The organism is Mycobacterium sp. (assembly GCF_032159775.1).
In the GTDB taxonomy this organism is placed as follows: domain Bacteria; phylum Actinomycetota; class Actinomycetes; order Mycobacteriales; family Mycobacteriaceae; genus Mycobacterium.
This window is the reverse complement of sequence record NZ_JAVHWK010000083.1, coordinates 1-48,788: the sequence shown is the minus strand read 5'-3', so window position 1 is coordinate 48,788 and position 48,788 is coordinate 1. Positions and strand designations below refer to the sequence as shown.

42 protein-coding genes and 2 pseudogenes are annotated in these 48,788 nt (G+C 65.1%); 28 read left to right on the top strand and 16 right to left on the bottom strand.

What is annotated here, in order from left to right:
- The first annotated feature begins 147 nt into the window (after positions 1 to 147).
- The 9 genes from QOJ24_RS08955 (at position 148) to QOJ24_RS08915 (ending at position 10,496) form a co-directional block, all read left to right on the top strand.
- Positions 148 to 1,242, top strand: a complete 1,095-nt coding sequence (locus QOJ24_RS08955; protein WP_526260631.1) for an ABC transporter ATP-binding protein — start codon at positions 148 to 150, stop codon at positions 1,240 to 1,242.
- A 23-nt stretch (positions 1,243 to 1,265) separates the two neighbouring features.
- Positions 1,266 to 2,396 (top strand): ABC transporter substrate-binding protein, encoded by a 1,131-nt coding sequence (locus QOJ24_RS08950; protein ID WP_526260630.1) that lies wholly within the window; start codon positions 1,266 to 1,268, stop codon positions 2,394 to 2,396.
- A 1-nt stretch (position 2,397) separates the two neighbouring features.
- A complete protein-coding gene (locus tag QOJ24_RS08945; RefSeq protein ID WP_526260629.1) occupies positions 2,398 to 3,324 on the top strand; it encodes an ABC transporter permease in 927 nt (308 codons plus the stop codon).
- Positions 3,317 to 4,186, top strand: coding sequence for an ABC transporter permease (locus QOJ24_RS08940; protein WP_526260628.1), 870 nt, complete (start codon positions 3,317 to 3,319; stop codon positions 4,184 to 4,186). Before QOJ24_RS08945 ends, QOJ24_RS08940 begins: the two co-directional genes overlap by 8 nt.
- Positions 4,173 to 5,129, top strand: coding sequence for a sugar phosphate isomerase/epimerase family protein (locus QOJ24_RS08935; protein WP_526260627.1), 957 nt, complete (start codon positions 4,173 to 4,175; stop codon positions 5,127 to 5,129). Before QOJ24_RS08940 ends, QOJ24_RS08935 begins: the two co-directional genes overlap by 14 nt.
- Positions 5,130 to 5,164: 35 nt before the next feature.
- Positions 5,165 to 6,289 (top strand): Gfo/Idh/MocA family protein, encoded by a 1,125-nt coding sequence (locus QOJ24_RS08930; protein WP_526260626.1) that lies wholly within the window; start codon positions 5,165 to 5,167, stop codon positions 6,287 to 6,289.
- Between the two features lie 15 nt (positions 6,290 to 6,304).
- Positions 6,305 to 7,243: a sugar phosphate isomerase/epimerase family protein gene (locus tag QOJ24_RS08925; protein WP_526260625.1), complete on the top strand. Its 939-nt coding sequence runs from the start codon at positions 6,305 to 6,307 to the stop codon at positions 7,241 to 7,243.
- The gene (locus QOJ24_RS08920) at positions 7,240 to 8,187 is read left to right on the top strand and encodes a Gfo/Idh/MocA family protein (RefSeq protein WP_526260624.1); all 948 of its coding nucleotides are present in this window, start codon (positions 7,240 to 7,242) and stop codon (positions 8,185 to 8,187) included. Before QOJ24_RS08925 ends, QOJ24_RS08920 begins: the two co-directional genes overlap by 4 nt.
- A gap of 134 nt (positions 8,188 to 8,321) precedes the next feature.
- Positions 8,322 to 10,496 carry a glutamine synthetase III family protein gene (locus QOJ24_RS08915; protein WP_526260623.1) on the top strand — a complete coding sequence of 725 codons (2,175 nt, stop codon included), beginning with the start codon at positions 8,322 to 8,324 and terminating at the stop codon, positions 10,494 to 10,496.
- Positions 10,497 to 10,583: 87 nt separating this feature from the next.
- On the opposite strand, the gene QOJ24_RS08910 is transcribed toward QOJ24_RS08915, so the two are convergent.
- Genes QOJ24_RS08910 through iolC form a run of 8 tightly spaced genes read right to left on the bottom strand, consistent with a single transcriptional unit; the run spans position 10,584 to position 19,585 of the window.
- Complete coding sequence (locus QOJ24_RS08910) at positions 10,584 to 12,077, bottom strand: CoA-acylating methylmalonate-semialdehyde dehydrogenase (protein WP_526260622.1); 1,494 nt, start codon at positions 12,075 to 12,077, stop codon at positions 10,584 to 10,586.
- A 2-nt stretch (positions 12,078 to 12,079) separates the two neighbouring features.
- Complete coding sequence (locus tag QOJ24_RS08905; RefSeq protein ID WP_526260621.1) at positions 12,080 to 12,955, bottom strand: sugar phosphate isomerase/epimerase family protein; 876 nt, start codon at positions 12,953 to 12,955, stop codon at positions 12,080 to 12,082.
- Complete coding sequence (locus QOJ24_RS08900) at positions 12,952 to 13,989, bottom strand: Gfo/Idh/MocA family protein (protein WP_526260620.1); 1,038 nt, start codon at positions 13,987 to 13,989, stop codon at positions 12,952 to 12,954. Before QOJ24_RS08900 ends, QOJ24_RS08905 begins: the two co-directional genes overlap by 4 nt.
- A gap of 19 nt (positions 13,990 to 14,008) precedes the next feature.
- Positions 14,009 to 14,914, bottom strand: coding sequence for a sugar phosphate isomerase/epimerase family protein (locus tag QOJ24_RS08895; RefSeq protein WP_526260619.1), 906 nt, complete (start codon positions 14,912 to 14,914; stop codon positions 14,009 to 14,011).
- A gap of 3 nt (positions 14,915 to 14,917) precedes the next feature.
- On the bottom strand, positions 14,918 to 16,870 hold the full coding sequence (iolD, locus tag QOJ24_RS08890; RefSeq protein ID WP_526260618.1) for a 3D-(3,5/4)-trihydroxycyclohexane-1,2-dione acylhydrolase (decyclizing): 1,953 nt from the start codon (positions 16,868 to 16,870) through the stop codon (positions 14,918 to 14,920).
- A 10-nt stretch (positions 16,871 to 16,880) separates the two neighbouring features.
- Positions 16,881 to 17,738, bottom strand: a complete 858-nt coding sequence (gene iolB / locus QOJ24_RS08885; protein ID WP_526260617.1) for a 5-deoxy-glucuronate isomerase — start codon at positions 17,736 to 17,738, stop codon at positions 16,881 to 16,883.
- Between the two features lies 1 nt (position 17,739).
- Positions 17,740 to 18,621: a Cgl0159 family (beta/alpha)8-fold protein gene (locus QOJ24_RS08880; RefSeq protein WP_526260616.1), complete on the bottom strand. Its 882-nt coding sequence runs from the start codon at positions 18,619 to 18,621 to the stop codon at positions 17,740 to 17,742.
- The gene (gene iolC / locus QOJ24_RS08875; protein WP_526260615.1) at positions 18,614 to 19,585 is read right to left on the bottom strand and encodes a 5-dehydro-2-deoxygluconokinase; all 972 of its coding nucleotides are present in this window, start codon (positions 19,583 to 19,585) and stop codon (positions 18,614 to 18,616) included. Before iolC ends, QOJ24_RS08880 begins: the two co-directional genes overlap by 8 nt.
- 150 nt (positions 19,586 to 19,735) lie before the next feature.
- On the opposite strand from iolC, the gene QOJ24_RS08870 reads away from it, so the two are divergent.
- Both QOJ24_RS08870 and QOJ24_RS08865 read left to right on the top strand, forming a co-directional pair.
- The gene (locus tag QOJ24_RS08870; RefSeq protein WP_526260614.1) at positions 19,736 to 20,467 is read left to right on the top strand and encodes a GntR family transcriptional regulator; all 732 of its coding nucleotides are present in this window, start codon (positions 19,736 to 19,738) and stop codon (positions 20,465 to 20,467) included.
- A 116-nt stretch (positions 20,468 to 20,583) separates the two neighbouring features.
- Positions 20,584 to 21,432 (top strand): hypothetical protein, encoded by an 849-nt coding sequence (locus tag QOJ24_RS08865; protein WP_526260633.1) that lies wholly within the window; start codon positions 20,584 to 20,586, stop codon positions 21,430 to 21,432.
- A gap of 78 nt (positions 21,433 to 21,510) precedes the next feature.
- On the opposite strand, the gene QOJ24_RS08860 is transcribed toward QOJ24_RS08865, so the two are convergent.
- A complete protein-coding gene (locus tag QOJ24_RS08860; RefSeq protein ID WP_526260613.1) occupies positions 21,511 to 22,296 on the bottom strand; it encodes a TIM barrel protein in 786 nt (261 codons plus the stop codon).
- A 153-nt stretch (positions 22,297 to 22,449) separates the two neighbouring features.
- Here QOJ24_RS08860 and QOJ24_RS08855 point away from each other — a divergent pair, with 153 nt between their 5' ends.
- From QOJ24_RS08855 to QOJ24_RS08845, 3 genes are read left to right on the top strand one after another with little or no spacing between them, the layout of a single operon-like run.
- Positions 22,450 to 23,439, top strand: coding sequence for a substrate-binding domain-containing protein (locus QOJ24_RS08855; RefSeq protein WP_526260612.1), 990 nt, complete (start codon positions 22,450 to 22,452; stop codon positions 23,437 to 23,439).
- A 25-nt stretch (positions 23,440 to 23,464) separates the two neighbouring features.
- The gene (locus QOJ24_RS08850) at positions 23,465 to 24,523 is read left to right on the top strand and encodes an ABC transporter permease (protein ID WP_526260611.1); all 1,059 of its coding nucleotides are present in this window, start codon (positions 23,465 to 23,467) and stop codon (positions 24,521 to 24,523) included.
- Between the two features lie 3 nt (positions 24,524 to 24,526).
- Positions 24,527 to 25,351 carry an ATP-binding cassette domain-containing protein gene (locus QOJ24_RS08845; RefSeq protein ID WP_526260610.1) on the top strand — a complete coding sequence of 275 codons (825 nt, stop codon included), beginning with the start codon at positions 24,527 to 24,529 and terminating at the stop codon, positions 25,349 to 25,351.
- A gap of 20 nt (positions 25,352 to 25,371) precedes the next feature.
- On the opposite strand, the gene QOJ24_RS08840 is transcribed toward QOJ24_RS08845, so the two are convergent.
- Genes QOJ24_RS08840 through QOJ24_RS08825 form a run of 4 tightly spaced genes read right to left on the bottom strand, consistent with a single transcriptional unit; the run spans position 25,372 to position 29,361 of the window.
- Complete coding sequence (locus QOJ24_RS08840; protein WP_526260609.1) at positions 25,372 to 26,334, bottom strand: Gfo/Idh/MocA family protein; 963 nt, start codon at positions 26,332 to 26,334, stop codon at positions 25,372 to 25,374.
- Positions 26,331 to 27,203, bottom strand: a complete 873-nt coding sequence (locus QOJ24_RS08835; RefSeq protein WP_526260608.1) for a sugar phosphate isomerase/epimerase family protein — start codon at positions 27,201 to 27,203, stop codon at positions 26,331 to 26,333. The genes QOJ24_RS08840 and QOJ24_RS08835 overlap by 4 nt, the downstream gene beginning before the upstream one ends.
- Positions 27,200 to 28,207: a Gfo/Idh/MocA family protein gene (locus QOJ24_RS08830; protein WP_526260607.1), complete on the bottom strand. Its 1,008-nt coding sequence runs from the start codon at positions 28,205 to 28,207 to the stop codon at positions 27,200 to 27,202. Before QOJ24_RS08830 ends, QOJ24_RS08835 begins: the two co-directional genes overlap by 4 nt.
- Positions 28,204 to 29,361 (bottom strand): phytanoyl-CoA dioxygenase family protein, encoded by a 1,158-nt coding sequence (locus QOJ24_RS08825; protein WP_526260606.1) that lies wholly within the window; start codon positions 29,359 to 29,361, stop codon positions 28,204 to 28,206. Before QOJ24_RS08825 ends, QOJ24_RS08830 begins: the two co-directional genes overlap by 4 nt.
- Positions 29,362 to 29,434: 73 nt before the next feature.
- Between QOJ24_RS08825 and QOJ24_RS08820 the strand changes: the two genes are divergently transcribed.
- The 6 genes and pseudogenes from QOJ24_RS08820 (at position 29,435) to QOJ24_RS08795 (ending at position 36,495) form a co-directional block, all read left to right on the top strand.
- Complete coding sequence (locus QOJ24_RS08820; RefSeq protein ID WP_526260605.1) at positions 29,435 to 30,439, top strand: LacI family DNA-binding transcriptional regulator; 1,005 nt, start codon at positions 29,435 to 29,437, stop codon at positions 30,437 to 30,439.
- Positions 30,440 to 30,803: 364 nt separating this feature from the next.
- Positions 30,804 to 32,741 carry a 2-oxoacid:acceptor oxidoreductase subunit alpha gene (locus QOJ24_RS08815; RefSeq protein ID WP_526260604.1) on the top strand — a complete coding sequence of 646 codons (1,938 nt, stop codon included), beginning with the start codon at positions 30,804 to 30,806 and terminating at the stop codon, positions 32,739 to 32,741.
- Positions 32,738 to 33,808: a thiamine pyrophosphate-dependent enzyme gene (locus tag QOJ24_RS08810; RefSeq protein WP_526260603.1), complete on the top strand. Its 1,071-nt coding sequence runs from the start codon at positions 32,738 to 32,740 to the stop codon at positions 33,806 to 33,808. Before QOJ24_RS08815 ends, QOJ24_RS08810 begins: the two co-directional genes overlap by 4 nt.
- Before the next feature lie 10 nt (positions 33,809 to 33,818).
- Positions 33,819 to 34,385 (top strand): molybdenum cofactor guanylyltransferase, encoded by a 567-nt coding sequence (gene mobA, locus QOJ24_RS08805; RefSeq protein ID WP_526260602.1) that lies wholly within the window; start codon positions 33,819 to 33,821, stop codon positions 34,383 to 34,385.
- 1,138 nt (positions 34,386 to 35,523) lie between these two features.
- Positions 35,524 to 35,748: pseudogene (locus QOJ24_RS08800) on the top strand (transglycosylase family protein); the annotation flags it as partial.
- A 273-nt stretch (positions 35,749 to 36,021) separates the two neighbouring features.
- Entirely contained in the window at positions 36,022 to 36,495 is a 474-nt protein-coding gene (locus tag QOJ24_RS08795; RefSeq protein ID WP_526260601.1) for a transglycosylase family protein, read from the top strand.
- Here the strand turns inward: QOJ24_RS08795 and QOJ24_RS08790 are convergent.
- From QOJ24_RS08790 to QOJ24_RS08780, 3 genes are read right to left on the bottom strand one after another with little or no spacing between them, the layout of a single operon-like run.
- Positions 36,487 to 37,650 (bottom strand): FAD-dependent oxidoreductase, encoded by a 1,164-nt coding sequence (locus QOJ24_RS08790; protein WP_526260600.1) that lies wholly within the window; start codon positions 37,648 to 37,650, stop codon positions 36,487 to 36,489. The genes QOJ24_RS08795 and QOJ24_RS08790 overlap by 9 nt on opposite strands.
- A 31-nt stretch (positions 37,651 to 37,681) precedes the next feature.
- A complete protein-coding gene (locus QOJ24_RS08785; protein ID WP_526260599.1) occupies positions 37,682 to 38,212 on the bottom strand; it encodes a PaaI family thioesterase in 531 nt (176 codons plus the stop codon).
- Entirely contained in the window at positions 38,209 to 38,604 is a 396-nt protein-coding gene (locus tag QOJ24_RS08780; protein ID WP_526260598.1) for a winged helix-turn-helix transcriptional regulator, read from the bottom strand. The genes QOJ24_RS08785 and QOJ24_RS08780 overlap by 4 nt, the downstream gene beginning before the upstream one ends.
- 64 nt (positions 38,605 to 38,668) lie before the next feature.
- Between QOJ24_RS08780 and QOJ24_RS08775 the strand changes: the two genes are divergently transcribed.
- The 8 genes and pseudogenes from QOJ24_RS08775 to QOJ24_RS08740 all read left to right on the top strand — a co-directional run.
- Positions 38,669 to 40,657 (top strand): S9 family peptidase, encoded by a 1,989-nt coding sequence (locus QOJ24_RS08775; protein WP_526260597.1) that lies wholly within the window; start codon positions 38,669 to 38,671, stop codon positions 40,655 to 40,657.
- 11 nt (positions 40,658 to 40,668) lie between these two features.
- The gene (locus QOJ24_RS08770; RefSeq protein ID WP_526260596.1) at positions 40,669 to 41,934 is read left to right on the top strand and encodes a saccharopine dehydrogenase family protein; all 1,266 of its coding nucleotides are present in this window, start codon (positions 40,669 to 40,671) and stop codon (positions 41,932 to 41,934) included.
- A gap of 90 nt (positions 41,935 to 42,024) precedes the next feature.
- Complete coding sequence (locus QOJ24_RS08765; protein ID WP_526260632.1) at positions 42,025 to 42,672, top strand: DUF937 domain-containing protein; 648 nt, start codon at positions 42,025 to 42,027, stop codon at positions 42,670 to 42,672.
- Positions 42,673 to 42,713: 41 nt separating this feature from the next.
- Positions 42,714 to 45,368, top strand: a complete 2,655-nt coding sequence (locus QOJ24_RS08760) for a valine--tRNA ligase (RefSeq protein ID WP_526260595.1) — start codon at positions 42,714 to 42,716, stop codon at positions 45,366 to 45,368.
- Entirely contained in the window at positions 45,365 to 46,774 is a 1,410-nt protein-coding gene (gene folC / locus QOJ24_RS08755) for a bifunctional tetrahydrofolate synthase/dihydrofolate synthase (RefSeq protein ID WP_526260594.1), read from the top strand. The genes QOJ24_RS08760 and folC overlap by 4 nt, the downstream gene beginning before the upstream one ends.
- Complete coding sequence (locus QOJ24_RS08750) at positions 46,771 to 47,169, top strand: DUF4233 domain-containing protein (RefSeq protein ID WP_526260593.1); 399 nt, start codon at positions 46,771 to 46,773, stop codon at positions 47,167 to 47,169. The genes folC and QOJ24_RS08750 overlap by 4 nt, the downstream gene beginning before the upstream one ends.
- Positions 47,170 to 47,272: 103 nt before the next feature.
- A complete protein-coding gene (locus QOJ24_RS08745) occupies positions 47,273 to 47,893 on the top strand; it encodes a hypothetical protein (RefSeq protein WP_526260592.1) in 621 nt (206 codons plus the stop codon).
- Positions 47,894 to 47,907: 14 nt separating this feature from the next.
- A pseudogene (locus tag QOJ24_RS08740) lies at positions 47,908 to 48,788 on the top strand (hypothetical protein); the annotation flags it as partial.

The following is a 48,788-nucleotide window of genomic DNA, read 5'->3' as shown; positions in this document are numbered from 1 at the left end:
ATCTGTTCCGCGATGTGTACTCGGCGATCGGCGGTGCCGACGTCTCTTTTCCCACTCTTGCCGACGGCTATCGCATGGTTTCGCTTGTCGAGGCGATCCAGGCGAGCGCTGGCGCTCGAAGGGCGGTGAGCATTGACTAGTTTCCCGGTGGACGAACTCCTCTCCGCACCCGCGCGCGCGGCCGATATGGCCGAACGGGCCAACGCGATCGAGCTGCGCGGCGTGACCAAGAATTTCGGCGACATGGTGGCATTGCACCCTCTCGATCTCGATATCCGGGATGGCGAGTTCTTCTGCCTGCTCGGGCCATCAGGGTGCGGCAAGACGACGACGCTGAACATCATCGGAGGTTTCACCGCGCCATCCTCGGGTGTGGTGCGCATTGCCGGTGAAGACATCACCAAACGCCCGCCCAACAGCCGTCCGGTCAACACGGTCTTTCAGTCTTACGCGTTGTTCCCGCACCTCAACGTCCTCGAGAACGTCTCGTTCGGCATGAGGATGGCTCGTGTGCCGAAAAGCGAACGGCGAACGCGCGCACACGAAGCCCTTGACCTGGTCGGTCTCGGGACGTTCGCGCTACGCCCGGTCAGCCAGCTCTCCGGGGGGCAGGCACAACGCGTCGCCATCGCTCGTGCGCTCGTCAACAAGCCCAGCGTTCTGCTGCTCGATGAACCTCTCGGTGCGCTGGATCTGAAGCTGCGCAAGCGGCTGCAGACGGAGCTTTCACTGATCCAGCGCCATGTCGGCACGACGTTCGTCTTCGTCACCCATGACCAGGAAGAGGCGATGGCGCTCGCGGACCGCATCGTCATCCTGAACGAAGGACGCATCGAGCAGATCGGAACACCGGAAGAGATCTACCGGCGGCCAGCCAGTCTCTTCGCCGCCGACTTCATCGGGGAATCGAATATTTTGCACGGGAAGAAAGAGGGGAGCGTCTTCGTACTGGAAAACGGTGCGAGGGTACCGATCTCAGGAACCGTGCCGGATGCCAGCACTTCGCTGGTGGTCCGGCCGGAAGCCCTGCGGATCGCCAAGGACGGATTCATCGGTGCACAAGTGCTCTCGCGTGGATATCTAGGGTCGATTACTCGCATGGTGCTTCAGCTGGAGAACTCCGAAATGCAGGTCGTGTCGTCGTTGAACGACGGTGACATCGAAAATCTCGCTGAAATCGGTCTCGAAACAGGTGACTTCGTGAAGTTGTCCTGGTCGATGGAAGCAGCCCATCCGCTGTAGCCCGCTGAGAGTCAGGAAATCGCATGTCCCGAATCACCGAAGTAAAACTGAGCCGCCGCTCGTTCGTCGGGGGAGCGCTGATGCTCGGCGCGGCAAGCCCGTTGATGTTGTCCGCGTGTTCGTCGGCCGGTGATTCCTCAGGTGGCGGTGGGTCAGGAGGCGGTGGGAACGTCAACTGGCTGACATGGTCTGACCACTACTCTCAGGACCAGCTGGCCAAGGTCGCCGACACGACCAAGATCACCGGCCAGCCAAAGCTGTTTTCCGACAACGCCGACGCCTTGCTTCAGGTCAAGCAGACCGGATCGCAGTTTGACATGTGCTCTGCCGACGCGCTGTGGGTGAAGAAGTACATGGAAGAGGGTCTCATCGAGCCTTTCGACCTGGAGTCGATCTCGTCAAGCTCCCAGCTGTACGCGATGGCCAAGAAATTCGAGTTCCTCAAGGACCCGAAAGGCGCACTCGGGTACCCCTTCTCGTGGTCGACGGTGCAGATCTACTTCAACCCCGACAAGGTCAAGACGCCGCCGACGTCGTGGGAGTCGCTAACCGACCCGATGTACAAGGGGCTGATCGTCGCGGAGAACATCCCGACCGACCTGATGGCGATCGCAGGCATCGCGACCGGCTCCAAAGGGTCGCCCTACGCGCAGACGCCCGAACAGATTTCGTCGTCCTCCAATTTCCTGTCCGCGCTGAAGCCGAACGTGGTGAAGCTCGCCTCCCAGAACAACGAGATCGTCACGATGATGGCCAGCGGGGAAGCCGCCATCGGTATCTCGAATCTCGGCACCGATGTGCGCGTCAAGGATGCCGGCGGTCCGGAGCTCAAGTCCGCGTACCCGCCCGAGGGCACGATCGGCTTCATCGACTCGGAGATGATCGTCGCCAAAGGTGCGAACAAGGCTCAGGTCAAGCCTTTCCTCGATGCGATGCAGCAGTCGGAGTGGATCGTCGCGAACTTCACCACCAACTGGCGCCCGCTCTTCAACGAGAAGGCAGCCAAAGCGCTCACCGACGATCCGAAGACCGCCGAGAACGCCAAGCGCCTCTTCATGGACAATCCGGAGAAGGCATTGCAGATGACCCTCAAGGGCCCGGCCCAGGATCAGCAGGCCTACACCGAGGCGTTCAACAAGGTCTTCGGGGCGTGAGATGACCGTTGCCTCCGTTGCCCGCGATGCGGGCGGGGGGCCGGATGAGAAGGAACCACGACGCGCTGACGTCAAGAAGGAACGCCGAGATTGGCGTCAGTTCGTCGGGTTCGCACCGGCCGCAGTCCTTTTCGGGGTGTTCTTCATCGCCCCTCTGTGCCTGATCGTCGTCTACTCGTTCTGGATCAGCAAGAACTACGAGTTGGTTCCGGACTTCACCACGGCCAACTACAAGTCGATCCTGACGACGGGCACCTACGTGAGGACTTTCGGCAAGACCGTGCTGATGGCCTTCCTGGCTACGCTCACCGCACTGGCAATGGCGTTTCCGTTCTGCTACTGGCTGGTGCGCTACGTACCCAAGAGGCTGCAACGGGTGGGCCTGCTTCTGGTCGTCTTGCCGTTCTGGACCAGCTATCTTCTGCGGGTCTACGCGTGGGTGGCGATCCTCGGTGACAACGGTGCGATCAACTCGATGCTCAAGGCGCTTGGCCTGACCGACGGTCCGATCCGGCTGTTCCTGTACGACAACCCCGGCGTCTTCATCGTCCTGGTGTATCTGTACTTTCCGTTCGCGGCGCTCACGCTCTACGCATCGCTGGAGAGGTTCGACTGGCGGCTGCTGCACGCGGCGGTCGACCTCGGTGCCACCCCCATGCGCGCCATCGCCAACACGCTTCTTCCGCAAATGCGGCTGGCGTTGGTGACAGCCGGAATCTTCGTGTTCATTCCGATTCTCGGCGAATACCTCGCGCCTTCGGCGATCGGCGGCACCAGCGGTGTGATGATGGGAAACCTGGTAGCGAACTTCTTCTCCGGGTACCTGCTTCCGCTGGGAGCGGCGGCCAGTGTGTTGATCGCAATGGTGATCATGATCGTGCTCATCGTGTTCCGGCGCAGTCTTGATACCAAGGAAATCTATGTCTGAAGATCTGCAGGCGGTGAATCCTCGGGCCAAGCTGTTCCGGGTCATCCTGTCGTTCTACGGCGTGGGTATCTACATCTTCCTCTTCGCGCCAATAGCCGTGATGATCCTGCTGTCCTTCAACTCTTCTCGGGTCGTCGGATTTCCGATGGCAGGCTTCACCACCGACTGGTACGTCAGGCTGACGCACGACACCGTCATTCTCAACGCACTCGAGAAGTCCTTGTTCGTGGCCTTCTGGGTCACCGTGCTGTCTACCGTCATCGGCACCATGGCGGCGTTTCCGCTGGTGCGCGCCAATATCAAGAACCGTGGCGGAGTAAGGGTTTTCATCACCCTGCCGATCATGATGCCCGGTCTGCTCATCGGTGTGGCCATCCTCGTGCTCGCGACCAACGTGCTGCACATCCAGCCTTCGCTCTACACCGCCATCATCGGGCAGACGGTGCTGGCGACACCGTTCGTCATCCTGGTGGTGTCGTCGAGACTGGAGGCGTTGGACCGCAACCTCGAGCGCGCCGCAGCCGACCTCGGTGCCAGCGGACCGCAGCGAATCGTGTTTGTGGTGCTGCCGCTGATCTATCCGGGCATCATCGCCGGAGCCCTGATCGCGCTCACGCTGTCGTTGGACGAGTTCATCGTCACCAACTTCATCATCGGTGCGGACCAGACACTGCCGATCTACATCTACAACCAGCTCAAATTCGGTATCACCCCGGAGGTTAATGCGTTGGCGACGCTGATGCTGCTCGGCACGTTGGCCGTCGCAGGCCTGACCTTCGGGGCGCTGCGCCTGGTGAAGGTGCTCGCATCTGTCAACAAGAACACCAAACGATTGGAAGAACCCGCTAGTGCATCAGCGTGATGTTTCCGTAGTACTCGAGGCATTTCTCGATTCCTCGCTCGACGAGGTGCTGTCCTGGTTGAGCACCGAGGTTCCCGAGGTCACCGCTGTCGAGGTCGGCGCAGGTGGCTACGCCCCGCACCCGCACCTGGATCCCGACGCGGTACTCGCCGACGGGTCGACGAGACGGGCGTGGCTGGACAACCTGGAGCAGCACGGCATCAGGCTCGATGCATTGAACGTGTGGGGCAATCCATTACACCCCGACAAATCGATCGCCGGTAACCACGACGCAGCGTTGCGCCGCGCCGTGCGGTTGGCCGGTGAACTCGGTACCGACACGATCGTGGCGATGTCGGGGGCCGCCGCGGGCGTCGCAGGGGACCATGCGGCTGTGTTCGGAGCGGGCGGGTGGCTGCCGTACCTGGAGGGCGTGCACGAGCGCCAGTGGAAGGAGTCCGTCGTTCCGTACTGGACGGAGCTGTCGGAATTCGCCGCCAAGGAGAACCCTGACGTCAAGATCTGCATCGAGCTACATCCCGGCACGACGGTCTACAACGTGGAGACTTTCGAAAAGTTCATCGGTCTCGGTGAAAACCTCTACGCCAACCTGGATCCCAGCCACTTCTTCTGGATGCAAATGGATGCCGACCGGGTCGTCGAGCGCATCATGCCGCGAATCGGCCATGTGCACGCCAAGGATGTGACCTTCAACGAAGACGCCATGGGGCTCAACGGATTGCTGGACCACCGATGGCCTGCGGCGCCGGAGAAAATGCCGTGGAACTTCTCGGTTCCCGGTCACGGCAAGGATCCAGCATGGTGGCATCAGTTCATCGCCCGCTTCGACGGCTCTGCGGTGAAGGCGATTTCCATCGAACACGAGGACCCGTTCGTCGACTCGAAAACCGGGGTCAAGGAAAGCGCGGTTCTGATCAAGTCCGCGCTCGCCGGATCTCGCTGAACTCGCCGAGCAACCGATACAGGAGGAAACACCCCATGGCAGACCGTCTCAAGGTAGGCGTCATCGGCGCCGGAGTGATCGCACAAGTCATGCATCTGAACTACCTGCGCGAACTGTCCGACCGCTTCGAAACCGTAGCGCTGTGCGACATCTCGGACGAGAACGTCACCAACAACGCTGACAGGTACGACATTCCGAAGAGGTACACCGACTGGCGGGAGATGCTGAAGGACGCCGACGTCGACGCGGTCTTCATCCTGACCTCCGGCAGTCACGCACCCATCGCCATCGCGGCGGCGAATGCCGGCAAGCATGTCCTGGTCGAGAAGCCGATGTGCTTCTCCGTCGCGGAGGGCCTGGAGATGAAGTCGGCAGCCGACGCGGCAGGGGTAACGCTGATGGTCGCCTACCCGAAGCGCTATGACCCGGCATTCGAGCGTTTCCGCGATGTCGCCGTGAACGTCGCTGAGCCACGGCTGATGCGGGTCACCACGTTCGAGTCGCCGTTCCTCCCATACATCAGCCACTACGCGCTGGCGCCTGTCGCGCCCATACCGAAGGATGCGATCGCGACCTTTACTGCCGAAACCCAAGCCAGCATCACGCGTGCGATCGGTGAAGCGAATCCGTTCCTGCGCGAGGAGTACCACCTGGTGCTGCTGGACACACTGGTGCACGAGCTCAACACGGTGCGCGGCGTACTCGGCGAGCCGACGAGCCTGGAATACGTCGACATGCAGCCTGGCCAGCTGACCGTAATCCTCAAGTTCGGTGAGTTGTCGGTGCCGATCAACTGGATGGACCTGCCCGGAATCACCCGATACGGAATGGAATTCGCACTCTACGGCCCCGAGCAGCGGGTGACCCTGAGCTTCCCGTCGCCCTTCCTGCGCAGCGCACCGGCGACCGTCGATATCGTCGAAGGGGAGACGGGCACCATCAAGTCCCGCAGTACCTGCGAAATCACTTCGTATGAAAGTGCTTTCAAGCTCGAGTTGGAGGCCTTCCACCACTGCGTGGTGACCGGGGATGCACCCGCCACCAGCGCCGAAGACGCCATTCACGACCTCGCGCTGTGCGAGGCGATCATCCGCTTTGTCCAAGACCCGCGTCCCATCACAGATCCGAGCGCGATCAGCGCGCTGGCGTCTGCCAACTAGGAGGAGCACAATCGCATGAGCAACAGCGGAATCATCGTCGCCAACGCACCGGTGAGCTACGGCGCCTTCGAGGTGACGATCGGAATCGACCCGAACGTTCCCGACGGCGACGACATCCTCGACCAGGTCAGTGCCGCCGGCTATGCGGGCATCGACCTCGGACCGGTCGGCTACCTCGGCAGCACCGACAATCTTGGCGCAAAACTCGCCAAGCGGCGGCTGGGTCTCGCGGGCGCGTATCTCGAATTGCCTTATGCGGATCCGGAAATGTTGGAGAAGACGATTCCCGAACTCGATGCGATGCTGGACATCTTCGATGCGATCAAACCCCTCGGGCTCGGCCCAGACCCTCGTCCTACGCTGGCGGACCTCGGTGTGGGTGACGGGGCCGATTTCCGTCGCAACAACCCGGGCGCCGGTGTCCGCCGCCCCGCCAGCGGATACTCCGAAGATCAATGGGCTGAGTTCGCGCGGGGGATGGCCGTCGTAGTCGATCGCTGCCGCTCACGTGGCTACCAACCGGTGTTCCACAACGAGACCGGCACATTCGTCGAGGCGCCCGAAGAGGTCGGCAGGATGCTGGAAGTTTCGGAGATCGGGCTGTGCATGGATGCCGGCCATTTCCTGCTCGGTGGCGGCGATCCCGTCGAGTACGTGAAGAAGTGGGCCAACCGGATCGACCACGTCCACATCAAAACCGCGGATTTGCCCCGCTTCCAGCAGGTCGTTGATGAGGGGCTGCCCACCAACACCATCTGGGAGCGCGAGGTGTTCCCGAAGCTGGGCGAGGGCGCGCTCGATGTCGACGCCTTCTTGGCCGCGCTGCGCGAAATCGACTACGCCGGTTGGCTTGTCGTCGAGCAGGACATCTTCCCGACGACCGCCGAACGATTCGCCCAAGCTGCCGCCGATCAGCGCGCCAACCGCGAATTCCTGCGGGAGCGCGGCCTGTGAGCGCACCCTTCCGGTTCGGCCTGATCGGCGGCGGCCGGATGGGCCGTACACACCTGCGAGGGCTGGAAGACTCGACCGAGGTCGAGATCGTCGCCGTCACCGAGCCCGTCGACAGCGCGGCGGCCTCGCTTGGCGAGCAAGGCTTGTCCGTGTTTTCGACGGCGGAGCAGATGTTCGCCGAATCGGAACTTGACGGCGTCCTGATCGCCGTGCCGACGCCGCAGCACATCGACACCACCCGCAATGCGCTCGAAGCCGGCCTTCCGGTGTTGTGCGAGAAGCCGTTCGGCCTGGTGCCCGATGACGCCAGGGCGGCGGGAGAGCTGGCAACCGAGAAGGGCCTGGCGCTGCAAATCGCCTATTGGCGTCGCTTCGTGCCGCAGCTGTCGGCACTGCGTAGCGATCTGGCCGATGGCAAGTACGGCAACGTGCATTTCCTGGTGTGCTCGCAATGGGACGAGGCGCCGCCGCCGCTGTCTTTCCGCAACGACAGCGGCGGCATCTACATCGACATGGGTGTGCATGAAATCGACCAGACCATGTGGCTGCTCGGCCAGGACGTCACGACGTACACGACGCAGTCGTTCCCGACGATCGAAGATCCCGGCGTGCAAGACGACCCGGACAGCACCGAGGCCCTGGTGATGCTGTCCGGCGGCACCTCCGCGGTGGTATCGCTGGGCCGGTTCTACCGTGGCGGCGACATCGTTTCGGTGGCGCTGTTCGGTTCCAAGGACCACACCCGCTTCGACGTGGTGTCGCCGGAAACCGGCGAGGGACCGCAGCTGCATGCGCTGAAGCTTCAGGCGGAGGCATTCGCTCGGCACGCCCGCGGAGCGCCACAGGAGGGCACGACCGCACAGGAGGCCGCCCGCGTGCTCGAACTGGCTCATGGCCTGACCGCGGCCGCAGGCGTCGCGGTGCTGGGCGCAGCCACCAGCTAGCGCGACATCTCACAGTCATCGGTGAATTACGCCGTTGACGACGACGTAACAAGTTTGCCATCGAGCGTCCCTAGGGTTGGCCGGTCAACCGTCCGTGGAGTCGAAGCGGGCGACGAGCGATAAGGAACCAATCTGTGAGTGGAAACGCGGTGCGCCTTGCGGCCATCAACAACGTCGAGGCGTACGTGCCACCGGCAATCAGCTTTGATCCGGCCGAGGCGCCGGGCGAGATCTTCGGCGCGAATGTCTTTACCCTGGCCGAGATGCGGCTGAGGCTGCCGAAATCGGTGTACAAGTCCGTCGTCGCGACCATCGAGAAGGGCGCAAAGCTCGACCCGGCGGTTGCCGACTCCGTCGCCTCGGCGATGAAGGACTGGGCGCTGTCGAAGGGTGCCACCCACTACGCGCACGTTTTCTACCCGATGACCGGACTGACCGCGGAGAAGCACGACAGCTTCCTGGAGCCGGTTTCCGACGGCGAGACACTCGCCGAGTTCGCGGGCAAGACGCTGATCCAGGGCGAGCCGGACGCATCCAGCTTCCCGTCCGGCGGCCTGCGCAGCACCTTCGAGGCCCGCGGTTACACCGGATGGGACGTCACCAGCCCGGCTTACATCCTGGAGAACCCGAACGGCAACACGCTGTGCATCCCGACGGTATTCGTGTCGATGACGGGCGAGGCGCTGGACTACAAGACCCCGCTGCTGCGTAGCCAGCAGGCGATGGGCGCGCACGCCGAGCGGATCCTGAAGCTGTTCGGCCACGACAGCGTCGCGAAGATCGTCGCGTTCTGCGGACCCGAGCAGGAGTACTTCCTCGTTGACCGGCATTTCTTCCTGGCCCGTCCGGATCTAGTGAATGCGGGGCGCACGCTGTTCGGAGCGAAGCCGCCGAAGGGACAGGAGTTCGACGACCACTACTTCGGAGCGGTGCCCGAGCGGGTGCTGGGCTTCATGATGGACACCGAGCGCGAGCTGTTCAAGCTCGGCATCCCCGCCAAGACCCGGCACAACGAGGTCGCACCGGGACAGTTCGAGATCGCCCCGATGTTCGAGCGCGGCAACATCGCCTCTGATCATCAGCAGCTGCTGATGACCGTCTTCAAGACGATCGCCAAGAAGCACGGCATGGAGTGCCTGTTCCACGAAAAGCCGTTCGCCGGTGTCAACGGGTCGGGCAAGCACGTCAACTTCTCGCTGGGCAACGCCGATCTGGGATCTCTGTTGGTACCCGGTGACACACCGCACGAGAACGCGCAGTTCCTGGTGTTCTGCGCCGCGGTGATCCGCGCCGTCCACAAATACGCTGGCCTGCTGCGGGTTTCGGTCGCGTCGGCCACCAACGACCACCGCCTTGGCGCCAACGAGGCTCCCCCCGCGATCATCTCGATCTTCCTCGGCGATCAGTTGGCTGATGTCTTCGAGCAGATCGCAAAGGGCGCGGCGACGTCGTCAAAGGGCAAGGGCACCATGATCATCGGCGTCGACACCCTGCCGGTGCTGCCGACCGACCCGGGTGATCGAAACCGCACCAGCCCGTTCGCCTTCACCGGCAACCGGTTCGAGTTCCGTGCACCGGGCTCGGGTCAGACGGTGGCCGTGCCGATGATGATGTTGAACACGATCATGGCCGACTCCCTCGACTACATGGCGACCGTCCTGGAGAAGGCCGTGGAAAACGGCCAGGACTTCGATGAGGCCGTCCAGAAACTGTTGACCGACATCATCACCGAGCACGGCGCGGTGGTCTTCAACGGCGACGGCTACTCGGACAACTGGCAGATCGAAGCGGCCGACCGCGGCCTGCCGAATCTGAAGACCACGCTGGACGCGCTGCCCGAGCTGATCAAGCCCGAGTCGATCGAGCTGTTCGAGAAGTACAGCGTGTTCAGCGAGCGTGAACTGCACAGCCGCTACGAGGTGCGCCTCGAGATGTACGCGCTGACCATCGGGGTGGAGGCCAAGCTCGCGCTGGAACTGGGGTCGACGGTGATCCTGCCCGCGGCGGTCCGCTACCAGACCGAGCTGGCCCAGAACGTCGCGGCGCTCAAGATGGCGGGCATGGAGCCGGACTTGACACTGCTGGAGGCTGTCAGCACGCCGATCTCGGAGCTGACCGCTGCGCTGGCCGAGTTGAAGGCGGGACTGGCCGAACACGGTGGCGACTCCGCCGCCGACGAGGCCGCCCACTCGCAGAGCCTGCTACCGAAGATGGATGCGGTCCGTGCCGCCGCCGATACGCTGGAAGGTGTTGTGGCCGACGATCTTTGGCCGCTACCCACATATCAGGAGATGCTCTACATCCTGTGACGGACTCACTGACGACGTCGTCGAGTGTGGGGGTACGCCTGTGTCGCAGGCACTGTTAACCCGCAGCCCCCACACTCGACGGCTAAGTCACTTATTTTGGGGGAAGCCGAGTTCGAGGCCGCCGTGGCTGGGGTCGAGCCAGCGTTGGGTGATGGCCTTCTGGCGCGTGAAGAATGCCACGCCGTCCATACCGTGAGCGTGGCTGTCGCCGAACAGCGAGGCTTTCCAGCCGCCGAAGCTGTAGTAGGCCATCGGCACGGGGATGGGGACATTGATGCCGACCATCCCCACCTGCACCTCGTTCTGGAACCGTCGTGCAGCGCCGCCGTCGTTGGTGAAGATCGCCGTGCCGTTGCCGTAGGGGTTGTTGTTGATCAGTTCGAGGGCCTCGTCGTAGGTTTCGACGCGCACCACTGACAGGACGGGGCCGAAGATCTCGTCGGTGTAGACGCTCATCTCCGGGGTGACCTGGTCGATCAGCGTCGGGCCGAGCCAGAACCCCTCGGCGCCACCGTTAGCGGCGACGTTGCGACCGTCGACGACGATCTTGGCGCCGTCGGCCTCGCCTGCATCGATGTAGGACGCGACCTTGTCGCGGTGCGCCTTGGTGACCAGCGGGCCCATGTCCGAGTCCTTGGTTCCGTCACCGGTCTTGATGGTCGCGGCGCGTTCGGCGATCTTGGCGACAAGATCGTCGGCAATCGGTCCGACCGCGACCGCGGCGGAAATGGCCATGCAGCGCTCACCGGCCGACCCGAACCCGGCGTTGACCATCGCGTCGGCGGCCAAATCCAGGTCCGCGTCGGGCAGGATCACCGCGTGGTTCTTGGCGCCGCCCAGAGCCTGCACCCGCTTGCCGGCAGCCGTGCCGGTGCCATAGACGTACTGCGCGATCGGGGTCGAGCCCACGAAGCTGACGGATTTCACCTTCGGGTTGGTCAGCAGCTCGTCGACGGCGGTCTTGTCGCCCTGCAGCACGTTGAAGACACCGTCGGGCAGCCCCGCTTCCTTCCACAGATTCGCGATCCACAGCGAGGCAGTGGGGTCCTTCTCCGATGGCTTGAGCACCACGGTGTTACCGGTCGCGATGGCGATGGGAAAGAACCACATCGGAACCATCGCCGGGAAGTTGAACGGGGAGATGACGCCGACCACGCCGAGGGGCTGGCGGATCGAGTAGACATCCACCTTCGTCGAGGCGTTCTCGGTGAACCCACCCTTGAGTAGATGGGGTATACCGCAGGCGAACTCGACGACCTCCTGGCCGCGGCTCACCTCGCCCAGCGCATCGGAGACCACCTTGCCGTGCTCGGACGTGATGATCTCGGCAAGCTCGCCCTTACGCTCGTTCAGCAATTCGCGAAACGCGAACAGGATCTGGGTACGTTTGGCCAGCGACGTATCGCGCCACGCCGGGAACGCCGCGGCCGCGGCGTCGATCACCGCGCGGGCGTCCTCCACGCTCGCCAGCGCCACCTGCCCGGTCACCTCACCGGTCGCCGGGTTCGTCACCGGCGCCGTCGCGGTGCTGCTACCTGCGAACGGCTTGTTATCGATCCAATGCGAAATCGTCTTGCTCATCATCACTTTCCAAACTTCGAGATGTAGTTGGTCATGGTGTTCAGTTGGTAGCGCGACACCTCGTGAGCGTTCTCGTCCTCGGCGAAGACGGACGAGACCATCACGGTGTCGGGACGCTGGTAGAAGTCGACGTCGGCGAGGGCGCCGAAGAACTCGTCCCAGTCGACGTCGCCGTCACCGACTTTGAGGTGCTGGTGCACCCGCGCCGGGTTTCCCGGCGGGTTGGTGATGTAGCGCAGGCCGTGGCTGCGGTGGTGGTCCATGGTGTCGGCCACGTGCACCAGCCGCAGCCTGTTGCCGGCGGCGCGGATGATCTCGCCCATGTTTCCACCCATATGGAAGCTGTGACACGCGACGAAAACCATGCCGATGTTGGGCGAGTTGACGCCGCGGATGATCCGCAGCGCCTCCATCCCGTCCTCGACGAAATCGTCTGGGTGCGGGTCGATCCGGACGTCGATGCCTTCACGTTCGAAGATCGGCACCAGCTCTTCCATGGAGCGGAAGAAGGCCCGCTCGGATTCCTCCGCCCGCTCGGGGCGGCCGGAGAACTCGGTGTTGATGACGTTCACGCCGAGGTCGACGGCGATCTGCACGACGCGCTTCCAGTTGCGCACCGCGGCTTCGCGGGCGTCCTCGTCGGGACCGGACCATCGCAGCACCGGCAGCACTGACGCGATCCCCACCCCGGCGTCCGCGCACGCCTTGCGGAACTGCGCGACGAGGTCGTCATCGGCGCGCGGATGGTTGAAGAACGGGATGAAGTCGCGGTGCGGCGTCAGCTGCAGGTGCTCATAGCCCAATTCCGCGACCACCCGCGGGAATTCGAGCAGCTCGTAATCGTGGTGAAACGGCGTCGGGTCGAGTGCGATCTTCATGCCCGCGCTCCCTTGATGGACGCGGGGTCGACGATCTGGACCTCGACAGGTCTGCCGCTGTGCAACGACTGAACTCCCGCTTCGCAGACGGCTGCCGCCGCGTAGCCGTCCCACGCATCGGGCCCGTCGACGTAGTTGCCGGTGGCGTCGCCGGCGTGGACGGCGTCGACCCAACGCTGGAACTCGGTGTCGTAGGCCTGTCCGAAGCGTTCCCGGAAGCCCGGGGTGATCCGACCTCCCCAGTTCCCGGGTGTGGTTTTACGCACCAGGCCGACGTCGAGTCCGATCATCGCGCTGCCCTTCTCGGCGACGAGCTCGGTGCGCACCTCGTAGGCCACGCCGGTCGTGACGAATAGCTCGACATCGACGTACTTTCCGGACTCGGTGCGCATGATCGCGATCTGTGGGTCGGCGAGCCCCTGTGGTGCAAGGGGATTCGGCGCGGGTGTGATGATCTGGATCGAGGCGATCTCCTCGTCGAACAGGAAGCGGGTGACGTCGACCTCGTGAACAAGCGAGTCCCGCACCACCATTGCGCTGTCGAACGACGGCGGCACGGCGGGGTTGCGGTGCGCGCAGTGCAGCAGCAACGGCTGACCGAACTCACCGCCGTCGATCAACGCCTTCAGTTGGGCGTACTCGTGGTCGAACCGGCGCATGAACCCGACCTGGATCAGCTTCTTGCCGAGTTCGACCTCCCGCTTGACCACCGCGAGCGAGGTCTCCACGTCGGTGGTCAGCGGCTTCTCGCAGAGCACCGGCTTGCCGTGCTCCAGGCAGGCGAGCAGCTGCTTCTCGTGCGTCGGGCCCGGCGTTGCGAGCACCACCGCGTCGACGTCGGCCTCGGCGATGGCGTCCAACGGGTCGCCGACCGCGCGGGCACCCGGCACCGAGGCGGCTACCTGCTCGGCCTTCTCGGACAGATAGTCGTTGACGACGGTGACACGGGCGTTGCTGATGCGATTCGTGATTCGGGCGACGTGGTCGGCGCCCATCACGCCGACGCCGAGGACGGCGATGCGGAGATCAGACATCGTTGTTCCTGTCTTGCTGCTAGAAGAATTTCACGGAGGGAACACCGCATGAGCCGAGATACTGGCGGGTGCGTTGGGCGATCGGCAGCGGTGCGTCGACTTCACAGGGGTACATGTCCTGTTCGACGATCGCGAAGACGTCGATGCGGAGCCTCTCGATGGCTTCGAGCAACGGCGGCATGTCGGGGATTCCACGCGGCGGCTCGGTCATCGCGCCGAGCTTGACCGCTTCACCGAATGGCAGGTCCTCGGCGATCACCTTCGCCTGCACCTCAGGGTCGACCTGCTTGAGGTGCAGATAGCCGATCCGTTCCGGGGCGCGCTCGATGATCGCGATGTTGTCGCCGCCGCAGTAGCTGATGTGGCCGGTGTCCAGACACAGATTCACGAACTCGCCGTCAGTGCCGTCGAGAAAGCGGTAGACGTTCTCCTCGGTGTCGACGTGGCTGTCGGCGTGCGGATGGTATTGCGCACGCACGCCGTACTTTTCGTACATCGCCTTGCCGAGATCGTTCATACCGTTGGTCTTCTTCCGCCACTGTTCGGTGGTCATATTGCGGTCCTCCAGCACGGCCCCGGTCGAGGGATCGCGCCACATCTCGGGGATGACGACGACGTGCTTGCCACCTACCGCCGCGGTCAGCTTCGCGACGTCCTCGATCTGCTTCCACACCGCATCCCAGGAGTCGTCCTGGTGCAGGTGCTCGAAGACGGTGCCCGCCGACAGTTTCAGGCCGCGCGATTCCAGTTCGTCGGACAGCTTCTCGGGATCGGTCGGCAGGTAGCCGAAGGGGCCGAGTTCGATCCACGTGTATCCGGACGCCGCGACCTCGTCGAGGAACCGCGTGTAGGGGGTCTGGCCTGGATCCTCGGGAAACCACACACCCCACGAATCAGGTGCGGAGCCAACGAGAATGGTGCTCATCGATCAATCCTTCGCGTCGTAGGGTTTCGTGTACGGGCGCTGGACCTTCTTCCATTCGGCGTACGTCTCGTAGGCCTGCGCGGTGGAGTCCAACTCCGAGGTCTGGCTGACGGGAACGTCCCACCAGGACCGGCTGTCCGGCGCGTAGATCAGCGGGTCGGTTTCGACGTGGATCACAGTGGTGTGCTCTCCTGCCTTGGCCACCTTGACCGCGTCGGTGAACTCCGCTGCCGTCGTCACCTTGATGACCTCGGCGCCCAGGCTGGCCGCGTTCGCCGCCAAGTCGACAGGCAGCTTGTCGCCCGCCAGCCGACCGGAGTCGTCCCGATAGCGGTAGGACGTGCCGAATCGCTGGGACCCCAACGACTCCGACAGCGAGCCGATGGAGGCGAAGCCGTGGTTCTGCACCAGCACCAGGATGACCTTGACGCCTTCCTGCACCGCGGTCACCAACTCGGTGGCCATCATCAGGTAGGAACCGTCGCCCACCATCACGAACACGTCGCGGTCGGGACTGGCCATCCGTACGCCGATGCCGCCTGCAACCTCGTATCCCATGCACGAGTAGCCGTACTCGACGTGGTAGCCCTTGCGGTCGCGGGTCCGCCACAGCTTGTGCAGGTCCCCGGGCATGGAGCCCGCTGCGCACACGACGACGTCCCGCGGGTCGGACAGCGTGTTCGCCAACCCGATGACCTGGCTCTGGTTCAGGGCGCTGACGTCGTCCTCGACGCGGTAGGCCGCGGTGACGGTGTCGTCCCACTGCGTCGCGAGTTCGGTTGCCCGCGTGCGATAGTCGTCGGTGACCGAGTAGTCGGCGAGCGCCTCGGTCAGCGCCTCGATCGCCTCACGGGCGTCGGCGACGACAGACAGGCCGCCCTGCTTCACCGCGTCGAAGGAGGCGACGTTGATGTTGACGAAGCGGACATCGGGATTGTTGAACGCTGTACGCGACGCGCTGGTGAAATCGCTGTAACGGGTGCCGATCCCGATGACGACGTCGGCCTCGGCGGCCAGCGCGTTGGCTGCGGTGGTGCCGGTCGAGCCGACCGCGCCGACCGACTGCGGATGGTCGTAGGGAAGGGAACCCTTTCCGGCCTGCGTCTCAGACACGGGAATGCCGGTCCGCTCGACGAACGCCGTCAATGCGTCGCTGGCGCCGGAGTAGATCACCCCACCGCCTGCGACGACCAGCGGGTGCTGCGCGGACGCGATGATCTGTGCGGCCTGTGCGGTCACCGACCCCTCCGGCAGCGGGCGTGCCACATGCCACGTGCGTTCGGCGAACAGCGAATCCGGCCAGTCGAACGCTTCGGCCTGCACGTCCTGCGGCAAGGCGATGGTGGCCGTACCGGTCTCAACCGGATCGGTGAGCACGCGCATCGCACCGAGCAACGCAGAGGGCAGCTGTTCGGGCCGCCACACCCGGTCGAAGAACCGCGACAGCGGCTTGAACGCGTCGTTGACGGTCATCTCGTTGTCGTGCGGCTGTTCGAGGTCCTGGAGCACCGGCGCACTGACCCGGGTCGCGAACGTGTCCGACGGCAGCAGCAGAACGGGAAGTCGGTTGATGGTGGCCAACGCGGCGCCGGTGAGCATGTTTGTCGATCCCGGCCCGATGCTCGCGGTCACGGCCCACACCTGGAGGCGATCCTTCTGTCTGGCGTACGCGGCGGCCGTGTGGACCATCGCCTGCTCGTTGCGGCCCAACACATATCGCAGCCCGGGTTGGGTGCCTGCCTGCTCGGCCTCGAGCTCGCCCTGCAGCAGCGCCTGGCCCATCCCTGCTACGTTGCCGTGACCGAAGATGCCCAAGCAGCCCGCGAAGAACTTGCTGCGTTCGCCGTCGCGTTCGACGTACTGGTTGGCCAGGAAGCGAACGACCGCCTGGGCCACGGTGAGCCGCACGGTGGGCTCGTTGTGCGCCGATTTGAATGCAGATGATTTGGAGACCACGTCACTCTCCTTATGAATGAAGGGGCAGTCGGGGGTCCACGGCCTGGTCTTCCCAGGTGCCGCGCAACCACGCGTGCTCGGGGTCGTCGACGATCTTCCAGGCTCGTTCCTCGCCGGAGCCTGCCATCACGTTGAGGTAGTACATGTGATAGCCGGGCGCGGCGACCGACGGGCCGTGGAAGCCGTGCGGCACCAGGACGACGTCACCGGTGCGCACCTCTTCGAGAACCTCGATCGGTCTGCTCGGTGTGCCGTAGACGCGGTGAAACCCGAAGCCGCGGGAGTCATCTGGCCCGGAGGCGATCTCGAAGTAGTAGATCTCCTCGAGGGCAGACTCGACCGGCGACTCCTCGTCGTGCTTGTGCGCGGGGTAGCTCGACCAGTTGCCGCCGGGGGTGATCACCTCGCAGGCGATCAGCGAATCCGCCTCGAAAACCCCCGCGGTGCCGAAGTTGTGCACCTGCCTGCTGCAGTTGCCGGTGCCGCGCAGCTCGACGGAGACATCCGCGGCGGCCACCCGTCGGTTGGGCAGCTGCCGCCTGGCGCGGGCGCCACAGATCGCGAGCCTGCCTTCGCCGCGCAGCGTGTAGCTGCGACCAGTGCCGATGTAGACCATGTCGGCGGGGCCGTCGAAAACCGATGCGCGCGGCGATAATTCGTACGTCTCGCCGTCGCAGTCGACAGTGCCGCCGCCGGCTAGCGGGAGGATCATCACCTCGATGTCGTTGGTGTCCAGCGCCAATTCCTGGCCCGACGTCAGCTCGACCACCCAGAGGCTCGCCTCGGACCAGCCTGCGGACTCCGGCGTGACGTCAACGGCGTAGGGGAGTGTCGCGCTGCGGGCTGGAATGTAGTACTCGCTGTGCATGTCACCTCACCATCGAGACGGCGGTGGCAACCGCCGAACTGACGTCGTCGTCTGCGGGGTACAACAGGGTCCGGCCGACGATCAGCCCGCGCACGGAGGGCAGCGCGAGTGCTTTCTCCCAACTGGCGAACGCCTCGTCAGGATCGGCGGGATCGCCGCCGAGCAGCAGTGTCGGCAGCGTCGTCGACTCCATGACACGGTCCATCTCGTCGACGACGGGAAGCTTCATCCAGGTGTATGCGGACGTTGAGCCGAGACCCTGCCCGATGTGGACCGACTTGATCACAGCGTCGGGGCTCAGGTCGTTGCGCACCTTGCCGTCCACCCGCGACGACAAGAACGGCTCGAGCATCGCGATCAACCCATGCGAGGCCAACTCGTCGATGGCCCGCGCGCACGCTTCCAGCGTCGACACGGTGCCAGGGTCGTCGAGATCGATGCGGCACAACATCTTTCCGCCGTTCATCCGCGCTGCGGCAGTGGCCGCCGCGGTGGCCGCTGTCATGCGGTCGTCCAACTCGAACTGCGCGCCCGCGAGGCCGCCGCGGTTCATCGAGGAGAAGACGACCTTGTCTTCGAGTGCGCCGAGCAGTAATAGGTCATCGAGGATGTCGGATGTCGCAAGGACGCCGTCGACGCCGGGGTCGGCCAGCGCCGCGCGCAGCCGGTCGAGCAGGTCGGTGCGGCTGTTCATGGCGGTCGGCCGCGATCCGACCGCGAGGGCGCCGCGGGCGGGGTGGTCGGAGGCGACGACCATCAACCTGCCGTTGCCTCGCACCACGGGCCGGATGGTGCGTGTCTGCCATGCGCGCTCGACCGCTTGTGGGTCCGACGCCCGCACGTCGGTGATCTCGGCGTAGTCCTTGCACACCGCGTCAGACATTGACGGCCTCCGCTGCGGTCTGGTCGGCCAGCGCGGCGACCTCGTCGGCCGTCGGCATGGCGGTCGAGCACTCGAGGCGCGACGCGACGATGGCGCCGGCGGCGTTGGCGTACCGGAGGGTCTTTTCCAGCGGCCAGCCGTGCAGCAGGCCGTGACAGAGGCTGCCGCCGAAAGCATCTCCCGCACCGAGGCCGTTGACGACGTCGACGTCATTGGGTGCGACGCTGACGTGCGTGTGTCGCGTCTTGCCCAGCACGCCGCGAGGGCCCTGCTTGACGATGGCGAGCTCGACGCCCAGGTCGAGCAGAGCGTCTGCGGCGCGGTGCGGATTGCTCTCGCCGACGGCGATCTCGCACTCCTCCCGGTTCCCGACCGCGACGGTCACGTGCTGCAGTGCGCGCTGCACCTGCTCGGACGCTGCGCCGGGCGAATCCCAGAACATCGGCCGGTAGTCGAGGTCAAGGACCGTGTGCCGGGCTCTCCCGCGCGCCTCCCATGCCGCGAAATGCGCGCTGCGGCTTGGCTCCTCGGACAGGCCGGTGACTGTCGACCAGTAGAGCTTGGCCGAGCGTACGGCGTCGGTGTCGATCTCGTCTGGGCGGATCTGGAGATCCGGCGCGCTGGGGCGGCGGTAGAAGTACAGCGGGAAGTCATCCGGCGGAAAGATCTCGCAAAAGGTCACCGGGGTCGGGTACTCGTCGTGGGTCGACACGAACCGGTTGTCGACGCCGAGTCGCGCGAGCTCGTTGCGGACGAAGGTGCCGAACGGGTCGGCTCCCGCGCCGGAGATCAGCGCGGTGCGATTCCCGAGCCGCGCGGCGGCCACCGCGACGTTGGCGGCGCTGCCTCCGAGGAACTTTCCGAAGGACTCGACGTCTTCAAGGCCGACGCCGATCTGCAGGGGATAGATGTCGACGCCACTCCGCCCGATGGCGAGCACGTCGAACGGCTGCGTGGTGGTCAAGTCGCCCTCCGGCGGTTGGTTGTGGCTTGCGTACGACTGTGCACTCCGACACTCCGGGCTGTCAATAGTTTGTCCTGACATTCTAACTTTTGAATGTGCGGTGCTAGTATTCGGCTACCTTGATCTGATCGAACCGAGATCGGAGACGACGTGCCCGTGACGGTGGAGCTCGACAGGTCCAGTCCTGTCCCTCTCTACTATCAACTTGCCCAGGCCATCGAGGCCGCGATCCGCGACGGCGAGCTGTCGCCGGGGGATCGGTTCGAAAACGAACTGGCGCTGGCGAAAAGGCTGACATTGTCGCGGCCGACGACCCGTCGCGCGATCCAGGAACTCGTCGACAAGGGCCTACTGGTCCGCAAGCGAGGGGTCGGCACCCAGGTGGTGCAGAGCCCGGTGCATCGACGCGTCGAGCTAACGAGCCTGTACGACGACCTCACGCGGGCAGGCCAGGAGCCGACGACTCAGCTGCTCGACTACCACGTCGGTCCGCCCGACGAGGAGGTCGCGCGCGAGCTCAGCCTGAAAGACGACCGCGAGGTGGTGTCGATCCACCGGCTGCGCAGTGCGAACGGCGAGCCGCTTGCCGTCATGACGAACCACCTGCCTGTGGGCATCGCGCCGGATGCCGACGAGCTCGAGAGCAACGGCCTGTATCAGTCACTGCGTGCCCGCGGCGTGCATATCCGGCTGGCTCGCCAGCGTATCGGCGCTCGGGGAGCGACGAGGGCGGAGGCCAAGCTGCTCGACGAGAAGCCCGGCGCCCCGCTGTTGACGATGGCGCGGACGGCCTTCGACGACTCGGGCGCGGCGGTCGAGTTCGGCACGCACTGCTACCGCGCGTCGCGGTACTACTTCGACACCACCTTGGTGGACCGCTGACCTGAGCCTCCGCGAAACGGAATTCCAGCACCCCTGCACTTGCACTTTCGGTGCTGGAATTCCGTTTCGCGGGAGATTGGGAGCGGGGTGACGGCGGCTGGCGTCTATATCTCTATGTGGGGGAGATATTCGTCGGTACGGAAGCGGTCGCAGACGGCGCCCTCACGCGGAAGCAGCTCGCACGCTGGTATCGCCCCTTCTTCCGAAACGTGTACGCGCCGCGTGGCCAGCAACTGAACGCGCGCGACCGTGCCGTCGGCGCTTGGCTGTGGTCCAAGCGGCGGGGCATCGTGACGGGCGTCGCGGCTTCAGCTATGCACGGCGCCGAGTGGGTCGATGCGCACATCCCGATCGAGCTCATCTACGAATGCACCCATCCGCCGGCCGGCATCGTCGCTCGCAAGGAACGCGTGGCCGACGACGAGATCATGCTGGTCGACGGGGTGCGCGTGGCAACGGTCGCGCGAACCGCCTTTGATCTCGGTCGCTATCAAACCCGTGACCGAGCCGTCGCGCATATGGATGCGTTGATGCGGGCCGCGCCGTTCTCGATCGAAGAAGTGCTGCTGCTAGCGAAGCGATATCGCGGCGCGCGCGGCGTCAAATGTCTCAAGGACACGTTGCCGCTCGTCGACGGTGGGGCGGCCTCGCCGCGAGAGACGTGGCTGCGGCTCATCTATATCGACGGCGGGCTCCCCAAGCCGGCGACTCAGATTCCGATATTCGATGTAGACGGCGAGTTGCTTCGGACCGTCGACATGGGGTGGGAAGACTTCAAGGTTCTCTCCGAGTACGACGGCGATCAGCACCGCACCGACCGTCCGCAGTACGTGAAGGACATGCGAGTGATACCGAAGATCGAGGGTCTCGGATTCATCGTCGAGCGTGTCATCAAAGAGGACCGGCCCGCCGCCATCCTGCGTCGCGCCTGGGATGCCATGATCTCGCGCGGCTGGCGCCCCTAAGTTCCCCCGCGAAACGGAATTCCAGCACCCCTGCACTCGCACTTTCGGTGCTGGAATTCCGTTTCGCGGAGAGGCGCGCTAGCTGAAGGCTCGGCGGAAGGCGTCGAGGGCCGCTTCGCTGCCGGCCTCGCCCTCGCCGGCAGTCCAGGCTTCCATGCCGACGGTGCCGGTATACCCGATGTCGCGCAGTGCCCTCGCGATCGCGGGGTAGTTGATCTCACCGGTACCGGGCTCGCAGCGGCCAGGCACGTCGGCGACCTGGATCTCGCCGATGGCGTCGCTGCAGCGCCGGATCAGCTCGATGAGATTCCCCTCGCCGATCTGCGCGTGGTACAGGTCGAGCATCATCCGCACGTTCGGATGGCCGACGCCCTCGACGAGCGCCAGCGTGTCCTTGGCCCTTGCCAGCGGGATGCCGGGATGGTCGACGATGGTGTTGAGGTTCTCCAGGCAGAACGTGACGCCGGCCGCCTCACCCAGCTCGCCGAGCCGCGCGAGAGTTCGCTGCGCGATCAGCCACATTTCGCCGGTGGCGCGGTGGCGGGGACGCGCCGCCTTGCCGTCGACGAGTTCGGCGGTGTGCAGGTTCAGGCGCGGAACACCAAGTGTCCGCGCGGCTTTGATGCTCAGCTCAGCGGTGCGGACGACCTCGTCGGCACCGGCGGCGTCGACCAGATCGCCATGCAGGTAGCCAGTCATCGATGAGAACCGGGCGCCGGTTGCGGCAAGGGCGTCGAGGTCCTTGTCGTGCCAGCTCCAGATCTCGACGGCGAAGCCCAGATCGTCGATGCGCCGGACCCGGTCGACCAGCGGCAGGTCCGTGAACACCATCTCAGAGCAGACCGCCAGTGCGAGGTCAGTCATTGTTCGCCACCCATTTCGTCCGGACCAGCATGGATGCACCCTAGCATTTGACATGCAGTCCTAATGTCAGGACAAACTCTTGACTTTTTTCTGTGAGCCGTATTACATCGACCCTGAGGCGTGCCACGCCGCACACGAATACAAGGAGAAACAATGAGGTTTACTCGGCTCGCGGCCATCGCCGGGGCAAGCGTGCTCGTGCTCGGGGTTGCGTCGTGTTCGTCGACCGGGGGCAAGCCTCAGGAGTCGGCCGGGGGAATGGGCGCCGGGCAGGCCAATACCCCGCGCGTCACCGTCGCGATGATCACCCATGAGGTACCGGGCGACTCGTTCTGGGATCTGATCCGCAAGGGCGCACAAGCCGCGGCCGATAAGGACAACATCGAACTGCGTTACTCAAACGACCCTGAGGCGCCGAACCAGGCCAACCTCGTGCAGACCGCCATCGACAGCGGTGTCAAAGGCATCGCTTTGACGCTGGCCAAGCCGGACGCCATGGCGCCGGCGGTCAACGCGGCAGCCGCCAAGAACATTCCCGTCGTCGCCTTCAACTCGGGCTTTGACAACTGGAAGACCATGGGCGTACAGGAGTACTTCGGTCAGGACGAGAAACTCGCCGGCATCGCCGCGGGTGAACGCTTGCAGAAGGACGGCGCCAAGAAGATCATCTGCGTCATCCAGGAGCAGGGTCAGGTCGCACTCGAATCTCGTTGCGCCGGCGTCCGTGAGGGTTTCAAGGGACAGTCGGAGATCCTCAACGTCAACAGCAAGGACATGCCGTCGGTCGAGTCGACGATCACCGCCAAGCTCCAATCGGACAAGTCCGTCGACTATGTGGTCGCGCTGGGCGCGCCGATCGCGCTGGCTGCCGTGCAGTCGAAAGCCAACGCAGGCAGCAACGCCAACATCGTCACCTTCGACACTAACGCGGCCCTCGTCGACGCCATCAAGGCCGGTGACGTGAAGTGGGCTGTGGACCAGCAGCCGTTCCTGCAGGGCTACCTGGCCATTGATTCCCTATGGCTGTTCATCAACAACAAAAACCTGATCGGTGGCGGACAGGCCACCCTGACGGGCCCGTCGTTCATCGACGAGACAAACATCGACTCGGTCGCCGAGTTGGCCAAGTCCGGAACCCGTTGATCCGCCGCCCAGGAGAGAGTGAAACATGACTACACAGACTGATCTGGACGTCGGCGGTCACAAGATCGTTCGCGACGAACGCGTCAAGGAACGAAACCGGATACAGCGCTTGTTCATTCGCCCCGAGATGGGTGCGGCGATCGGCGCGGTCGCGATCTTCATCTTCTTCCTGGTCGTCGCGCCGCCGTTCCGGTCGCCCGAAGCGTTGGCGACGGTGCTATATGCAAGTTCGACGATCGGGATCATGGCTTGCGCGGTAGCGCTTCTGATGATCGGCGGCGAATTCGACCTGTCGTCGGGCGTGGCGGTCACCACCAGCTCGCTCGCCGCCTCGCTGCTTGCCTACAACCTGCACCTCAATCTCTGGGCCGGCGCCGGGTTGGCCCTGATCGTCGCCCTGGCGGTCGGCTTCTTCAACGGGTACCTGGTGATGAAGACCAAGATTCCCAGCTTCTTGATCACCTTGGGCACTCTATTGATGCTCACCGGCATCAACCTCGCTGTGACCAAGCTCATTTCGGGTCAGGTGGCAACGCCGAGCGTCAACGACATGCAGGGCTGGGATTCGGCGCAGAAGGTGTTCTCGTCGTCGTTCCCGATCTTCGGTGTCGAGGTTCGGATTACCGTGCTCTGGTGGCTGCTGTTCACCGCCGTCGCGACATGGGTGCTGTTCAAGACGCGCATCGGAAATTGGATCTTCGCCGTCGGCGGTGACCAGGAAAGCGCGCGCGCCGTGGGTGTTCCGGTGACGGCGGTGAAGATCGGCCTGTTCATGTTCGTCGGATTCTGCGCCTGGTTCGCCGGTATGCATCTGCTGTTCGCGTTCAATACCGTGCAGTCCGGCCAAGGTGTGGGCAACGAGTTCATCTACATCATCGCCGCGGTTATCGGCGGCTGCCTGCTCACCGGCGGCTACGGCACCGCGATCGGCGCCGCGATCGGCGCGTTCATCTTCGGCATGGTGCAACAGGGCATCGTCTACGCCGGATGGAATCCCGACTGGTTCAAGTTCTTCATGGGCGTGATGCTGCTCTTCGCGGTAATCGCCAACAACGCATTCCGCAACTACGCCGCCAAGAGGTGACCCATGACCGCAACAGTTGATCGTCCCGTGGAAGAGGCTCCGTCAGGCGGCAAAGTGCCGTTGGTCGAGCTGAAGAACATCGGCAAGTCGTATGGCAACATCACTGCGCTGAAAGGCATCTCGCTACGGGTGCACGCGGGTCAGGTGACCGGCATCCTCGGTGACAACGGCGCGGGTAAGTCGACGCTGATCAAGATCATCGCCGGGTACCACCCGCAGACCGACGGTGAGCTGCTCATCGACGGCGAGCCGATCAAGCTCACCTCGCCGAAAGATGCATTGGGCAAAGGTATTGCGACTGTCTACCAGAACCTTGCCGTCGTGCCCCTGATGCCGGTGTGGCGCAACTTCTTCCTTGGCCAGGAGATCCGTCAGGGTCGCTTCCCGTGGGCACTGGATGCCAACGCGATGCGGGCTACCACGCTCACCGAGCTGTCGAAGATGGGCATTGATCTGCCCGACGTCGACGTGCCCATCGGCTCGCTGTCGGGTGGTCAGCGGCAATGTGTCGCGATTGCGCGGGCTGTTTTCTTCGGTGCTCGTGTGCTGATCCTCGACGAGCCGACAGCGGCGCTGGGCGTGAAGCAGTCCGGTGTGGTGCTGAAGTACATCACCGCTGCCAAGGAGGCCGGGTTCGGCGTCGTGTTCATCACGCACAACCCGCACCACGCGCACATGGTCGGCGACCACTTCGTGTTGTTGAATCGCGGTCAGCAGAAGCTGGACTGCACCTATGACGACATCACCCTCGAGCACTTGACGCAGGAGATGGCGGGCGGCGACGAGCTGGAAGCGCTGTCACACGAACTGCGCGGTGCCAAGGACTAGCACGAGGCGCGCCGACTGCCTTAACGCGGTGTCATGCCTGCGGCCCTATATGCGGCATCCACATAGGCCATGTTCTGCGCTGCGTCTGCGGTGTCGATCGGCAACGGTGTGCCATGGAGCACGTGCGAGCCGAACGCCTCCAGCTGATAGCTGTACGAGGTCCTGGTGCCGTGGTGCTCGACTCGTGTCCCCGCCGGTGTGCGGATGGTGAGTCGGTCATCCTCGTTCGGCTTGATGAAGTTGTGCACAAGGAGATCTCCCTTGGTGCCGACGATGCGCAGGGTGAACGAATGGTCGGAGGCGGCCATCGTGTTGGCACACAGGCCGGTCGCGCCGCCGGGAAAGCCGAGCTCCACATCGCACCACTCGTCGACACCCGGAGTGCGTTGGTTGGCGTGCGCGCGAATGACCGACGGGTGGCCGAGCCTGCGCATGATGTGCAGGCCGTAGCAACCGAGATCCATCAGCGCCCCGCCTGCCATTTCGAAAGACCAACGCGGATCGGAGGCCTCGGGTGAGGGCATCGCCATCCGCACCTCCGCGTGGTGCATATCGCCGATCGTGCCGTCAACGGCAACCTCGAGCGCGCGGCGCATCACCGGATGGAAGAGATAGTGAAAGCCCTCCATCACCGTGACGCCCGCGGCCTGCGCGGCCTCGGCGACCCGCTGCGCCTCCGAACGGTTGCGCGCGAACGGTTTCTCGGTGAGCACCGGCTTGGCCGCCTCGATCGCCGCGAGGTTCCACGGCGCGTGCAACGAGTTCGCCAGCGGGTTGTAGATGGCATTGACTTCCGGGTCGGCGATCACCTCGGCGTACGAGCCCAGAACGCGCTCGACACCGTGCTTTTCGGCGAAGAGCTCAGCGCGGGCGCGATCGCGTGCGGCGACGGCGACCAGCCGGTGACCCAGCTGCTGAGCGGGACCGACGATGGCGAGATCGGCGATTCGGGATGCACCGAGCACCCCGATTCGCAAGCTCATACCGTTACGCTGCGGCATACGCTCTGCATGTAGGTGACACTGGCCGCCACATCCCGCAGCGGACCTTCGTCGGCCGGCTCGTCATGCAGGATGGTGTCCTGCTCCATGACGAACCAGCCGTCAAACCCGTTGCTCCGCAAGGCGTTGACGATGCCCGCGATGTCGACGTCACCCGCGCCGAGTGGCGTGTACATGCCGCGCCGGACCGCCTCAGTGTAGGTCAGCTGGCCGGCCTGCACGCGCGCGGCCAGCTTCGCGTCCACATCCTTCAGGTGCGCGTGGGCGATCCGGTGCGGCACCTCCCGCGCCAGCGCAAGCGGATCCGTCCCACCGATCATCAGGTGGCCCGTATCGAGGCACAGCCGGACAGCCGAGCCGTCGAGCACCCGGACGACCTCGTCACGCGATTCCACCATCGTGCCGACGTGTGGGTGTAGCACTGCAAGCACGCCGTGGTCGGCGGCGGTGTCGGCGAGCCTGTCCAGGTTGGCCAACAGTGTCAGCCACTGGCTCTCGTCGAGAGTCGGTCGTGCGTCATAGCCGTCGGTGCCTGTTGCGGCGGCGAGCACGAGGACATCTGCTCCGCACGCCACGATCGCATCCAACGATGCGGCGATATCGGGGAGCGGATCGTGGTCCGGGTTGTGCAGCACCACAGGCGCGAACTGGCCGACGCAGCGTAGACCGTAGGAGTTCAACAATGCGGTCAGAGTGGCCGGGTCAGATGGCAGAAATCCTTCTGGCCCAAGCTCTGTGGCGATCATTCCGACGTCGCGCATCTCGGCGAGCACCCGCTCGGGCGTGAGCTGATGTCCCCATCCGGGCACCTCACAGACCCCCCAGGAGATCGGGGCACCGGCGATTTTCATCTAGACCTCACTTCTTCGATCCGAACCGGCGCGCCGCGCTTCAACGACTCCGTCGCCGCCTCGGCAAGCCAGGCGACTTCGACCGCGTCTTCGACGGTGCACGCGGGGGCGGCGTTGCCGTTTGCTACGTCGACGAAGGACGCGAGCTCCGCGCGGAACGCCTCGGTGAAGCGGTCCATGAAGAAGTGGTGCGCGGGCCCCTCGGGAAAATCGTTGGCGGGATCAACATTTCGGACCGGCGCGCCCTGGTCCCATCCGGCGACAACTGTGTCATGGAAACCGTGGACCTCGAGCCGGCAGTCGTAACCGTGGCCGTTGTACCTAGCCGCCGAGACCACGCCGAGCGTGCCGGACTCAAAGCGCACCACCACTGCGGCGGTATCGACGTCACCGAAGTCGCTGAACTGCGGATCGCCCTGCACGCTACCGGTGGCGTAGACATCGACGGCCTTCTGGCCGGTTATCCACCGCAGTATGTCGAAGTCGTGCACCGCGCAGTCCCGGAAGATGCCGCCTGAGCCGGCGATGTACTCCATCGGAGGCGGGGCGGGATCCATCGTCGTACTGCGAACCGTGTGCAGGAGGCCGAGCGAACCGTCGTCGACAGCGCGTTTGGCCGCGGCGAAGGCGGCGTCGAAGCGACGCTGGTAACCGACCTGCACCGGCACGCCGGAGCGCTTGATGATGTCGGCGACCCGGACGCTCTCGGCTGCCGTTGCGGCGATCGGCTTCTCGCAGAAGGTGGGGATTCCGCGCTCGACGGCGGCCAGCGTCAGCTCGGTGTGGGCCGGTGTCGCCGCGGCGACGACAACTCCGTCGATCCCCGCCGACAGAAGTTCGTCCACCGAATCGGCCGGCGTGGCACCATGTTTCGTCGCGACCGCGGCAACGATCTCGGCGCGCTCGTCGGTGATGATCAGCTCGTCGACGCCGTCGAGATTGCGCAGCGTCTCTGTGTGGAATGCGCCGATGCGGCCCAATCCGATTACGCCGAGTGTGGTCACGGGATTCTCCTGTCGTCCTGGTCGCGCAGCGCGATATCGAGTTGTTCTCCGGTGAGGCCGTCGGCCAACGCGGCCAGCACTGTGTCAACCTGTGACGGCGGGGCGATGCTGCCCACCGGCTGGTCGAGGTCGAGATTGGTGGGGAACGCGTAACCTTCCGCGGTCGCGACGACGACGTTGTGCAGCTCGCGCTGGGAGACGCCCGCGGCTTTCATGGAGAGCAGCGCCGGATACACCGCACGCACCATGGCGGTGCGGTCCACCGCCTCCATCGCCCGCCCGAACGGCGAGGAGATCTGCAGGAGGTTGGCCATCCGCCGGATGTCGGCCGAGAAGTTGGTGCCTGCACCGTGATACAGCGCGGGGTTGAAGAACACCGCATCGCCGGTCCTCAGTGGCACCTGCACGTGGTGCTCGGCGAAGTACTCGATGAACTCCGGCCGGTTGAACGCGATGTAGCCGCCGAGGAAGCGCTGCGAGTAGGGGAGCAGCATCGTCGGTCCGCTCTCGATCGGCATGTCACCATGGGCGACCGCGCCTTGCAGGGTGAGCATCGGAGACGTGCGATGCAGGTGTGCGGGGTAGGCCGCGAGGTCGTCCTGCGCGACGAAGCCGAGGTGGTAGTCGCGGTGCGGAACCTGTTGTTTGCCGCCCGGATTGACGACGTTGACCTGAGAGGTGACCTGGTAGCGCGGTCCGAGCCACGCCTCGGAGATCACTGCGATGGTGTCGTTGGCGTAGTACTGCGCGAAGACTTCGGGTGCATGCAGCGCCAGCTTCTGCGCGGCATTCCAGATGCGGTCGTTGGCCCCTGGCTCACCGAAGTGATCACCGACCGCGGAGCCTGCTGCCCGCTGAGCCTCGATGATGGCGTAGAACGCCTCGCTGGCGCGGTCGACGAGGTCGGCCGAATAGGCGCCCTCGAAGACGACGACGCCGGGCCCGTCGGTCAGCGCATGGATCAGCTCGGTCTGCAGGGCCCGTCGGTCGAAACCTGGCGTCCCCGGGTAGACAAGCACGTTCTCGCGTATATCGACGGCGTGCGGGTAGTCGGCAAGGCTGGTGGTTCGTGTCACCTCGGTGTGAAACTCCTCGAGCCGGTAATCGCGCTCGTCGAGCCACGGCCTGAATGCAGTGGTCAGTGGCGTCGCCATGTCGATAGTCTGGTGGTCGGCCGTACCGCAATCAACACCAAAAACCCATCAAAAATGCCTCAGGAGGCCAGACGTGGCGCACCGCTTCAAGGTTCGCGAGATCGCCCAACAGTCCGGGCTGAGCGAGGCCACCGTCGACCGCGTCCTGAACGAGCGGCCCGGCGTTCGGGAGAACACCCGCGCCGAGGTCATGCAGGCGATATCCGATCTGGACAAGCAACGCGCTCAGCTGCGGTTGAGCGGACGGCGCTACCTGATCGATGTCGTCATGCAGACCCCGCAGCGGTTCTCCGATGCGTTCCGCGCCGCGGTCGAGGCCGAGTTGCCCGCCTTCGCGCCCGCGATGGTGCGGGCCCGGTTTCACCTATGGGAAGCGGGGTCGACGGGACAGATGGTCGACGCGTTGTGCCGTCTGCGCGGCAGTCACGGCGTGATCCTCAAGGCGCAGGATGAGCCCGAGGTGGCCGAGGCGATCGACCGGTTGGTGGACGGCGGCGTTCCCGTCGTGACGTATGCGACCGACGTTCCCGGCAGCGCCCGATGTTCCTATGTCGGCATCGATAATCACGGCGCAGGTGTGACCGCCGCCTATCTGATGGGGCAATGGCTGGGGGCGTCGCCGTCGGATGTGTTGATCACGCTCAGCCGCAACGCGTTCCGTGGCGAGGGGGAGCGCGAGGTCGGCTTCCGGTCGGCGCTGCGCGGCTCGGGGCGTCAGATCGTCGAGGTCAGCGACAGCGACGGAATCGACGCGAATAACGAACGGCTGGTGCTCGAGGCGCTCGAAGCCAACCCGGCCGTGGAGGCCGTCTACTCGGTCGGCGGTGGAAACGCCGCGACCGCCGCCGCGTTCGAGCGGCTCGGGCGTGACTGCCGGGTGTTCATCGCTCATGACCTGGACGCCGACAACCGGCGACTGTTGCGCGACGGCCGGATCTCCGTCGTGCTGCACAACGATCTGCGCGCCGACGCGCGGCTGGCGATGCGGTTGATCCTGCAGGAGCGCGGAGCGCTGCCCGTCGAGGCGGCACGTCCGGCTCCGATTCAGGTGATCACACCGTTCAACCTGCCGGCTTAGTGCGCGAAACGGAATTCCAGCACCGAAAGTTCGAGTACGGGGGTGCTGGAATTCCGTTTCGCGGGAATTGGTCGGGCGCTTGCGGTCGGGCGCAGGGTGCTAGCAACGAGCTACCAGTCGGTAACTTTTTCCTTAGAATTTTTTCGTCAGGGGGACGTGACGAATGACACACTTTTGTCTCATCGCGTCGCTGGACACGCCGCTGACCATCGCGTTTTTACCGGTGTCATCTGCAGGTAACCCGCGAGTCGGGTAAAAGGCTGCCTAAGAGAAGTGGTTTAATCGGTACTGCGAGTGACACCAAAATTGTGGACGCTGAAACGCGACTGAGGTACACGTCCGAACCGCACGAGAGGCAGGGGTTGTGAGCCCGAACGGCAACGGGGCCAGTCCGGCGGCTCGCCAAAAGCTCGAAAAGGTTGTCATTCGATTCGCAGGCGACTCGGGCGACGGCATGCAGCTGACCGGCGACCGGTTCACCACCGAGGCCGCTCTGTTCGGCAATGACCTTGCCACACAACCCAATTACCCCGCCGAGATCCGGGCACCAGCAGGCACTCTGCCCGGCGTCTCGTCGTTCCAGATCCAGATCGCCGACTACGACATCCTGACCGCAGGCGACCGTCCCGATGTCCTCGTGGCGATGAACCCGGCCGCGCTGAAGGCCAACATCTCCGACCTGCCCCGCGGCGGCCTGGTGATCGCCAACGCCGACGAGTTCACCAAGCGCAACCTCGCGAAGGTCGGCTACGAGGCCAATCCTCTCGAGACCGACGAGCTCTCCGACTACGTCGTGCAGCCCGTCGCGATGACGTCATTGACGCTCGGTGCGGTCGAGTCGATCGGCGCCTCCAAGAAAGACGGCCAACGCGCCAAGAACATGTTCGCGCTCGGCCTTTTGTCGTGGATGTACGGCCGCGAACTCGAGCACAGCGAGGCGTTCATCCGCGAGAAGTTCGCTCGCAAACCCGACATCGCCGAGGCCAACGTGCTGGCGTTGAAGGCGGGCTGGAACTACGGCGAGACCACGGAGGCATTCGCCAGCACGTACGAGGTGGCGCCCGCGAAGTTGAAGTCCGGCGACTACCGCCAGATTTCTGGCAATACCGCCCTGGCGTACGGCTTGGTCACCGCGGGCCAACTCGCCGACGTTCAACTGGTGCTCGGCACCTACCCGATCACTCCCGCCTCGGACATCCTGCACGAGCTTTCCAAACACAAGAACTTCAATATCCTCACGTTTCAGGCCGAGGACGAAATCGCGGGCATCGGCGCGGCGATCGGCGCTTCCTACGGCGGTGCGCTCGGCGTCACCAGCACGTCGGGCCCCGGTATCTCGTTGAAGTCGGAGGCCATCGGCCTGGCCGTGATGACTGAACTTCCGCTGATCGTCATCGACGTGCAGCGCGGCGGACCATCGACTGGTCTGCCCACCAAGACCGAACAGGCCGACCTGCTGCAGGCGATGTTCGGCCGCAACGGCGAGTCGCCGGTCGCAGTGATCGCGCCCCGGTCGCCGTCCGACTGCTTCGATGTGGCGGTCGAGGCCGCACGAATCGCCATCACCTACCACACCCCGGTGATGATCCTGTCCGACGGCGCGATCGCGAATGGCTCTGAGCCGTGGCAGATTCCCGATGTCAGCACCTATGCGCCGATCACGCACACCTTCGCAAAAACCGGGGAGCCGTTCCAGCCGTATGCTCGCGATCCCGAGACGCTGGCCCGTCAGTTCGCCGTCCCGGGCACACCGGGCCTGGAGCACCGCATCGGCGGTCTGGAAGCCGCGAACGGCTCGGGCAACATCTCCTACGAGCCGAAGAACCACGACTTGATGGTGCGGCTGCGCAAAGCGAAGATCGACGGCATCGCCGTGCCGGAGCTCGAGGTCGACGATCCGACGGGCGACGCGGAGCTGCTGATGATCGGCTGGGGCAGCTCGTACGGCCCGATCGGCGAGGCGTGCCGGCGGGCACGGCGCAAGGGCATCAAGGTCGCTCACGCGCAGCTTCGTAACCTCAACCCGTTCCCCGCCAACCTCGGCGAGGTGCTTCGGAGCTACCCGAACGTGGTACTGCCGGAGATGAACCTCGGCCAGTTGGCGCTGCTGCTGCGCGGCACGTTCCTGGTTGACGTGCAGTCGGTGACGAAGGTGGAAGGCATGGCGTTCCTGGCTGACGAAGTCGAGGACATCATCGAGGGCGCCCTCGATGGGACGCTGAGCGAAAAGGAAAGCGACAAGGCCAAGTTCGCCCGGCTGGCTGCGGCCACCGTGGAAACGGGCGTGGGAGCAGACACATGACCGACCTGATAGGTACAGACCTCGGCCTGACTCCGGGCACCGGCGGCGTACCGACGACCGACGAGCCGCAGAAAGCCAAGGACTTCACCAGTGACCAGGAGGTCCGGTGGTGCCCCGGTTGCGGCGACTACGTCATTCTCAACACGATTCGCAACTTCCTGCCGGAGTTGGGTCTGCGCCGAGAAAACATCGCCTTTGTCAGCGGCATCGGCTGCTCGAGCCGCTTTCCGTATTACCTGGAGACCTATGGCTTCCACTCGATCCACGGCCGCGCCCCGACGATCGCCACCGGTCTTGCTCTCGCCCGGCCGGATCTGTCGGTGTGGGTCGTCACCGGTGACGGCGATGCGCTGTCCATCGGCGGTAACCACCTGATCCACGCCCTGCGGCGCAACGTCAACATCACGATCCTGCTGTTCAACAACCGGATCTACGGCTTGACGAAGGGCCAGTACTCGCCAACGTCAGAGACCGGCAAGATCACCAAGTCGACGCCGATGGGCTCGCTGGATTACCCGTTCAACCCGGTGTCGCTGGCCTTGGGCGCCGAGGCGACGTTCGTCGGTCGCGCGTTGGACTCCGACCGCAAGGGCCTCAGCGAGGTGCTTCGTGGCGCCGCCCAGCATCGCGGCGCGGCGCTGGTCGAGATCATGCAGGACTGCCCGATCTTCAACGACGGCTCGTTCGATGCGTTGCGCAAGGAAGGCGCCGAGGAGCGTCTGATCAACCTGGCCCACGGTGAGCCGATCACCTTCGGGGCCGGCGGCGAGTACTGCGTCGTGAAGTCCGGATTCGGACTGGAGGTCGCGAAGACGGCCGACGTGACCGCCGATGCGATCGTGGTGCACGACGCGCACATCGACGATCCCGCCTATGCATTCGCGCTGTCTCGGCTCTCGGAACAGAACCTCGAGCACATGGTGATGGGCATCTTCCGTCAGGTCAGCAAGCCGACGTACGACGATGCGGCACGTCAGCAGGTCGCCGCGGCCCGCGATGCCAAGCCGCACGACACGGCTGCCCTGCAGTCGCTGCTGCGCGGTAGGGACACCTGGACCGTCGACTAATCTCATCGACGTGACATCGCCCGTGCCGCTCGCTGCTGTCGTACTGGCCGGCGGCGCGTCCCGCCGGATGGGCCGCGATAAGGCAACCCTCCCCTTCGAGGGTTCGACCATGGTCGAACTGGTCGTCTCGGCCCTGAGCGCCCGGTGCTCGCCGGTTTTTGTCATCGCGGCTCCCGGTCAACCGCTACCCGAACTGCAGGCCGAAGTCCTGCGCGACGAGGTGCGCGGGGTCGGCCCGCTGCTGGCGACTGGGCGTGGTCTGCGGGCGGCCGCGGATGCCGGATGTGAGCTGGCCTTTGTCTGCGCGGTCGACATGCCACACATGGAAACCGCGCTTATCGACGAGCTCGCAGAACACGCTGCCCGGCTTGGTGTCGACGTGGTCCTTCCATGGGACGGCCGCGACCACTACCTGGCCGGCGTGTACCGCACCGAGCTGGCTGATCGAGTCGACGTGCTGATCGAAGCGGGGGAGCGCAGCATGCGTGCGTTGGTGGACACCGTCGACACGCAACGCATCGTCATGCCGACACGACGGGCACTGACGAACGTCAACACCACCGCAGACTTGTCCTGAAGAGCGCGCCACAACCCCAGGCGATCTTCTAGCAAACTACTGAACCCGTCATTGCGATGCCATTTCATGCAATTGAAAATGCATTCTTTCGCTGAACCCCGTGATTGACCGGCGTTTCATTGGCCGTCGGCACCATGAGATCCCGCGTGGCGCCTGCATCGGGCGCGCGAAATCCACTGTCACCGTGCAGCATTGGGCTTGGTAGGGATGGAGGTCGGGCTGCCGACTTGGGCATGGCTGCCGCGAGCGGTGTCGATCGGCATTTAGGCGATGGCGGGATCGACGCATCACGTCTGCTGACCCGGCTGATCGGGTAGACGCAACGGCGTATCGGTGTCCCGAGTACGACGATCTCCGTTTGGAGACCAGAGACGCACTGCGGCTTCACGTTTCAGAAGCCGAATGCACACCCAATGCGATCGGCGATCCCGCAGCGGGATGCGCATACGCAGCCTGTAACCCCCAAACACCCTGTTCACCAACAACAGTCGCTAGCTACGCCTGAAAGTACGCAGCAGCGAACGTTTTCTGCTGAATGTGACGAAAGATCCTGCTGGCGGCCACTTCTGGGCGATCTACCCGCTAATTACTTGTTCTTTCAACCAATATCGGGTGTTCCAGGTCACAATAAACCAGTGATTTAGCTCACCTAGTTATGGCGCCGGCACCGGCACGGCTGTTAGGCCGACTCGCCGGTATGACCTGCGACGACCGTATGCCGCTGCAGCCGTGATCTGTCCGTGATCTAAGCGCGACACGTTCGTCACCGATATGACTTTGCCGAAATCGCTTTGTACGTTTCCAGGCGACTCAGAAATGAGCAAATAAATTCCAAACCACGAACCTGCGTGTGAGTGGGGCTGCGGACCGGGCGATCGCCTACTCCCGCGGCCGCCGGGCGTGACGTCCGGCGGGGTGATCTGTCACTTCCCCTGTCGTGCCTGACCGAGACGGCACGACCCGATTTTTCTGCCTCAACGGCATCAGCGCCTGCGCATGCGGGCGTTGTCGGCGCGCGCTTGGCGAAAGGAAAGTAGTGAAGAACATCCGCACAACGTTCGGTCTGGCCACCATCGCCGGTGCACTCGCGTTGGCACCGATGGCGCTGGCGACCGGCACCGCGAATGCGGACGGCGGCGTGAACTGGGACGCCGTCGCGGCATGCGAGTCGGGTAGCAACTGGCACACCGCCACCGGCAATGGCTACTACGGTGGCCTGCAGTTCACCATGGGGACCTGGCGCGCCAACGGTGGCGCGGGCTCACCGCACAAGGCTAGCCGTGAGGAGCAGATCCGGGTGGCCAACAACGTGCTGAAGAGTCAGGGCATCGGCGCCTGGCCGGTCTGCGGCAGGCGCGGCTGACACCCGCACGCTGCACACAACGCTGCACGCAATTAAGGGGTGCCGGGTCTTTTAAGGCCCGGCACCTTTCTTATTCTCAATAGCCCCATCTGTCACATCTGCCCCTTATCTAACATTCGTCTCCGTTTACTCATATTGCCCTTCTTCCTCATTTGCCACATCGCTAGCTGTGTCCTATCCCGTCCCGATAACGTGCAAATACCTCCCTTGTAACGTCTGACCCTCCTAACCCGAAAGTCCCACTAGTTGCAAGGTCGGGGAAGGACCAGCGTGATGAATAAACGCCATTCGTTCGTCCAGGCGGCGAGGAAGGCCGGCTGGCTCGTCGCAATTGCTGGGGCGCTCTTCCTTGCCCCATTGACGCTCTCAGCGGCCACTGCGAACGCCGACAGCCTCGATTGGGACGCAATCGCCCAGTGCGAGTCGGGCGGGAACTGGTCGACCAACACCGGAAACGGGCACTACGGCGGCCTGCAGTTCAAGTCCTCGACCTGGGCGTCCAATGGCGGAGTCGGCTCACCGTCGACGGCCTCCAGGGAAGAGCAGATCAGGGTCGCCGAGAATGTGCTTCGGACCCAAGGCCTGAAGGCATGGCCAACCTGCGGTTCGTCCGCAGGCGGACCCGCAGTGTGGAACGCATCCAGTCCGCTGAGGGGATGCGGCGCGATGCGGGGCGGCGCGGTGCTCGGACTGGTCGACCTGCGTCAGATCTGTTCGACGTTCCTCAGCCCGTTCGGCCTAGGCTGACGCCGCCGTCGGCGCCCTGAACGCCGACCTCGACGCCACCGTCGCCAGATGCCGGGTCAGCACCGCCTCCGGCACCAGCACCGTCGCACGACTGGCCAGGCCGCTCAGCAGTGCGGGTCGCAGGTTGACTACTCGTCCGATCATCGCCGACTCCCGGGTCAAAGCCTTGGTCCGTGGCTTGCGGTACGTCGCGAATCGCGCGAAAGCGGTAGGTAGATCGCTGCTCTGGTCGACGAAGGCGGCCAGAATCGCGGCGTCCTCCAGCCCTTGGCAGCCGCCCTGGCCGAGATGCGGACGCATCGGGTGGGCGGCATCGCCGACCAGAACGATCGGACCTTTCGACCACACGCGGGCCTCGTCACGGTCGTACAGGTCGTTGCGCAGGACGACGCTCGGATCGGTTGCAGCCAGCAGCGCAGGCATGGGCTCGGCCCATGACCCGAACCTGGTTTTCAAGTACTCCAGTTCGCCCGGTGACGCGACGCGACCCTCCTTCGCGCGCTCGGTTGCGAACCAGTAGGTGTGATCGGGGCCGAGCGGTACATGCCCGCATTCGCGTCCAGCGCCCAAGGTCTCACCGGCGAAATCTCGATTGATCGCGGCGTCGGCAATGCCGCGCCACGCGGTGTATCCGACGTAGCGGTTGCGCAGCTCGCCGTTCAGATGGCGGGCCACAACGGAGTGCGTGCCGTCGGCGCCGATCACAGCGGCGGCCTGTCGCGTGGTCGAATCGGAAAGTGTCACGCGCACACCGCCCTGCGCCATCTCGACGTTCGATGCAGTAGCCCCTGTTTGCACGGTGCCGCTCGCCAACGCGCCGGCCAGCACCTCGTTGAGGACGGACCGTCGGATCACCACCAGCGGCTCGCCGAGGGCCCTGACGATCCGCTCCTTCGATGGACGACGCAGCCACGTGCCGTCGTGCCAGCGCATCGCTCCCGCGGTCACCCGGCCGCCGGCACCCCGGACCGCGTCACCGAGTCCGATGTCATCAAGGGCGGCAAGGGCGTTGGGCCAGATGCTGATCCCGGCTCCGCTCGTGGCGTCGTTGCGGCTCTCGAGGACGCTGACGTCATGGCCACGGCGCTGCAGGGCGACCGCCGTCGCCAGACCCGCAATGCCCGCACCGATGACGAGGAACTGCTGTTGCGCCACCCGTCGAAGGTAGCGCCCCCGCCGCGCGTGGCTACAGGTCGAACACCAACAGCGTGCTGGTGGCCGTCGCCACCACCGCACCCGAGGCATCGGCGACGACACCCTCGGCGAAGCCCACCCGCGCTCCCGCCTTGACGACAGTTCCCGTCGCGGTCAGCAGTCCGCTGCTCAGCCGCACCGCCTTCAGGTAGTTCACCTTGATCTCGACCGACGTGTAGCCCTTGCCCTGCGGCAGGGTGCTGTGCACCGCGCATCCGGTGACCGAGTCCAGCAGCGTGCAGACCAGACCACCGTGGACGGCTCCGATCGGGTTGTATGCCGATTCGTCGGGCTCGCACGTGAAGACCACCCGTCCCGGGTCGGCCGAGACCATCTCAAAGCGCATCAGGCCTGCGATCGGCGGCTGAGGCAGTTCACTGGCTGCGATGGCCCGCAAGTAGTCGACTCCGGCCATCGACAGGCCCTTGGCGGTGCTCGGCCCTGGTTCGTGCCATGTGACGGTGCGCGATCGCTGCGGTCCCCAGTCCTCGCGTGTGGCGGCGTCGGCCAGCTCTGCGGTCAAGGTGATCCCTTCACTTTCAGCGCGCTCATCGGTCGGTATCTGCGTTGTCGATCGGGGTCGTCGGACGCGACGGCGTAACGCCGTCCCCATTCGAGGAGGGCGTCGAGAACCGGCATGAGTGCGTCGCCGGAGTCGGTGAGCCGGTATTCGTAGCGGACCGGCCCGTCGTGGTACGGGGTCCGTGCGACGACGCCTGCGCGTTCGAGAGCCTTGAGTCGGGCCGCGATGCGGTCCCGCGGCGCGCCGGTGCCCGCGACGATGTCGCCGAAGCGGGTGGCCCCGAGCGCAATCTCGCGTACGACGAGCAGTGCCCATCGTTCACCGACGAGACCGAGCGCTGCCGCGATCGGGCAGGGCCTGCCGGGAAGGTCGGCCAGCGCGACGTTGTCCATGCCGCCAGTGTGCCCGTCGTGAGTTTGAAAATCAAACTGACTACAGCTGTGCTACGAACGTCGCATGACCGAAACCCCATTCGGCGATCTCGACGACTTCTTCGCCCTTGCGCGAGTCTCCGGCCTGGCCGTCTCACCAGACGGCTCGCGCGTCGTGACCACCGTCAGCGAGCTCAACGAGAAGCGCACCGAATACGTCACCGCGATCTGGGAACTCGACCCGAAGGGTGTGGCACCGCGCCGCCGCTTGACCAGAGGGGCCAAGGGCGAGTCGGCGCCTGCGTTCACATCCAACGGTGACCTGTTGTTCGTCGCGGTACGTCCGACCGACGACGACGACAAGCCGCCCGCGGCGCTGTGGAGCCTTCCTGCGGCCGGCGGCGAGGCTGTCGAGGTGCTTACGGCGGCAGGCGGCGTCGACGTGGTTAAGACGGCACGCGACGAAGCGACGGCGGTGGTACGTGCGCCGCTGCTGCCGTCGGCGCGCAGTTTCGAAGACGATCATCGGCTACGGGATCTGCGCAAGGACAACAAGATCACCGCGATTCTGCACGCCGGATATCCGATCCGGCACTGGGACAAGGATCTCGGCCCGGGCGCGCCGCACCTGCTCGCACTGAACCTCGCCGACGACGCCAATCCGACCGATCTCACACCGCGGCCCGCCGGTGCCCTGCGCGACGCCGACTTCGACGTCAGCCCCGACGGCAGCTTCGTGGTGACGTCATGGCAGCGACCCGCGCCGGGTCCGTCACAACGATCGGTGCTCGTCCGCGTCGACCTGGCGTCCGGCGAACACTCCGTCATCGCCGACGAACCGGAGGCCGATCTATGGAGTCCGACCGTTTCACCCGACGGGACGGCCGTGGCGTTCATCCGGGAGTCATACTCGACGCCGCAGCATGCACCTCGAATCAGCCTGCGCTACATGCGGTTCGGTGAGCCGCCGGCAGAGCTCGTCGCCGACTGGGATCGCTGGCCGACGTCTGTCACGTTCTCGCGCGACGGCGGTGCACTGCTGGTCACCGCAGATGACAGCGGCCGCTGCCCGGTGTTCCGACTCGACATCGCCGCCGGCGAGATCGAGCCGTTGACGACCGACGACTACGCCTACACGGACGTGACGGCCGCACCAGAGGGCATCGTCTACGCGCTGCGGAGTTCGTACGCCTGCCCACCGCACCCGGTGCGAATCGACCCCGACGGCACCGTCACACCGCTGCCTTGTGTCGAGCACCCCCGGCTGCCCGGTTCACTCACAGAGGTGCGGACAACCGCCGACGACGGTACGTCGGTGCGATCGTGGTTGGTGCTGCCCGAGAGGGAAGTGCCCGCACCCCTTGTTCTTTGGGTTCACGGGGGACCGCTGAACAGCTGGAACTCCTGGCACTGGCGATGGAACCCATGGGTGCTCGCCGCCCGCGGATACGCGGTGCTGCTTCCGGATCCGGGGCTTTCGACCGGCTACGGCCAGGACTTCATCCAACGGGGCTGGGGCGCATGGGGCGGTGCGCCGTTCGAGGATCTGATGGCCGCCACCGACGCCGCGTGTGCCCATCCGCGCATCGATGCGTCCCACACCGCCGTGATGGGCGGTTCCTTTGGCGGGTACATGGCCAACTGGATTGCCGGCCACACCGACCGGTTCGACGCCATCGTCAGCCACGCCAGCCTGTGGGCGCTCGACCAGTTCAACTCCACTACCGACGCCGCCTACTACTGGCTGCGCGAGATGACGCGTGAGGCGGCCGAGGCCAACTCACCGCACCGATTCGTCGCCGATATCCGCACGCCGATGCTCGTCATCCACGGCGACAAGGACTACCGCGTCCCGATCGGCGAGGCACTCCGGCTGTGGTATGAGCTGCTCAGCGAATCAGGTTTACCCGCCGCCGACGACGGTACGAGCCCACACCGGTTCCTCTACTTTCCCTCGGAGAACCACTGGGTGCTCTCACCACAACACGCCAAAATCTGGTACCAGGTGGTCATCGCGTTCCTTGGCCGGCACGTGCTGGGTGAGGACATCGAACCGCCCGAGACGCTCGGGTAGCGTCGGAAGCCATGGGTCCCACAGGCATGAGCAACCGTGAGTTCGACATCGTCGTGTACGGCGCGACCGGGTTCGTCGGAAAGCTGACCGCGCAGTACCTGGCCAGCGCCGGCCGCGACGCACGCGTTGCGCTTGCAGGCCGTTCGCAGGACAAGCTGCAGGCGGTGAGGGAGACGCTGGGGGAGTCGGCGCAGTCCTGGTCGCTCATCACGGCGGATGCCTCGCAGCCCTCGACGCTCGATGCGATGGCCGCGCGGACACAGGTCGTGGTGACGACTGTCGGACCGTACAACCGCTACGGGCTGCCGCTTGTCGCCGCATGTGCCGCCGCCGGCACCGATTACGCGGATCTCACCGGTGAACCGATGTTCATGCGCGAAAGCATTGACCATTACCACAAACAGGCCAAGGACACCGGAGCGCGGATCGTACATGCATGCGGATTCGACTCGGTCCCTTCCGATCTCAGCGTTTACGCGCTGTACCGACGGGCGTGCGACGACGACGCAGGCGATTTGTTGGACACCACCTTCGTGGTCCGGAGGATGGCCGGCGGGCTTTCTGGCGGCACCGTCGCGTCGATCACGGATGTGTTGCGGGCGGCGTCGGGTGATCCGGAGATTCGACGTCAGCTCGAAGATCCGTACACCCTCACCCCGGACCGGGCGGCCGAGCCCGAGTTCGGTGCCCAGCCCGACTATCCGTGGCGGCGCGGCGCTCAAATCGCGCCGGAGCTGGACGGCATTTGGACCACGGGATTCATGATGGCGTCGACGAATACACGAGTTGTCAGACGTAGCAACGCATTACAGGACTGGGCGTACGGCGCGCGGTTCCGCTATTCTGAGTGTCAGAGTGTGGGGTCCTCGGCGCTGGCGCCGGTCGCCTCGGCGATCGCTTCGGGCGTTGGCGCAGTCGCCACCGGGTTGGGTAGTCGGTATCTTGACAAGGTGCCGGAGCGCTTGGTGGACCGCATCGTTCCCAAGTCGGGCACCGGCCCGAGCGAACGCACCCGCGAGCGCGGCCACTACACGATCGAGACGTACACAACGACGACGAACGGGGCGAGATATCGGGCCACCATGTCCCAGCAGGGCGACCCTGGCTACAAGGCCACCTCGGTGTTGCTCGGCGAAAGCGGTTTGGCGCTGGCACTGGATCGAAACAAACTTTCCGGTCTGCTCGGCGTATTGACGCCTGCGGCGGCGATGGGCGATGCGTTACTCGCTCGATTCCGCGCTGCCGGTGTGTCATTGGGAATCGACCGGCTGAATTGACCTGCCAGCGCTGAACACCTGTTATCCAAGATCAAAGCGACTAGTGTCGTGCCCGGCATGCGATAACCAGCAATGAAGGTGGACATGACAATGGCAGGTCTCGACGAACTCTTCGCGCAGATCCCGGTACAGGACATCGCGAGCAAAGTCGGCGCGGATGAGGGCGAGGTGAACAACGCCATCAGAACGTTGGTGCCTGCACTCGTCGGCGGTCTGGCGCAGAACGTCGAGTCGAACGACATCGACTCGAGCAAGCTCGAATCCGCCGTGGCGCGACAGGGCGAAAGCGGCCTGCTCGACGGTGGCGTCAACGTGGACCAGGTCGACGAGAAGGAGGGCGACAACCTCGTTGCGCACCTCTTCGGGGGCAACGACAGCAACGCCGTCGCGTCTGCGCTCGGTGGTACCGGCGCAGGCAGCAGTGATCTGATCAAGAAGCTGCTGCCGATTCTCGCCCCGATCGTGCTGGCCTATATCGGCAAGCAGCTCACCAAGGGCTCGGCTTCGGCGCCCGCCCAGCAGCCCCAGGCACAGTCGGCAGGCGGCGGCGGCCTCGGCGACATCCTGGGCAGCATCCTCGCCGGCGCCGGTGGAGGCGCCGGTGCCGGTGCCGGTGGAGGCGCCGGTGGCGGTGGCGGGAACAATCCGCTCGGCAGCATCCTCGGCAGCGTGATAGGCGGAGGGCAGGGCGGCGCGATCGGCGACATCCTCGGCGGGCTGCTCGCCGGCAAGAAGTAGCCACGCAGGGGCGGGCGCGCCGCACTCCATAGAATGGCGCGGTGACCGCCAGCCCGAAGCCATCCACGGACGCCCTGCCCAAAACCTGGGAACCGGGCGCGGTGGAGGGCGAGCTCTATCAGGGCTGGGTGGACGCCAGATACTTCACGGCCGATCCGGCGAGCGACAGGCCGCCGTATTCGATTGTGCTGCCGCCGCCCAATGTCACCGGCAGCCTGCACATGGGGCATGCGCTCGACCACACACTGATGGATGCGCTGACCCGGCGAAAGCGGATGCAGGGCTACGAGGTGCTGTGGCTGCCGGGCATGGACCATGCGGGCATCGCGACCCAGTCCGTCGTCGAGAAGCAGCTGGCAGTAGACGGCAAGACGAAGGAAGACTTCGGCCGCGAACTGTTCGTCGACAAGGTCTGGGACTGGAAGCGCGATTCGGGCGGCACGATCGGCGGCCAGATGCGCAGGCTCGGCGACGGTGTGGACTGGAGCCGCGACCGCTTCACCATGGACGACGGCCTGTCCCGCGCGGTGCGCACGATCTTCAAGCGGCTCTTCGACGCCGGGCTGATCTACCAAGCCGAACGACTGGTGAACTGGTCGCCGGTGCTGGAGACCGCCATCTCCGACCTGGAGGTCTCCTACTCCGACGTCGAGGGCGAGTTGGTTTCGTTCACCTACGGATCGCTCGATGACGCCGAACCTCACATCGTGGTGGCCACCACGCGCCTCGAGACGATGCTCGGTGACACCGCCATCGCGGTGCACCCCGACGACGACCGCTACCGCGACCTCGTCGGCAAGACGCTGCCGCACCCTTTCGTCACCGGCCGCGAGTTGATCGTCGTCGCCGACGAACATGTCGACCCCGAATTCGGCACCGGCGCAGTCAAAGTCACGCCAGCGCACGATCCGAACGACTTCGACATCGGGCTGCGACACAAGCTGCCGATGCCGACAATGATGGATACCAAGGGCCGGATCGCCGACACCGGAACGCAATTCGACGGCATGGACCGGTTCGACGCCCGCGTCGCGGTTCGCGAGGCGCTGGCCGCCGAGGGCCGGATCGTCGAAGAGAAGCGGCCGTATCTGCACAGCGTCGGGCATTCCGAGCGCAGCGGAGAACCCATCGAGCCCAGGCTGTCGCTGCAGTGGTGGGTCAAGGTCGAGTCACTGGCCACAGCGGCAGGTGACGCGGTGCGCAACGGGCACACCGCTATTCATCCGCCGAGCCTCGAGCCTCGCTGGTTCGCCTGGGTCGACAACATGCACGACTGGTGTATATCCCGCCAGCTGTGGTGGGGGCATCGCATCCCGATCTGGCACGGTCCCGAGGGCCAGACCGTCTGCGTCGGACCCGATGAGGCGCCACCCGAGGGCTGGGAGCAAGACCCCGACGTGCTGGATACCTGGTTCTCTTCGGCGCTGTGGCCGTTCTCCACGATGGGCTGGCCCGATCACACTCCCGAACTGGCCAAGTTCTATCCGACCAGTGTCCTGGTCACCGGCTACGACATTCTGTTTTTCTGGGTGGCCAGGATGATGATGTTCGGCCAGTTCGTCTCGTCGGATCCGGCGATCACCCAGGACGGCGCGCGCGGTCCGCAGGTGCCGTTCGAAAACGTGTTCCTGCACGGGCTGATTCGCGACGAGTTCGGCAAGAAGATGAGCAAGTCGCGGGGCAACGGTATCGATCCGCTCGACTGGGTGGAGATCTTCGGCGCGGACGCGCTTCGGTTCACCCTCGCCCGCGGCGCTAGCCCCGGCGGTGACCTGTCCATCGGTGAGGACCACGCCAGGGCGTCGCGGAACTTCGCCACCAAATTGTTCAACGCCACCCGCTTCGCGCTGATGAACGGGGCCAGCCCCGCGCCGCTGCCCGCCGCTGCCGATCTGACCGACGCCGACCGCTGGATCCTTGGCCGGGCCGAAGAGGTTCGCGCCGAAGTGGATTCGGCGCTCGACAACTATGAGTTCAGCCGCGGGTGTGAAGCGCTGTACCACTTCGCCTGGGATGAGTTCTGCGACTGGTACCTCGAACTCGCCAAGGTGCAGTTGGCCGAGGGAATTTTTCATACCACGGCTGTGCTCGCAGCGGTTCTGGACACGCTCTTGAAGCTTCTGCATCCGGTGATGCCGTTCGTCACCGAGACACTGTGGAAGGCACTCACGGGGGGCGAATCGCTGGTCATCGCCGAGTGGCCCACCCCGTCCGGCTTCGCCGTCGACCTCGTTGCGGCTCAACGCATCACCGATATGCAGAAGCTGGTCACCGAGGTGCGACGGTTCCGCAGCGATCAGGGACTCGCCGACCGGCAGAAGGTGCCCGCACGGTTGACGAATGTCTCCGCGGCCGATCTCGACTCGCAGATTCCTGCGGTCACATCGCTGGCATGGCTGACGCCGGCTTCGGACGGATTCGCTCCGACGGCCTCGGTCGAGGTGCGGCTGAGCCGTGGCACCGTCGCGGTTGAGCTCGATACTTCAGGCACCGTGGACGTCGCCGCCGAGCGTCGCAGGCTCGAAAAGGATCTGGCCGCTGCCGAGAAGGAACTCAAAGGCACCACCGCCAAACTCGACAACGAGGCCTTCCTGGCGAAGGCGCCCGTCGATGTCGTCGACAAGATCCGCGGCCGCCAGCAGCTGGCCAAAGAGGAAGTCGACCGAATCACGGCAAGGCTGGCTTCTCTTCGATGACCGAGCCCGTCCCGACGCCGGACGAAATCGCCTCGCTGCTTCAGGTGGAGCATCTGCTGGACCAGCGGTGGCCCGAGACCAGACTCGAACCGAGTACGGCCCGCATCTCAGCGTTGATGGAGCTGCTCGGCTCGCCGCAGCGCGGGTATCCGTCGATCCACATCGCGGGCACCAACGGAAAGACGTCGGTGGCGCGCATGGTCGATGCGCTCCTCACCGCACTGCATCGACGGACCGGCCGCACGACCAGCCCGCACCTGCAGTCCGCCGTCGAGCGCATTGCTATCGACAACAAGCCGATCACGCCTGCGCAGTATGTGGCGACGTACGAAGAGATCGAACCGTTCGTCGAGCTGGTCGACAAGCAGTCCGAAGCGGCCGGGGGGCCGGCGATGAGCAAGTTCGAGGTCGTGACCGCCATGGCGTTCGCGGCCTTCGCCGACGCGCCGATCGACGTCGCGGTCGTGGAGGTCGGAATGGGCGGACGCTGGGACGCCACCAACGTCGTCGACGCCCCGGTAGCCGTGATCACTCCCATCGGTGTCGACCACACCGAGTACCTGGGAACCGAAATCGCCGATATCGCCGCCGAGAAGGCGGGCATCATCGTCAGGCAGAAGGACGATCTGGCGCCGGTTGACACGGTGGCGGTGATCGGCAGGCAGGTGCCTGAGGCAATGGAGGTGGTGCTGGCCCAAACGGTAGCGGCCGACGCCGCAGTCGCTCGGGAGGATTCCGAGTTCGCGGTGCTGGGCCGGCAAGTAGCGGTCGGGGGCCAAGTGCTCGAGCTGCAGGGCCTCGGCGGGGTGTACTCCGAGATATTCCTTCCCCTGCACGGCGAACATCAGGCCCACAACGCCGTCATCGCGTTAGCTGCCGTCGAGGCGTTCTTCGGCGCGGGCGCGGAACGGCAACTCGACATCGATGTCGTCCGCGCCGGTTTCGCGGCCGCCGTCAGCCCTGGACGACTGGAGCGAATGCGCAGCGCCCCAACGGTTTTCATTGACGCCGCCCACAACCCGGCCGGTGCGGCGGCTTTGGCGCAGACGCTGGCCGACGAGTTCGACTTTCATTTCGTCGTCGGAATCGTTTCGGTGATGGCCGAAAAGGACGTCGACGGCATTCTGGCCGCGCTCGAACCGGCCTTCGACCAGATCATCGTGACCAACAACGGTTCGCCGCGCGCCCTGGACGTCGAGAGCCTCGCGACGCGAACCGAGGAGCGATTCGGACCGGAGCGAGTGATCGCATCTGCCAACCTGCCCGACGCCATCGAGACCGCGACCGCGCTTGTCGAGGAGGCTGGACATGGCGGCGAAGGCTTCTCCGGCAGTGGCGTCGTCATCACCGGGTCGGTCGTCACCGCAGGCGCGGCCCGCACGCTTTTCGGACGGGACCCCGAATGAGCGATCAGCCAGACGGGCCCGCCGGGCCGGACCCCTGGAAGAGCTTCCGAGGGGTGATGGCGGGCACCTTGATCCTGGAAGCCATCGTGGTGCTGCTCGCGCTACCCGTCGTCTCGAAGGCCGACGGCGGGCTGACGGCGATCACCGGCACCTACCTGATCGGCCTGGCGGTTGTGCTGGTGCTGCTGGCCGGACTGCAGGGCCGAGCCTGGGCGATCTGGGTGAATCTCGGTATTCAGGTGGCGCTTGTCGCCGGATGGGCCGTGTCTGGTGCCGTCGGCTTCATCGGCCTGGTCTTCGCCGGCGTCTGGCTGCTCATTTTTTATCTGCGTAGCGAAGTGAGGCGCCGCGAAGCGCAGGGCCTGCTGCCAGGCCAACAACCCCCGCCCGATTAATTTCGGCGAACGAGAACTGGGGTAGCCAACTACCCTGCATCACTGCCGCGGAAGTGTCATTGTTGTGCCCAGCGGACCCCCTTGAATCCATAGGGAAGCAACAATGAATTACCGAAGGGACTTCGACCCCACGCCTCAAGACGGGGCGCCGACGATGGCCGCCCCTGCGGCCGGTCAGCAGCCGGGGGCCTGGCCCCAGCAGGCTCCCTACAGCGAACCCGGTCCGTATCCGTCGTACGGCCAGCAGCCTGGCGGCGTGTATCACCAACAGCAGCCACCGCCCTACGGCCAGCAGGTACTGGTTGCGCCACCGTCGCCGTTGCCGAGCCAGTCGGTCATCGTGCAGCAATACGCGCCTCGTCAGCAGGTTCGGCGGCAGCAGGCGCACATACCTCGTGTAGCGCCGTCGAACCCCTCTGGCGTCGCCCCGGCACCGGTCTCTCCGAATTCGCCTGCGCCAGGACCGAATCCAAACCCCAATCCGAACCCTGAGCAGAAGCAGGATCCCGACCCGGAGAAGAAGCAGACTCCCGGCGATCCGGAGCAGAAGCAGACTCCCGGCGATCCGAAAGACCCGGAAACCGGCGCGGACCCGGGTGGCAAGCAGACTCCGCCGGATCACAACCCGGGCGATCCGGAGAACCCGACGCCGGACGACCTGCTGTGCCATCCGAACCCGCCGGGGAGCACGGGAAACCAAAAGGCGCCGGCGCCCGCGCCGTAGGACTTGGAGAAACCATGAATCACCCACAGAACTTCGACCCGACCCAGCGGATTTCGGATCGCACGCAGCAGCTAGGGGACCGCACCCAGCAGCTGGGAGATCGGACCAACCAGCTGTCGCCCCCGACGGTGGCGACGCCCGCCGCGCCGCAGCCGCCGCAGCCCACTGCCTGGTCCGAACCGGGCTCATACGAAGGCGGCGGTTACTCATACGGCGAAGCCCCGACCGACAATTACTACGACCAGCCGCAGCAGCCGTACTACGAGCAGCCGCCCCAGCAATACGGACCGCCGCCACCCGCATACGGCCCACAGCCGATGGCTATGCCGCCGGCACCGCCCATGCCGTGGTACCGAAAGCCAGGCGTCCTGTTCGGCGGAGCCGCGGCGGCCGCGCTGTTGGCGGTGGCCGCCCTAATCGCGACATGGCAGATGACCGGGGTGTCGACGACGCCGGCCAACACGACAGGCACACCGTCGCAACAGGTGCAGGTGCCGCTTGCGCCCGCGCCGGTGCAGCAGGCGCCCGCGCCCGCCGCGCCGCCTGCGCCGAGCCCGCCGGTCGTCGTGCAGCAGCCGGCGCCCAGGCAACAGGCGCCTCGACAGCAGGCGCCCGCTCCTCGCCTCGCGCCGAACAATCCGGTGCCACGACAAGCGCCGGTCGCACCCGTACCGAACCCGAACCCGGTGGTGCCCCCGCCGGTGGATGAGAAGAAGGTCCCGGCACCGGTGGATGAGAAGAAGGTCCCGCCGCCGGTCGACGGGAAGCAGGTCCCGCCGCCGGTCGACGGGAAGCAGGTCCCGCCGCCGGTTGAGAAGCAGGTCCCGCCGCCGGTTGAGAAGCAGGTCCCGCCGCCGGTTGAGAAGCAGGTCCCGCCGCCGGTTGAGAAGCAGGC

What these genes read in the sequence shown, in the direction of transcription:
- QOJ24_RS08950 (WP_526260630.1), top strand. Translation starts at nt 1,266, where the DNA reads ATGTCCCGAATCACCGAAGTAAAACTGAGCCGCCGCTCGTTCGTCGGG.
- QOJ24_RS08945 (WP_526260629.1), top strand. Translation starts at nt 2,398, where the DNA reads ATGACCGTTGCCTCCGTTGCCCGCGATGCGGGCGGGGGGCCGGATGAG.
- QOJ24_RS08940 (WP_526260628.1), top strand. Translation starts at nt 3,317, where the DNA reads ATGTCTGAAGATCTGCAGGCGGTGAATCCTCGGGCCAAGCTGTTCCGG.
- QOJ24_RS08930 (WP_526260626.1), top strand. Translation starts at nt 5,165, where the DNA reads ATGGCAGACCGTCTCAAGGTAGGCGTCATCGGCGCCGGAGTGATCGCA.
- QOJ24_RS08925 (WP_526260625.1), top strand. Translation starts at nt 6,305, where the DNA reads ATGAGCAACAGCGGAATCATCGTCGCCAACGCACCGGTGAGCTACGGC.
- QOJ24_RS08910 (WP_526260622.1), bottom strand. Translation starts at nt 12,077, where the DNA reads ATGAGCAAGACGATTTCGCATTGGATCGATAACAAGCCGTTCGCAGGT.
- QOJ24_RS08905 (WP_526260621.1), bottom strand. Translation starts at nt 12,955, where the DNA reads ATGAAGATCGCACTCGACCCGACGCCGTTTCACCACGATTACGAGCTG.
- QOJ24_RS08900 (WP_526260620.1), bottom strand. Translation starts at nt 13,989, where the DNA reads ATGTCTGATCTCCGCATCGCCGTCCTCGGCGTCGGCGTGATGGGCGCC.
- QOJ24_RS08895 (WP_526260619.1), bottom strand. Translation starts at nt 14,914, where the DNA reads ATGAGCACCATTCTCGTTGGCTCCGCACCTGATTCGTGGGGTGTGTGG.
- iolB (WP_526260617.1), bottom strand. Translation starts at nt 17,738, where the DNA reads ATGCACAGCGAGTACTACATTCCAGCCCGCAGCGCGACACTCCCCTAC.
- QOJ24_RS08880 (WP_526260616.1), bottom strand. Translation starts at nt 18,621, where the DNA reads ATGTCTGACGCGGTGTGCAAGGACTACGCCGAGATCACCGACGTGCGG.
- QOJ24_RS08860 (WP_526260613.1), bottom strand. Translation starts at nt 22,296, where the DNA reads ATGACTGACCTCGCACTGGCGGTCTGCTCTGAGATGGTGTTCACGGAC.
- QOJ24_RS08855 (WP_526260612.1), top strand. Translation starts at nt 22,450, where the DNA reads ATGAGGTTTACTCGGCTCGCGGCCATCGCCGGGGCAAGCGTGCTCGTG.
- QOJ24_RS08850 (WP_526260611.1), top strand. Translation starts at nt 23,465, where the DNA reads ATGACTACACAGACTGATCTGGACGTCGGCGGTCACAAGATCGTTCGC.
- QOJ24_RS08845 (WP_526260610.1), top strand. Translation starts at nt 24,527, where the DNA reads ATGACCGCAACAGTTGATCGTCCCGTGGAAGAGGCTCCGTCAGGCGGC.
- QOJ24_RS08840 (WP_526260609.1), bottom strand. Translation starts at nt 26,334, where the DNA reads ATGAGCTTGCGAATCGGGGTGCTCGGTGCATCCCGAATCGCCGATCTC.
- QOJ24_RS08835 (WP_526260608.1), bottom strand. Translation starts at nt 27,203, where the DNA reads ATGAAAATCGCCGGTGCCCCGATCTCCTGGGGGGTCTGTGAGGTGCCC.
- QOJ24_RS08825 (WP_526260606.1), bottom strand. Translation starts at nt 29,361, where the DNA reads ATGGCGACGCCACTGACCACTGCATTCAGGCCGTGGCTCGACGAGCGC.
- QOJ24_RS08810 (WP_526260603.1), top strand. Translation starts at nt 32,738, where the DNA reads ATGACCGACCTGATAGGTACAGACCTCGGCCTGACTCCGGGCACCGGC.
- QOJ24_RS08795 (WP_526260601.1), top strand. Translation starts at nt 36,022, where the DNA reads ATGAATAAACGCCATTCGTTCGTCCAGGCGGCGAGGAAGGCCGGCTGG.
- QOJ24_RS08780 (WP_526260598.1), bottom strand. Translation starts at nt 38,604, where the DNA reads ATGGACAACGTCGCGCTGGCCGACCTTCCCGGCAGGCCCTGCCCGATC.
- QOJ24_RS08775 (WP_526260597.1), top strand. Translation starts at nt 38,669, where the DNA reads ATGACCGAAACCCCATTCGGCGATCTCGACGACTTCTTCGCCCTTGCG.
- QOJ24_RS08770 (WP_526260596.1), top strand. Translation starts at nt 40,669, where the DNA reads ATGGGTCCCACAGGCATGAGCAACCGTGAGTTCGACATCGTCGTGTAC.
- QOJ24_RS08765 (WP_526260632.1), top strand. Translation starts at nt 42,025, where the DNA reads ATGGCAGGTCTCGACGAACTCTTCGCGCAGATCCCGGTACAGGACATC.
- folC (WP_526260594.1), top strand. Translation starts at nt 45,365, where the DNA reads ATGACCGAGCCCGTCCCGACGCCGGACGAAATCGCCTCGCTGCTTCAG.
- QOJ24_RS08750 (WP_526260593.1), top strand. Translation starts at nt 46,771, where the DNA reads ATGAGCGATCAGCCAGACGGGCCCGCCGGGCCGGACCCCTGGAAGAGC.
- QOJ24_RS08745 (WP_526260592.1), top strand. Translation starts at nt 47,273, where the DNA reads ATGAATTACCGAAGGGACTTCGACCCCACGCCTCAAGACGGGGCGCCG.